This is a genomic window from Arthrobacter sp. 9MFCol3.1 (assembly GCF_000620385.1).
Lineage (GTDB): Bacteria > Actinomycetota > Actinomycetes > Actinomycetales > Micrococcaceae > Arthrobacter.
On the sequence record NZ_KK211132.1, the window covers coordinates 56,131 to 101,221 of the forward strand.

Annotated in this window: 43 protein-coding genes and 1 tRNA gene (1 of these 44 cut by a window edge); 13 read left to right on the forward strand and 31 right to left on the reverse strand. The window is 66.7% G+C overall.

The annotated features are described in order from the left end of the window. Positions 1-55: the 3' portion of an AI-2E family transporter gene (locus C560_RS0120435; protein ID WP_231494410.1), read on the forward strand. Its footprint begins 1,154 nt before the window's first position; only the last 55 of its 1,209 coding nucleotides appear in the window; its start codon lies off the left edge, out of view; its stop codon occupies positions 53-55. A 94-nt stretch (positions 56-149) separates the two neighbouring features. Here the strand turns inward: C560_RS0120435 and C560_RS0120440 are convergent, their stop codons facing one another. Together C560_RS0120440 and C560_RS0120445 are read right to left on the reverse strand one after the other, a co-directional pair. After that, entirely contained in the window at positions 150-959 is an 810-nt protein-coding gene (locus tag C560_RS0120440) for an alpha/beta hydrolase (RefSeq protein ID WP_026539615.1), read from the reverse strand. Between the two features lie 10 nt (positions 960-969). Then, complete coding sequence (locus C560_RS0120445; RefSeq protein ID WP_026539616.1) at positions 970-1,341, reverse strand: hypothetical protein; 372 nt, start codon at positions 1,339-1,341, stop codon at positions 970-972. Between the two features lie 82 nt (positions 1,342-1,423). On the opposite strand from C560_RS0120445, the gene nucS reads away from it, so the two are divergent. Further along, positions 1,424-2,119 carry an endonuclease NucS gene (gene nucS, locus C560_RS0120450; RefSeq protein ID WP_026266819.1) on the forward strand — a complete coding sequence of 232 codons (696 nt, stop codon included), beginning with the start codon at positions 1,424-1,426 and terminating at the stop codon, positions 2,117-2,119. A 288-nt stretch (positions 2,120-2,407) separates the two neighbouring features. Beyond that, entirely contained in the window at positions 2,408-2,611 is a 204-nt protein-coding gene (locus tag C560_RS0120455) for a cold-shock protein (protein ID WP_011692441.1), read from the forward strand. Positions 2,612-2,789: 178 nt separating this feature from the next. On the opposite strand, the gene C560_RS0120460 is transcribed toward C560_RS0120455, so the two are convergent. The 14 genes from C560_RS0120460 to C560_RS0120520 all read right to left on the reverse strand — a co-directional run bounded on the left by C560_RS0120460 (position 2,790) and on the right by C560_RS0120520 (position 16,511). Next, positions 2,790-5,312, reverse strand: a complete 2,523-nt coding sequence (locus C560_RS0120460; RefSeq protein ID WP_051533306.1) for a bifunctional lysylphosphatidylglycerol flippase/synthetase MprF — start codon at positions 5,310-5,312, stop codon at positions 2,790-2,792. Positions 5,313-5,395: 83 nt separating this feature from the next. Next, complete coding sequence (locus tag C560_RS0120465; protein WP_026539618.1) at positions 5,396-6,805, reverse strand: alpha/beta hydrolase; 1,410 nt, start codon at positions 6,803-6,805, stop codon at positions 5,396-5,398. A gap of 5 nt (positions 6,806-6,810) precedes the next feature. After that, positions 6,811-7,242 carry a DUF2550 domain-containing protein gene (locus C560_RS0120470; protein WP_026266818.1) on the reverse strand — a complete coding sequence of 144 codons (432 nt, stop codon included), beginning with the start codon at positions 7,240-7,242 and terminating at the stop codon, positions 6,811-6,813. Between the two features lie 10 nt (positions 7,243-7,252). Further along, positions 7,253-7,537 carry a F0F1 ATP synthase subunit epsilon gene (locus C560_RS0120475; RefSeq protein ID WP_018775711.1) on the reverse strand — a complete coding sequence of 95 codons (285 nt, stop codon included), beginning with the start codon at positions 7,535-7,537 and terminating at the stop codon, positions 7,253-7,255. A gap of 1 nt (position 7,538) precedes the next feature. Then, on the reverse strand, positions 7,539-8,993 hold the full coding sequence (gene atpD / locus C560_RS0120480; protein WP_018775710.1) for a F0F1 ATP synthase subunit beta: 1,455 nt from the start codon (positions 8,991-8,993) through the stop codon (positions 7,539-7,541). Positions 8,994-9,074: 81 nt separating this feature from the next. After that, positions 9,075-9,968 carry a F0F1 ATP synthase subunit gamma gene (locus C560_RS0120485; RefSeq protein ID WP_018775709.1) on the reverse strand — a complete coding sequence of 298 codons (894 nt, stop codon included), beginning with the start codon at positions 9,966-9,968 and terminating at the stop codon, positions 9,075-9,077. A gap of 76 nt (positions 9,969-10,044) precedes the next feature. Beyond that, positions 10,045-11,682, reverse strand: a complete 1,638-nt coding sequence (gene atpA, locus C560_RS0120490; protein ID WP_026539619.1) for a F0F1 ATP synthase subunit alpha — start codon at positions 11,680-11,682, stop codon at positions 10,045-10,047. A gap of 83 nt (positions 11,683-11,765) precedes the next feature. After that, on the reverse strand, positions 11,766-12,593 hold the full coding sequence (locus C560_RS0120495) for a F0F1 ATP synthase subunit delta (protein ID WP_026539620.1): 828 nt from the start codon (positions 12,591-12,593) through the stop codon (positions 11,766-11,768). Continuing rightward, on the reverse strand, positions 12,593-13,144 hold the full coding sequence (locus tag C560_RS0120500) for a F0F1 ATP synthase subunit B (RefSeq protein ID WP_018775706.1): 552 nt from the start codon (positions 13,142-13,144) through the stop codon (positions 12,593-12,595). The genes C560_RS0120495 and C560_RS0120500 overlap by 1 nt, the downstream gene beginning before the upstream one ends. Positions 13,145-13,192: 48 nt before the next feature. Next, positions 13,193-13,411, reverse strand: coding sequence for an ATP synthase F0 subunit C (gene atpE / locus C560_RS0120505; RefSeq protein ID WP_003804776.1), 219 nt, complete (start codon positions 13,409-13,411; stop codon positions 13,193-13,195). Positions 13,412-13,536: 125 nt separating this feature from the next. Continuing rightward, positions 13,537-14,337, reverse strand: a complete 801-nt coding sequence (gene atpB, locus C560_RS0120510) for a F0F1 ATP synthase subunit A (RefSeq protein ID WP_018775705.1) — start codon at positions 14,335-14,337, stop codon at positions 13,537-13,539. Between the two features lie 91 nt (positions 14,338-14,428). Then, positions 14,429-14,779, reverse strand: a complete 351-nt coding sequence (locus C560_RS23150) for a hypothetical protein (protein ID WP_081801780.1) — start codon at positions 14,777-14,779, stop codon at positions 14,429-14,431. Further along, positions 14,772-15,257, reverse strand: coding sequence for a hypothetical protein (locus tag C560_RS0120515; protein WP_026539621.1), 486 nt, complete (start codon positions 15,255-15,257; stop codon positions 14,772-14,774). Before C560_RS0120515 ends, C560_RS23150 begins: the two co-directional genes overlap by 8 nt. A gap of 129 nt (positions 15,258-15,386) precedes the next feature. Next, positions 15,387-16,511 carry an MraY family glycosyltransferase gene (locus tag C560_RS0120520; RefSeq protein ID WP_026539622.1) on the reverse strand — a complete coding sequence of 375 codons (1,125 nt, stop codon included), beginning with the start codon at positions 16,509-16,511 and terminating at the stop codon, positions 15,387-15,389. A 323-nt stretch (positions 16,512-16,834) separates the two neighbouring features. On the opposite strand from C560_RS0120520, the gene C560_RS0120525 reads away from it, so the two are divergent. After that, positions 16,835-17,731: a glycosyltransferase gene (locus C560_RS0120525; protein WP_026539623.1), complete on the forward strand. Its 897-nt coding sequence runs from the start codon at positions 16,835-16,837 to the stop codon at positions 17,729-17,731. A 20-nt stretch (positions 17,732-17,751) separates the two neighbouring features. On the opposite strand, the gene C560_RS0120530 is transcribed toward C560_RS0120525, so the two are convergent. From C560_RS0120530 to argS, 11 genes are all read right to left on the reverse strand, one after another. After that, entirely contained in the window at positions 17,752-18,519 is a 768-nt protein-coding gene (locus C560_RS0120530; protein WP_026539624.1) for a WecB/TagA/CpsF family glycosyltransferase, read from the reverse strand. Then, positions 18,516-19,265, reverse strand: coding sequence for an L-threonylcarbamoyladenylate synthase (locus tag C560_RS22505; RefSeq protein WP_043423524.1), 750 nt, complete (start codon positions 19,263-19,265; stop codon positions 18,516-18,518). The genes C560_RS0120530 and C560_RS22505 overlap by 4 nt, the downstream gene beginning before the upstream one ends. Further along, the gene (prmC, locus tag C560_RS0120540; protein ID WP_026539625.1) at positions 19,262-20,182 is read right to left on the reverse strand and encodes a peptide chain release factor N(5)-glutamine methyltransferase; all 921 of its coding nucleotides are present in this window, start codon (positions 20,180-20,182) and stop codon (positions 19,262-19,264) included. Before prmC ends, C560_RS22505 begins: the two co-directional genes overlap by 4 nt. A gap of 16 nt (positions 20,183-20,198) precedes the next feature. Beyond that, positions 20,199-21,272, reverse strand: coding sequence for a peptide chain release factor 1 (gene prfA, locus C560_RS0120545; RefSeq protein ID WP_026539626.1), 1,074 nt, complete (start codon positions 21,270-21,272; stop codon positions 20,199-20,201). A 177-nt stretch (positions 21,273-21,449) separates the two neighbouring features. Then, a complete protein-coding gene (rho, locus tag C560_RS0120550; protein ID WP_026539627.1) occupies positions 21,450-23,582 on the reverse strand; it encodes a transcription termination factor Rho in 2,133 nt (710 codons plus the stop codon). Between the two features lie 69 nt (positions 23,583-23,651). Further along, positions 23,652-23,813 (reverse strand): hypothetical protein, encoded by a 162-nt coding sequence (locus tag C560_RS23505; RefSeq protein ID WP_155846932.1) that lies wholly within the window; start codon positions 23,811-23,813, stop codon positions 23,652-23,654. An 88-nt stretch (positions 23,814-23,901) separates the two neighbouring features. Then, entirely contained in the window at positions 23,902-24,888 is a 987-nt protein-coding gene (gene thrB / locus C560_RS0120560) for a homoserine kinase (protein ID WP_026539628.1), read from the reverse strand. Between the two features lie 2 nt (positions 24,889-24,890). After that, positions 24,891-25,997, reverse strand: coding sequence for a threonine synthase (gene thrC / locus C560_RS0120565; RefSeq protein ID WP_026539629.1), 1,107 nt, complete (start codon positions 25,995-25,997; stop codon positions 24,891-24,893). Then, on the reverse strand, positions 25,998-27,314 hold the full coding sequence (locus C560_RS0120570) for a homoserine dehydrogenase (RefSeq protein WP_026539630.1): 1,317 nt from the start codon (positions 27,312-27,314) through the stop codon (positions 25,998-26,000). After that, positions 27,315-28,835, reverse strand: a complete 1,521-nt coding sequence (gene lysA, locus C560_RS0120575; protein ID WP_026539631.1) for a diaminopimelate decarboxylase — start codon at positions 28,833-28,835, stop codon at positions 27,315-27,317. It lies immediately after the preceding gene. A 5-nt stretch (positions 28,836-28,840) separates the two neighbouring features. Beyond that, positions 28,841-30,505, reverse strand: a complete 1,665-nt coding sequence (gene argS / locus C560_RS0120580; RefSeq protein WP_026539632.1) for an arginine--tRNA ligase — start codon at positions 30,503-30,505, stop codon at positions 28,841-28,843. A 207-nt stretch (positions 30,506-30,712) separates the two neighbouring features. Here argS and C560_RS0120585 point away from each other — a divergent pair, with 207 nt between their 5' ends. The 4 genes from C560_RS0120585 (at position 30,713) to C560_RS0120600 (ending at position 33,936) form a co-directional block, all read left to right on the forward strand. Further along, positions 30,713-31,150, forward strand: a complete 438-nt coding sequence (locus C560_RS0120585; protein WP_026539633.1) for an FMN-binding protein — start codon at positions 30,713-30,715, stop codon at positions 31,148-31,150. A gap of 44 nt (positions 31,151-31,194) precedes the next feature. Further along, complete coding sequence (locus C560_RS0120590) at positions 31,195-32,067, forward strand: FAD:protein FMN transferase (protein ID WP_026539634.1); 873 nt, start codon at positions 31,195-31,197, stop codon at positions 32,065-32,067. Continuing rightward, positions 32,064-33,665: an FAD-dependent oxidoreductase gene (locus C560_RS0120595; RefSeq protein ID WP_026539635.1), complete on the forward strand. Its 1,602-nt coding sequence runs from the start codon at positions 32,064-32,066 to the stop codon at positions 33,663-33,665. Before C560_RS0120590 ends, C560_RS0120595 begins: the two co-directional genes overlap by 4 nt. 198 nt (positions 33,666-33,863) lie before the next feature. After that, positions 33,864-33,936 (forward strand) — tRNA-Arg (locus C560_RS0120600). A gap of 340 nt (positions 33,937-34,276) precedes the next feature. On the opposite strand, the gene C560_RS0120605 is transcribed toward C560_RS0120600, so the two are convergent. Then, positions 34,277-34,981: a hypothetical protein gene (locus C560_RS0120605; RefSeq protein ID WP_026539636.1), complete on the reverse strand. Its 705-nt coding sequence runs from the start codon at positions 34,979-34,981 to the stop codon at positions 34,277-34,279. 294 nt (positions 34,982-35,275) lie between these two features. Between C560_RS0120605 and C560_RS0120610 the strand changes: the two genes are divergently transcribed. Together C560_RS0120610 and C560_RS0120615 are read left to right on the forward strand one after the other, a co-directional pair. Then, complete coding sequence (locus C560_RS0120610) at positions 35,276-36,349, forward strand: M4 family metallopeptidase (protein WP_197026204.1); 1,074 nt, start codon at positions 35,276-35,278, stop codon at positions 36,347-36,349. 43 nt (positions 36,350-36,392) lie between these two features. Next, complete coding sequence (locus tag C560_RS0120615; RefSeq protein ID WP_018775685.1) at positions 36,393-36,689, forward strand: protealysin inhibitor emfourin; 297 nt, start codon at positions 36,393-36,395, stop codon at positions 36,687-36,689. A 10-nt stretch (positions 36,690-36,699) separates the two neighbouring features. Here C560_RS0120615 and C560_RS0120620 read toward each other — a convergent pair whose 3' ends face one another. After that, positions 36,700-37,665: a GlxA family transcriptional regulator gene (locus tag C560_RS0120620; RefSeq protein ID WP_026539638.1), complete on the reverse strand. Its 966-nt coding sequence runs from the start codon at positions 37,663-37,665 to the stop codon at positions 36,700-36,702. 81 nt (positions 37,666-37,746) lie between these two features. Here C560_RS0120620 and C560_RS23675 point away from each other — a divergent pair, with 81 nt between their 5' ends. Both C560_RS23675 and hrpA read left to right on the forward strand, forming a co-directional pair. After that, positions 37,747-37,914 (forward strand): hypothetical protein, encoded by a 168-nt coding sequence (locus tag C560_RS23675; RefSeq protein WP_018775683.1) that lies wholly within the window; start codon positions 37,747-37,749, stop codon positions 37,912-37,914. A 158-nt stretch (positions 37,915-38,072) separates the two neighbouring features. Next, positions 38,073-42,164 carry an ATP-dependent RNA helicase HrpA gene (hrpA, locus tag C560_RS0120630; RefSeq protein WP_026539639.1) on the forward strand — a complete coding sequence of 1,364 codons (4,092 nt, stop codon included), beginning with the start codon at positions 38,073-38,075 and terminating at the stop codon, positions 42,162-42,164. Between the two features lie 57 nt (positions 42,165-42,221). Here hrpA and C560_RS0120635 read toward each other — a convergent pair whose 3' ends face one another. Both C560_RS0120635 and C560_RS0120640 read right to left on the reverse strand, forming a co-directional pair. Next, positions 42,222-42,650 (reverse strand): HIT family protein, encoded by a 429-nt coding sequence (locus C560_RS0120635; protein ID WP_026539640.1) that lies wholly within the window; start codon positions 42,648-42,650, stop codon positions 42,222-42,224. Continuing rightward, positions 42,647-43,822, reverse strand: a complete 1,176-nt coding sequence (locus tag C560_RS0120640; RefSeq protein ID WP_026539641.1) for an NAD(P)-dependent alcohol dehydrogenase — start codon at positions 43,820-43,822, stop codon at positions 42,647-42,649. Before C560_RS0120640 ends, C560_RS0120635 begins: the two co-directional genes overlap by 4 nt. 148 nt (positions 43,823-43,970) lie before the next feature. On the opposite strand from C560_RS0120640, the gene C560_RS23155 reads away from it, so the two are divergent. Continuing rightward, entirely contained in the window at positions 43,971-44,831 is an 861-nt protein-coding gene (locus C560_RS23155; protein WP_197026205.1) for a phosphotransferase family protein, read from the forward strand. The last annotated feature ends 260 nt before the right edge of the window (positions 44,832-45,091 follow it).

A 45,091-nucleotide genomic window follows, 5' to 3' on the forward strand; every position in this document is an offset into this window, starting at 1 on the left:
GGCGATCATGTTGCTGGTCAAGGAAATCCTCATCGCCCGCCAGGACAGCCGCTAACCGGTTTCCGCGCAGAAAAAGGACAGCCGCACCGTGGATCCCCGGTGCGGCTGTCCTTTTTCGGCGCGGTTTCTCTTTTTGCGGTGTTACCGGCTCAGGCGTGTGCCGTGGCGACCGGCCCGTCCCATTCCTGCGGCAGCACCGTTCCGGCACCGCCTGCGGCTCCGCCGGGGATGACCTCGTCCACGATTTCGTTGAGCACCCGCCCGGCGTACTTCTCCCCCACCCACAGGTGCTTGGCGCCGTCGACCCCCAGCACCTGTGCCTGCGGCACCAGCGCGAACCTCGCGGCCGCAGCCGCCGGCTGCAGGTAGTCGTCGTGCTCCGGGACCAGGACCTTCAGCGGCTTGCCGGACCCGGCCCACTCCTTCAGGTGCACGTCCGTGGCCCGGTGCAGCGGGGGCGAGAGCAGCACGGCCCCCTCGATTTCCGAGGCAACGGGCTCGGCGGCGCCGTACATCAGGGCCAGCTCGGTGCCGAAGGACCAGCCCACCAGCCACCGGTTCGGCAGGCCCCGGTCCACGGCGAACTGCACGGCGGCCTCGACGTCGAGACGCTCGCCGATGCCTTCCTCGAAGGCTCCCCCGCTGGTCCCCCGCGGCGACGACGTGCCGCGCGTGTTGAAGCGCAGGACGGCGATGCCGGCGAGGGCGGGCAGCCGGTAGGAGGCCTTGCGGTAGAGGTGTGAATCCATGAAGCCGCCGTGCGTCGGCAGCGGGTGAAGCGTGATGAGTGTTGCCTTGATCCCGCCGGATTCCGGGAGGGCGAGCTCGCCCACCAGCCGGTGTCCGTCCGACGTGCGGAGTTCGACGTTCTCGCGGCGGGCCGGCAGGACGGTGGAAGCGCGGATGGCAGTGGGAGCAGAGGGCTGGGTGAAGACGTACGACGCGGGATCAAAGCTCATGCTGACCAGCTTAGCGATACCGGTAGCTCCGCGAAGTCCAGCAGTTGCTGTGCCAGTGGCGCCGTTCGGCGATACCCGCGGCGGCGCCAAAGAGGTGGTCCTCGGACCAGACCACCAGGTGCGCGATCCCCGGCAGCACGGCGGTGGAGCAGCCCGGGCAGATGTAGGTCTTCTCGGCACGGCCCGCGGTGATGGGGCGGACCATCCATTCGCCGTCCGGTGCGCTCTCCCGGCGGGCGAACCCTGAGCGGGCGCGCTCCAGGTCAAGTTCAGGTGCCGGGCCGTGCTTGGCTCCACCGGCTTTGCTCTTTCCGGGCGCTGCGCCCTTGCCGGAGCCTGTCTTCGCAGAGCCGGCGCGGCGGGGTCGGTTGGAACGGGGCATGCCTCCATTCTGCCCCAGTCCGGCGGCCGCTCCTTGCCTCCCCCGCCACGCCGCCGCCCGTGCAGGCGGTAGAGTGGACCGGGTGCGTTTAGTCATAGCCCGCTGCTCCGTTGATTACGTCGGCCGCCTCAAAGCCCACCTGCCGCTGGCCACCAGGCTGTTGCTGGTGAAGGCCGACGGTTCGGTCCTGGTCCATTCCGACGGCGGGTCCTACAAGCCGCTGAACTGGATGAGCCCTCCTGCGTCACTGCGGGTCTCCACACCGGATGAGGTCGACGTCGAGGTCGGCGTCGTCGAGCAGTGGACGGTCCAGTCGGCCAAGACCGATGACCGGCTCATCATCAACATCCACGAGCAGCTGCACGACACCTCCCACGAACTGGGCCAGGACCCGGGCCTGATCAAGGACGGCGTCGAGGCGGACCTCCAGCGGCTCCTGGCCGCCCAGATCGAACTGCTCGGCACCGGGTTCTCGCTGATCCGCCGGGAGTATTTCACCGCGATCGGCCCCGTGGACATCCTGGCCCGGGACGCGGATGGCGCCACCGTGGCCATTGAGCTCAAGCGCCGGGGCGACATCGACGGCGTCGAGCAGCTCACCCGGTACCTGGAACTGCTGAACCGGGACCCGCTGCTGGCCCCGGTCCGGGGAATCTTCGCAGCCCAGCAGATCAAGCCGCAGGCCAAGGTCCTCGCCAAGGACCGCGGAATCGACTGCGTCACCCTGGACTACGACGCCATGCGCGGCGTTGACGACAGCGAATCCCGGCTCTTTTAAGCACCCCGCGGCAGGCTTTCCGCGGCGACGATTCGCGTTAAGCCGTTCTTTGCACAATTTTTATGCAATTCTTCCGTCCGCCCGTTGACCTGACGCAAGTGTCATGAAATTCTTATACAAGTCTTTGTGTAGGTGTTTTTCATGCTCGCAAGACATGTTGCGAGCGTGAAGCTCCTGCCGCCACGGTCCGTGAATCCGGTTCTGTTGCCAAAGGTTCTTCTCGCAGAGTGACCAAGTCCGGTGCGAAGTGCGCCGGATTTATTCAAGATCCACAATGAGGAGAAACAAATGGCTCAGGGAACCGTCAAGTGGTTCAACGCAGAAAAGGGCTTCGGCTTCATCACCCCGGATGACTCCGATGGCGATGTCTTCGTTCACTACTCCGAGATCCAGACCGGTGGCTTCAAGACCCTCGACGAGAACCAGCGTGTTCAGTTCGAGATCGGCCAGGGCGCCAAGGGCCCCCAGGCCACCGGCGTAACGCTGGTCTAGCCTCCCGTCGCGAAGTGCTTTAGGGCATTTCCGCACAAGGAATGATCCCCGGCATTTGTGCCGGGGATCATTTTTTTGTGCATTCTTGGGCGCGGCGTTTCAGGTCCTCCGCATTGGCCCGGATGCATTCTTCAGCCGAATTGCGCACTCACGCCGGGCACTAATCCGCCGGCCCCGCCTAACGCACCAACGTGCGCAGCAGGCGGGCGCTTTGCCGGACGGACAACCCGGGAAGGTATGCGCGGCTCAGGGCCCGGCCCATCGCGGGCAATTGCAACGGATCCTGGTAGTAGAGGTACAGCGTGCGGTAGTCCGGTTTGAAACGCGACTTGAAGGTTGCCAGCGAACGGAAGCCGTAGACGGGTTCCAGGGCCCGGCCCACGACGTCCAGGATCCCGGCCAGCCCCTCCGGCCCGGCGTCGCTGCCGGCGTCGCTGTCCCCGGAGTCGCTGCCGCCGGCGACGTCTCCGTCACGGTCCTTCGCCAGCGGCGAGCCGGACAGGGAGATCACCTCAACCGTGCGCTTGAGCTCCAGCACGGCGGACGCGATGAGGAACTCCATGACACCCGGGAACGCGTCCCCGCGCCGGCGCATGAAGTCCAGGGTCCAGCTCACGAGCTGTCCGTCCGCGTATACCGGCAGCCAGCTCGTGACGCCCTGCACGCGTCCGTCGGCGTCCACCGCCAGGCAGCACAGCACCTCGTCGTCGTCGAGCTCGTCGATGCTGCCGAGCGTGAAGCCCATCTCCGGCACGTGCTTTTGTGCCGCCCATTCTTCGGAAACCTCGCTGAGCTGGGTCCGCAGCGGGGCCGGGAAGTCGCTGTAGCGCCCCCACACGGCCTGGACACCGGTCTTCGCGGCCCGGTTCAGGGCCGTGCGGACGTTCTGCCATTCCTTGCCCTTGAACTCCAGTTCGCGCACGGCGAGCCTGGTTTCCTGGGCCACGGCCACGCGGCGGAATCCGCGGGCCCGGAGCATCGGCCAGAGCCCGGCGGTGCAGGAGTAGAAACACGGGATCAGGGCGTGTTCGGCGCAGTAGCGCATGAAACCCGCCGCGGTCTCCTCGCGGAGGGCGGCGGGGCCGAACGGGCCCGCCAGCGTCAGGGCCACGTTGCCGTGCTGCTGGTAGGCCACGCCGCCGCGCCGGTCCGGCGTAAACCAGTATTTGTTCGGTTCCCAGAGCGCCATCCAGGACAGTGAGTCCCCGCCCTGGCGGATCAGGTCTCGGGCCGTGTCCCGGTCCCCGGAACCGACGTCGGTGCTGTTCAGTCCGGTACCGTGCAGCCGCCGCCGCAGCACCAGCCAGACAGCCGCCAGGGCCACCCCCCAGAAGATGATGCCGGCGTAGGCGAACAGGAAGGACTCCACGGCGTTACGGTTCTGGAACAGCCGGCTGTAGGCGCCCGGAATGGGCAGCGGCAGGTACTGCCGGGCAAGTTCCGCAGCGAGGCCCAGCACTCCCCCGTCGCGGTCCATTCCGCCGGCGGCGAGCCAGGCCACCGCGTAGGCCCCGGCGAGCACCAGCCAGGTGCCGCCGACCACGAGGCCCAGGATCCGTCGGGCCTGCGGAGCCGTCTCCACGCGGAACTGCCGGCGGTTAAGCCAGAGCAGCACAGCGAGCAGCAACGGGACGGCGACGAGCGGAAGGACGTGGACGAAGCCGGAGCCCATCACAGCCGTGTGCGGCCGGTTGGGGTAGTGCGGAATGCGGGCGAACAGGGCCAGGTACACGGCTGCCAGGGCTGTCACGCCGAGCTGGACGATGATGGCGATCCGCAGGGCCAGGCGGCGGCCCTGCCGCATGCCGTCCGCACAGATCAACAGCAGGACCACCGGGACAACTGCCAGCGCGAGGCCCAGCGGACCGGCGAGTCCGGCCCGGCCGGCCTCCAGGCAGCTGACGTCAACCGTTCCGCCGCAGTTTTGCTCCAGCTGGCCCAGCGTGGGCAGCGGGTTCAGCACGACGTCGCGCAACAGGGCCAGGGGCCCGGTGGGGCTGCTGACAGCGGCCGTGAGGATCGGCCCCACCGCGAAGATCGCGACTGTGAGCGCCAGCAGGTTGCGTGTTTCGCGTCCCGTTGAACGGTGCCGGTGCAGGGTCCCCCGGTCGCCCTGGATCCACCAGCCCGCGGCCAGGCCGGCAAGGGCGCCGGCGAGCCCCACAACCGTCTCCGGGTGCCCGACGTAGAGCACCAGCAGCAGGGACGCGGACAGGACGGCGGTCCGCAGCCTGCGTTGCCACAGCGTGGGCAGCAGCCCGCTGGCGGCCAGTGCCACGGCCAGGATGGCGGCGTAGGGGCCGATCAGCCGGGCGTTGACCATGAGCCCCAGCCAGCCGTCGCCAAGATACCGGGCCAGCTGGGTGACCAGCAGGAACACCGTCACAGCAGCGAACTGGCCGACAAAGAAGAACACGGCCGTCCGCAGCGTCCCCAGATGCCGTTCAGCGAGCCCCAGCAGCAGGAGGATCATCAGGGACGCGGCGAGGTAGGCCAGCAGGTTGGTGGCGAAGAACAACGACGTGAACAAGGACCACCAGTGCCCCGCCTTCAGCCCGGCAGCGTTCACGGACGCGATGGGCAGCAGAGCGTCGGGCGGGCCCGACAGGAAGCTGCCGGTGACGGCCCCGGCACCGAGGAAGACCGCGAGGACCGCCAGCGTGAAGGGTACGGCACGGAAGTGCGCCAGCGTCCGGCGCATGCCCTGGCGCCAGACGCCCTGCAACGGCGGGGCCTCCGGCCCAGGGCCCGCCGCGGTCCGGGGGCTGCCGGTCTTGGATTGGCTCATGGCGCGATCCCCCAGCGCCGGGCCAGGAAGTCCAGGCCGCCGGGAAGGCCGCCGGATGCCACGTCCCAGGAGTGCCCCGCGTTGGCGATCCGGTGTGTTTCGACGCTGAACCCGGCCCGGCGGGCCGCCGCGGAGAGCACGTCCATGTAGCCGGTGAACTGCGGGTCGCGGTCCCCGGCGGCGAAGTACACGCCGTGGCCCTCGAAGCGGTTTTCCGCCATGACGCGCAGCGGGGTCAGCCGGTCGAAGGCCCCGGTGTCGGCGCCGAAGGAGGCCTCGATGGTCCTGGCACGCAGCTTCGCGAGGGCCGGCTCCTCCTCGCTGGAGAAAGCCAGGGCGGCGGTGTAGACGTCAGGATGCCGCGTGAGCATCTGCATGGCGCACGTGCCGCCGAAGGAGAAGCCGCCCGCGGCCCACTGCCGGGGATCCGGGTCGACGTCGAGCGTGCGGTTGATCCAGTCCGGCACGTCCCGCGCCAGGAAGGTGTCCGCCCGGGCAATCCGGCTGTCGAGGCACAGCGTGTTTCCCGACGGCGAGCCGTTGGGATCGACCACCACGGTTACGGGCGCCACCCCGGCGTGCTCCGCGGCGAAGCGGTCCAGCCGGCTCCGGAGTGCGCCGCCGGTCAGCCAGTCGGCGGGGTTGCCCGGCTGGCCGGAAAAGAGGACCAGCACCGGCAGCGCGGGCCGGGGCGAACTCAGGTAGGCCGGGGGGAGATAGATGTAGGCGTCCCGGCTCTGGAAGCCGGAGACGGTGCCGGGGATGACCGCCTTGCGGATGACGCCGTCGGGAAGGTGGGCCGGTGCCTGCCAGTGGGCCAGCCCGGTGGCGGCGGGGACACCGGCGGCGCGCGTCAGGTCCGCCTCGAGCGGCTGGATCCGGGCGACGGCGGATCCGGTGAGGTCGCCGACAGTGTGGTTCAGGCCAAAGTAGATGTTGATCTGGACGGCGGACAGCGCGAGGACGGCCAGGAAGGCCGCCGTGGCTGCAGCGCTTGAACGCCAGCGGTGGGGGCCGCCCCCTCCGCGGCCCCAGAGTCCCAGCAGGCGCATGAGCCACAGGAGCAGGGCGGCGACGCCGGCAACGGACCAGGCGAGGCTCTCCCCCGGCAGTTCGGCAGGGAAGACCGGGACGGCATAGAGCAGGAACCAGTGCACGGCCGCGACGAGCGCGGCGGCGATCAGGGTCACGGCAGCCGCGACGGCCACGGCCGCGCCGGGCGGCCGGCGGCCGGTGTGCGCAAAACCGGTGTGCGCAAAACCGGTGCGCGCAAGCCCGGTGCGCCGAAAACCCGTGCGCAGGATGGCGGCGTGCCAGAGGAGGTAGGCCAGGCCCGCCACGGCGGCAGCCCACGCGAGCCACACCACCGGGCCGTCGACCAGGCTGAGGCCATCGACGTAGTCCACCGGGACTAGCGCCAGGTGCCGACGCCGATAACGGGTCCGGCCTCAAGCCAGGATGACAACCCCGTGTAGGCATCGAAGCGCATGGCGAGGAGGACCTGCTGCCCCTCGTAGCGGAGCTCCACGATCACGGCGTCGGGCTGGACCTTGAGGAGCTCGGATTCGGTGGGCTTGCGCCGGCCAAGCAGCTCCAGCGAGCTGCGCCGGAAAGTGTGCTTGGGCCGGACGCTGAGTGAGACCAGGCGGAACCACTCGAGGTCGTTGTCCTGATAACGACAAACCCCCATCTGCCAGCTCTTTCCAGCCGTGCAGATGGAGGCGTCCACCGTGCCGAGGGCGCGCCGCAGATTGAAGCGGCGCACCCCCGAAAGGCACAGTGCAAATACCAGCAACGCAAACGCAGTTGCCAGGACGATGAACGGCAAACCAATATCGTTCATCAAGGTCGTGCTAGCGGATCCCCGCAGTAGCCGCTTCGCCCATTTGGGCGTTGTCAGCAACAATGACCACCCTGTTGTTGTCGACAGAGAAGAATCCCCCGTCAACAACTACAGCGATGCGGTCACCGGATACCGGCTCGATTGCCAGCTCACCTTCGGCCAGAATCGCCAGCAGGGGCGAGTGGCCGGGCAGGATTCCGATTTCACCATCGCTGGTGCGGGCCTTGACCATCTTGGCCGCTCCGGACCACACGAAGTGGTCCGCTGCGACAATCTCAACCTCAAGCTCAGCCATATTACTTGGTCTGTTCCTGGATCTTGGCCCACTGGCGCTCGACGTCGTCCAGGCCGCCGACGTTGAAGAACGCCTGCTCTGCAACGTGGTCAAGGTCGCCGTCGCAGATAGCGGTGAAGCCTTCAACAGTGTCCTTGATGGACACGGTGGAGCCTTCGACGCCGGTGAACTGCTTGGCGGTGTAGGTGTTCTGCGAGAGGAACTGCTGGATGCGGCGTGCACGCGACACGACGATCTTGTCTTCTTCAGAGAGTTCGTCAACGCCGAGGATGGCGATGATGTCCTGAAGTTCCTTGTTCTTCTGCAGGATCTGCTTGACGCGGACGGCCGTGTTGTAGTGGTCGTGGCCGATGTACTGCGGATCTAGGATGCGGGAGGTCGACGTCAGCGGGTCAACGGCCGGGTACAGACCACGGGAGGCGATTTCACGGGAAAGTTCCGTGGTCGCGTCGAGGTGTGCGAAGGTCGTGGCCGGAGCCGGGTCGGTGTAGTCATCTGCGGGGACGTAGATGGCCTGCATCGAGGTGATGGAGTGGCCCTTGGTGGACGTGATGCGCTCCTGGAGGAGACCCATCTCGTCAGCCAGGTTGGGCTGGTAGCCCACGGCCGACGGCATGCGGCCGAGGAGGGTGGAAACCTCGGAGCCTGCCTGGGTGAAGCGGAAGATGTTGTCGATGAAGAGCAGCACGTCCTGGTTCTGCACATCGCGGAAGTACTCCGCCATGGTCAGGGCGGACAGTGCAACGCGCAGACGCGTTCCCGGCGGCTCGTCCATCTGGCCGAACACAAGGGCGGTGTCCTTGAGGACGCCGGCCTCTTCCATTTCGACCCAGAGGTCGTTACCTTCACGGGTACGCTCGCCGACGCCGGCGAACACCGAGGTGCCACCGAAGTTGCGGGCCACACGGGTGATCATTTCCTGGATCAGCACGGTCTTGCCGACGCCGGCACCACCGAACAGGCCGATCTTGCCACCCTTGATGTACGGGGTGAGGAGGTCGATCACCTTGATGCCGGTCTCCAGCATCTCGGTGGAGCCTTCCAGGGTCGCGAAGGCCGGGGCCTTGCGGTGGATAGGCCAGCGTTCGCTGATCTGGAGTTCGGACTCGGCAACGTCAAGGGGCTGGCCCAGCACGTTGAAGATGTGGCCCTTGACGCCGTCGCCCACGGGCACGGAGATCGGGGCGCCGGTGTCCACCACGTTGGTACCGCGGACAAGTCCGTCGGTGGCCTGGAGGGAGATGGCACGGATCAGGTTGTCACCCAGGTGCAGGGCAACCTCGAACGTGATGGTTCGGGTCTCACCGTTGAGAGTGATCTCGGTGGTGAGTGCGTTGTAAATCGAGGGGATTGCGTCAGCCGGGAATTCGACGTCGACAACCGGGCCAATAACACGTGCAATACGACCGGTAGCACCGGACGTTGCGGCTACGTGATCGGTAGCAGTGGCAGTCATCTCTCTCACTTCACTCAGTAGATGGCGTGGGGTTAAGTTTATCTTTTGGTGCAGGTACAGCTGGATCCGGGCTCGTGCTGGCTAGGACGCGGACAACGCGTCGGCACCGGCAACGATTTCGGAAAGCTCCTGCGTAATTTCAGCCTGACGGGCAGTGTTGCGCAGACGCGTGTACTTCTTGATGAGATCCGTCGCGTTGTCGCCGGCGGACTTCATCGCACGCTGGCGGGCTGCGAGCTCGGAAGCTGCTGCCTGCAACATGGCGGCGAAGATACGTGATTCGATGTAGCGCGGCAGCAGGGCATCGAGGACCTGCTCCGTTTCCGGCTCGAATTCGTAGAGGGGCAGCAGGTCCGATTCGGACGCGGCCTTCTCTTCGACAACCTCGAGCGGCAGCAGACGGACGACCGTCGGCTCCTGGGTCACCATCGACTTGAAGCGGGTGTAGACGACGTGGATTTCGTCGACGCCGCCCTCTTCGTAGGCGGTAGCGAATTCGGCCAGCAGTGCTTCACTGACTTCGCGGGCGGTCGCAAACTCCGGTGCATCCGTGTTGCCGGTCCATACGCGAGCGTATTCACGGTTCCGGAAGTCGAAGTACGCCTGCGCCTTGCGGCCGACCAGGAACGTCTTGACTTCCTTGCCTTCCCCGTGGAGCAGCTCGTTGAGGCCTTCGGCCTGCTTGAGGACACTCGCCGAGTAAGATCCCGCGAGGCCACGGTCCGAGGTGATGACCAGGACGGCGGCCCGGCGGATCTGCGCCGGCTCGGTGACCAGCGGGTGGTCGATTTCGCTCTGGCTTGCGACAGCAGAAACGGCACGCGTGATCGCGTTCGCGTAAGGCAGTGAAGCTGCTACGCGTGCGCGGGCCTTGCCGATGCGCGAGGTAGCGATCAGTTCCATCGCCTTGAAGATCTTGCGCATCGACGTCGTCGAGCTGATCTTCTGGCGGTAGACCCGGATCTGGGCTCCCATACTTATCCTTTCCTAAGATCCCGATGGCCGGGACTGCCGGAACCCGTGCGGGTCCCGGCAGTCCCTGCCAGCGAAACTAGCGCTTCTGCTTGACGATTTTTTCCTGGTCGACCTGATCCTCGCCGATGGGGGCGTGCTCCTCGTGCCCCGCACCGACCAGGAGGTTGTCTCCCTCGCCGAAGAAGCCCTTCTTGAAGTCCACGATTGCGGTCTTCAGTGCTTCAGCGGTGTCATCGTCCATGACGTTGGTCTGGGCCAGCGTCGTCAGGATGGAGGACTTGTGCTTGAGGTGCTCCAGGAACTCGGTCTCGAAGCGGTTGATGTCTTCAACCGGAACCTCGTCGAGGTGGCCGTTGGTGCCGGCCCAGATGGAAACGACCTGGTTCTCGACCGGGAACGGCGAGTACTGGCCCTGCTTGAGCAGTTCCATCAGGCGTGCACCGCGGGTCAGCTGCTGGCGCGATGCGGCGTCCAGGTCCGAGGCAAACATGGCGAAGGCCTGCATGTCGCGGTACTGGGCCAGTTCCAGCTTCAAGGTACCGGAGACCTTCTTCATGGACTTGACCTGGGCGGCGCCGCCAACACGGGAGACGGACACACCAACGTCGACAGCGGGGCGCTGGTTGGCATTGAAGAGGTCCGACTGCAGGAAGATCTGGCCATCGGTGATGGAGATCACGTTGGTCGGGATGTAGGCGGAAACATCGTTCGCCTTGGTCTCGATCAGCGGCAGACCGGTCATCGAGCCTGCACCGAGCTCGTCGGAGAGCTTGGCACAACGCTCCAGCAGACGGGAGTGCAAGTAGAAGACGTCGCCCGGGTAGGCTTCGCGTCCCGGCGGGCGGCGGAGCAGCAGCGACACTGCACGGTAGGCCTCGGCCTGCTTGGACAGGTCATCAAACACGATGAGGACGTGCTTGCCGCCGTACATCCAGTGCTGGCCGATGGCCGAACCGGCGTACGGTGCCAGGTACTTGAAGCCTGCGGGGTCGGACGCCGGGGAAGCCACGATCGTGGTGTATTCCAGGGCGCCGTTGTCCTCGAGGGTCTGGCGGACGGCTGCGATCGTGGATGCCTTCTGGCCGATCGCCACGTAGATGCAGCGCACCTGCTTCGTCACGTCGCCGGAAGCCCAGTTGGCCTTCTGGTTGATGATCGTGTCGATGGCAATGGCGGACTTGCCGGTCTGGCGGTCACCGATGATCAGCTGGCGCTGGCCGCGGCCGATCGGGATCATGGCGTCGATAGCCTTGAGTCCGGTCTGCATCGGCTCGTGGACCGACTTACGCTGGGTCACGCCGGGTGCCTGGAGTTCCAGGGCACGGGTGGTCTCGGCCTTGATCTCGCCGAGGTCATCGATGGGCTGGCCCAGCGGGTCAACCACGCGGCCGAGGAAGGCGTCGCCAACCGGCACGGACAGAACCTGCCCGGTGCGGTGGACTTCCTGGCCTTCTTCGATTCCGGTGAAGTCACCGAGGACGATGACGCCGATTTCGCGGACGTCGAGGTTCTGGGCCAGGCCCAGCGTGCCGTCTTCGAAGCGAAGCAGCTCGTTCGCCATGACCGAGGGAAGGCCCTCAACACGGGCGATGCCGTCACCTGCGGTTGTTACACGGCCGACCTCTACGCGCTCTGCGTTTCCGGGTTCGTAGGACGCCGCGAACTCGTTCAACGCATTACGGACGTCGTCGGCGTTGATGGTCAATTCGGCCATCTGCAGTCCCTGCTCTCCTGTTTTCGTGATCATCGTTGCTCACGATGACCGGGGTTTCTTGTCGTTAGGTTGTGCTTGTCCGGCTAGCCGGCAAGCTGACGCTGGAGCTGGCCCAGGCGGCCGGCGACCGAAGCGTCAACCACTTCGTCACCTACCTGGATCCGGATGCCACCGATCAGTGCCGGGTCAACGTTCATGTTGATCTTGAGCTCGCGCCCGTAAAGGGTGTTCAGCCCCGCCTGCAGGCGGCTGATCTGCGTCTCCGTCAGCGGACGGGTGACGTCGACCGTTGCAATCCAGCGCTGCTGGCGCTTGGCGGCAAGCTCGGCGAAACGGCGAACCAGCCTGGTGACCTTAAGCCCGCGCGGAGCCGTGACGGCCTGTCCGATCAGGACTTTCGCTTCCGCACTCGCACCGGGTACGAGCTTGTCGGCGAGGGACACCTTCGCGGCCGGGCTGGCCTGCGGCTCGGACAGAGCACGCTGGACCTCGTGGCTGGACTCAACGGCCTGGTTGAAGGAGAACAGATCGTTCTCCAGCTCTTCCAATCCGGTGAGCCCGGAGGCAGAGACGGCCGACTTGTTCTCGGCAACAGCGATGACCACCGAAGCGGCAAGAGTCTCGAGTGCATCGCCGATATCCCGTGCCGATGCCCAGCGGGAGCTGGCCAGTCCGGCTGCGATTTCAACAGCGTCAGCAGATACTTTCCCGCCGAAGAGCTGCTTGACCAGCGCCGACTTTTCGTCACCGCTGCGGGACGGGTCGGTCAGGGCGCGGCGCAAGCCGGCCGAGCTGTCGACCGTTCCCAGGATTCCGAAGAGTTCCTTTGCCAACTGCAGCGACGCGGTGGGAAGCTTGGCCTCCAGTGCCGCCAGCGCAGCGGCCAGCGATTCGCTCGATACACCTGCCATTACTTAGCTACACCCGCGTTCTGGTTCTCCAGATCTGCCAGGAAGCGGTCCACCACTCGGGCCGACCGTGCATCGTCGCTCAGTGCCTCGCCGACGATGCGGCTTGCCAGCGTCGTGGCCAGCGTGCCGACCTCCGCGCGGAGCGACACAACGGCCGCCTGGCGCTCGGACTCGATCTGCGTGTGGGCCTGTGCGGTGATGCGGGCAGACTCGGCAGCCGCCTTCTCCTTCAGCTCTGCAAGGATCTGGGCACCTTCGGCGCGTGCTTCCTCGCGGATGCGGTTGGCTTCGGTGCGGGCTTCCGTGAGCTGTGCCTTGTACTCTTCGAGTGCTGCGGAGGCCTCGGCCTGGGCCTTTTCGGCCTTGGCGATACCGCCCTCGATGGCTTCGGCCCGCTCTGCGAAGGTCTTCTCGAACATCGGGACAACGTACTTGACCACGATGAACATGAGGAGAGCAAAGCCGGCGAAGACGACAAGCATTTCCCAAGGATTGGGAACGAGGGGGTTAGTACCGCCTTCGGTGGCGGCTGAGATGATCGCTTGATTCATATTTCACCCGTCCTTATCTACTCGGTTCTGGATGTTCGGTTGTTCTGTTTACTTGAGAACGAACGCGAAGACCAGGCCAAGGATGGCGAGGGCTTCAGTCAGCGCGAGGCCGAGGAATGCGATCGGCTGCAGGACGCGCTGGGCTTCCGGCTGACGTGCCACACCGTTGATGTAAGCGGCGAACACGAGACCCACACCGATACCACCGCCGATGGCGGAGAGGCCGTAGCCGATGAGGTTGAGGGAGCCGTTGATGGAGCCTTCCATTTTTCTTCCTTTCAAGATGCCACCCATGTGGCAGGTTGTTTGGGTTGCTTCATCCCCGTGAGGGGAAGACTATGTTGTGCCGGCTGGGGTTGTGCCTTCTGGCGTTTGCGCCTGAAGGCATTCGCCTAGTGGCTGTCGGCGTGCAGCGCGCCTTCGATGTAGATGGCGGTCAGCAGCGTGAAGACGTAGGCCTGCAGCACCATGATCAGCGCTTCGAGCATGTACATGGCGATCGCACCGCCAAGGACGAGTACGGACGCGCCCTTGAGGAGGACGTTTTCCTGCATCACGAGGTATTCGATGCCAGCACCGGAGATCATGATGATCAAGTGGCCGGCCAGCATGGTGGCGAACAGACGGAGGCTGTGCGTGACCGGGCGGACCAGGAAGTTGGAGATGATCTCGATCGGGACGACGATCGGGAGAATGTAGAACGGCACACCGGACGGGACCGTGGCCAGCTTGAAGTACTTCAGGCCGCTCTTCCGGACGCCGACGGCGATCCAGGTGACGTACACGATCGCTGCGAGCACGTAGGCCCCGCCAACGTGCGAGAAGGTCGGAAGCTGGATCAGCGGGATTGCCCCGTAGATGTTGTTCACGAGGATGAAGAAGAAAAGCGTGAACAGCAGCGGGACATACTTCATGAAGTCCCGGCCGCCGATAATGTCCTTGGCGATGCTGTTGCGGACGAAGCTATAGGCGGCCTCGCCTGCGAACTGCAGCTTGCCGGGAACGAGCTGCTGCTTCCGCGCAGCGATCACAAAGAATGTACCGATAATGACGACCGACAGGATGACCAGTAGCATCTGCTTGGAAAATCCGTCGGCAGCACCCCAGGGGATGATAGCCGGCAGGTGAAGTTCTTCAATTCCAGGAGGCGTGAAGGTTCCTGAATCTTGGGCCGGGAGCGCAAGCGCGATCAACGCGTTTCCTCTCTGCAGTGTCCATCATTGGGCGTTGGGCGGGGACCGGCGACATTGGTGCCCGCCTCTCCCCCTGTGAAATTATTTGGCATTACTGTTCCTCGTCCTGGGACGGGCCACGTGCAGCAGTGCCGTCATCAGCTGAAGTTCTGTTACTGGTGAGGCCGTGCATATGAGAAAGATAGAACCCTCCCGCAGCTCCAAGCAGAGCGCCTGCGAGCACAATCCAGCGGGTTCCCCACAGATTATCCAGACCCCACCCTATCAAACTCCAGACGATGATTCCGCCAACAATGTAGCTGAAGACGGCGATTCCGGCGTTGTATCCGCCGTCGCTTCCGTCGGTCGATACACCGGGGGCACCGGCCGTAGTTTTGGGTGATTTGGCTGGCTGGTTTTTTGGTCCGGTTACCGGCTTGCGGCCGGTTTTGCGGCTAAACATCGGTGCCGCCTTTTCGGGTTTCGGGATCGTTGTAAATCTGGAGCCGGGCCTTGCTGAACCCGTAAATTTCGGCTGCCTGCCAGAACACGACGGTGACGACGGCGCCGATCAGGAACCAGCGGCCGTGCAGCCAGGCCGGAGCGCCGATGACGAAGAGGACGACGGCGAAGCCGACCACTTTGACGAAGTACGTCGCGACGAACAGTCCGATCGCTCCGGAGGGGTTGCTGCGGCCGACGAAGTGGCCCACCGCGAGGCTGATGGCAAAGAAGGCCATCACCAGCGCGCCCCCGAAGAGCGCGGACCAGAACCCCACGGCGCCGTTGAAGACGAAGGCGGCGATGCCGGTCAGCAGCAGGGCTGCGGCGGAGGCGGCGGAACTCATTGCCAGCAGCCTGAGCCACAGGGATTTTGTGGGGCCGGAGACGCCAACGGGTCCGTTGCCGGAAGCGGGTTCCGGTTCGGCGTTGGAGGTCATGAGATCCCAATCGTCGCTGGCGTATTGCTGGTCAAGGCAGGCGGCGAAGTACCGCCCCTGAATTCTACATTAGATAGAAATTATTCGGAAAAGCGCGCCGGAGCAGGTTCGTCCGGCATGCCGGGCAGGCTATTCGGGGGTGCGGGCCATCTGTCGCGGACCGCGCTGGCGGAGGTAGGGCCAGGCTGTCACCACGGCCATGATTGCCGCGGCGGCCAGATCGACGGCGAGGACTATGTGCCAGGGGAAGATCGCAAAGGCGAGGCCGCCAAAGGCCAGGATGCAGGTCCACAGATACATCAGCACGACGGCGCCGCGGTGCGAGTATCCGATGTCCAGGAGTTTGTGGTGCAGGTGTCCGCGGTCCGCCGACCACGGCGACCGGCCCAGCGCTGTCCGCCGCACCACCGCCAGGCACAGGTCCAGCAGCGGCAGGAACAGTACCGCGAACGGCAGCAGGATGGGGATGATCGTGGGGATGCCGTTGGCGCGGTCGTAGAGGCCGGAGCTGATTTGGCCGGTGGAGACGACGCCGGCCGAGGCCATCAGCAGGCCAATCAGCATGGCCCCGGAATCGCCCATGAAGATTTTGGAGGGAAACCAGTTGTGCGGCAGGAAACCGACGCAGCTGCCGACCACGACGGCGGTCAGCAGGGTGGCGAGGTCCGAGCGGTCCAGCAGCACGGCCGTCCGGTGCACCCAGTAGGCCGTGAGGAAGAACGCCGCCCCGCCGATGATCGCCACGCCCGCGGCGAGGCCGTCCAGTCCGTCGATGAAATTGAACGCATTCATGGTGGTCACGATCAGACCGGCCGTCAGCACGATGCTCACGGCCTCGTTCTGAATCACGATCGGCTCGGGGATGAACGGGATGATCGTCATCCGGACTCCCCAGGTGGCTACGACCAGTGCCGCGGCGCTTTGGCCGATCAGCTTGACCCACCACCGGAGATCCAGCAGGTCGTCCGCCACGCCGACCACGACGATCACGGCGGCCCCGGCCAGGATTCCCCATGGCGCCGTGTTGTTCCGGAAGATGTCCTTGACGAAGAACGAGTTGCTGGCCGTGACCAGGGCAACCAGGACGCCCGCGAAGATGCCCAGGCCGCCGAGCCGTGAGATCGGGGTGGAATGCATGTCGCGGCTGCGGATCGGGGAATACAGTTCCAGCTTGTTGCCTGCGAGCCGGGCACCCCATGTGGCCGCGTAGGTCACGATCGCTGCCGTCAGCATCATGAGCAGGTACATGATCACGGGACGGCCACCAGCCCAACACCGTCAGTGCCGTCAGTGCCGTCAGTACCGTCAGTGCAGGCAACACACGCCGGCACCTCCCGCAGCACCGGACGCGCCGGTGAGCTGCGGAAATGGGGTGGATTCAATTGCCGTGGAACTGTCTTTCGAAAAATGAAACTTCTCCGTCGCCGTGCGCAGGGCAGGCAGTGCGTAGTGCCTGACAGGGCTGTATTACAGTGGACTCTAGTCAAGATACTAATGCCAACGGCCACCTGTCTTCGCGTCACACGGCCCTCTGCCGGCGGGAAAACCACTGACGGTCGTGCTGAAAGGACCCCGCGATGACCCCCTCGGTTGCAGTCGCTGCCGTGACGTTTGACCGTCCCAGGGAGCTGGCGGTCCTGCTGGACGCCATCAACAGCCAGACCGCTCCAGTGCAGTCCATTTGCCTCGTCGACAGTGGCACCGTGCCCTCGAAGGAGGTTGCCGGCAAGCACGCCAACGTGGACTATGTCCGGTCCGAGGCAAACCTTGGCGGCGCCGGCGGATTCTCGCTGGCCATCCTCAAGGCCGTGGCCAGCGGGGCTGACTGGATCTGGATGATGGACGACGACGCCGAACCGGCAGATCCCGGCTGCCTTGCCACGTTGCTCCGTGAGGCCCAGGACCGTGACCTGGACGCCGTCGTGCCCCTCGTGGTGGCCCCCGGCCACCCGGACCAGCTGTCCTTTTTCTTCCGCCTGGGCGGCAAGGTCACGCATGAGCGCGCGGAAGTGGAAAAGGTCGGCTTCCTGCCCGACGACGGGCACTTCTTCAACGGCGCCCTGATCCGTTCCGATGTCTTCTTCAAAGTCGGCCTGCCGGACATGCGCCTTTTCATCCGGGGCGACGAAGTGGATTTCACGCTCAGGCTCAGGAAGGCCGGGATCCGCTTCGGCACGGTGACCACCGCCGCCATCACGCACCCGCATGCCTTCTCTGAGACCAAGCACGTCTTCGGGGCGCGGTGGCACGTGATTGTTCCGGATTCCGCGTTCAAGCGCTACTTCTACTACCGGAACCGCGGGTACATGATCCGCCGCCACTTCCGGGTCAAGTCCTTCATCGCGGATGTGGGCGGCTACCTCGGCTACTTCCTGCGCAGCGGCGACTTCCGCGGGCTCGCTGGCTGGTTCCGTGCCTTTTCCGCCGGGCTCCGCGGCAAGGGCTTCGGCCCGCTGGAGGACCAGAAGTTCTAACCGCCGCCGGCGCCGGCAGCCTAGGGCTGCCGGCGCAGGCGCCGGCGAAGCAGCAGGCCCAGCAGCACCCAGGGCTCACCGAACACCCGGTAGGCCACCCGCTGCGGGTGGAGCAGGAGCCGCCAGGCCCACTCGAGCCCGAGCCGGCCAATCCAGCGCGGCGCCAGTTTCTGCACACCGGCAATCTGCTCGATGGCGCCGCCGACGGCGCAGTACACGGCCGGCGGAAGCGCGGCAAGCCGGCGGGCCAGGACCTGTTCCTGCAGCGGCATCCCGAGGCCCAGCAGCACAAGCTGCGGGCGCAGCCGGTTCAGCCATTCGACCGCGGCTTCCTCAACGTCCTTGTTCCAGCCTTCGCCGGGCATGCCGTCGACCCGCGCCCCGGGGACGATCTCCCGCAGCCTGGCCACGGCGCCGGCGTTGGCCACGGCGCCTGCGCCGATAACCGCTATGCGCTCCAAGCCCGCGACATTGCCGAGCGCGGGAATCCAGTCCGTCGACCCCAGCCGGTAGTCCATCACCGGTTCCCGGCCGTCGTCCTCTTCGCCGGCCTTCGCCCAGAGCCAGAGCACCGGTGCGCCGTCGATCAGGACCACGTCGCTGCGCTCGTAGAAAGAGCGGAAGGCGGGATCGGAGTGCAGCAGCGTCACGCTGTGCAGGTTGTGCCCCACCACGATCCGGGTCCGGCCCTCGGCCATGAAGGTGCTGAGGACCGCGGTCAGCTCGGACACGGTCACGGGGGTCGCTTCGACCTCGAGGAAGGGGACGCGCTGGCGCTCCAGCGTCATGCGGAACCGGGCTCCGGCGCAGGATCGCCCGGCGCAGCGTCGGACTCCACAGCAGGCTCCACAGCTTCCGCAGCATCGGGGGCGTTGCCGTCGACGTCCAGGACGCCGGGCACCACGCCGCGCAGGCGTTCAAGGCTGATGGCTCCCTGCCGGACGACGCGCAAGGGCAGCGACGTCGCGTCGACGATGGTCGAGGCGAGGGCCTCGGCGCCGTCGGCGGGCCGGGGGCCGCCCTCAAGGTAAACCTCGACGGATTCCGCCAGCTGGGCCTCGGCATCCGCCGCGGTCTGCGCCGCTGCGTGCCCGGTGCGGTTCGCGGAGGACACCGCGAGGGGCCCGGTGAGCGTCAACAGGTCCTGGGCGATCTCGTCGGCCGGGATCCGCAGGGCGACCGTGCCCTTGGTCTCGCCGAGATCCCAGTCCAAAGACGGCTGGGCATGCAGGATCAGGGTCAGGCCGCCGGGCCAGAATGCCTCGGCCAGCCGCCGCGCCTCGGGCGGAACGTCCGTGGCCAGGCCATCGAGGGCGTTCAGCCTGGGGATCAGCACGGGCGGCGGCATCTTCCGGCTCCGGCCCTTGGACGCAAGCAGCAGGGTCACGGCGAGCGGTGAAAAGGCGTCGGCGGCGATGCCATAGACCGTGTCCGTGGGAAAGACCACGCACTTGTTCTCCCGGATGGCCCGCTGGGCGTGCTCAAGTCCCGCAGCGCGCTCCTCGGCTGCCGTGCAATCGTAGCTAGTCGTCACTGGCCCATTCTTTCATCACTTGTCACACGATTTTTCGCAGATTCCGGCTCCAACGGTGCCAGGACGGCGCTGGTGGCCCGGTCCTTGCCGTTGAGGTCCCGGTGCGTTGTTACGTCGGCGAACACCCCTGCGCGGTTGAGCATCGCGGCGATCCATTCCGACTGGACCTCGGCGTGCTCCATCACGAAGTAACCGCCGGGGACCAGCAGGCGGGCCGCCGAGGCTGCCGCCGCCGTCGGAAGTTCCATCCCGTCCGCTCCCCCGCCGTACAGCGCCTCGGGCGGGTCGTGCAGCGCCACTTCGGGTTCGTTCGGGATCGCTTCGGCGGGAATGTAGGGCGGGTTGGAGACGACGACGTCGAACGTGCCGTTGTGTTCGCCCAGCGCGTCGCGCAGGTCGCCGCGGATGAGGTGGACACCCAGGGGAGCCAAGTTTTTCGCGGCCCAGGCATGCGCGAATTCGCTGTACTCGACCGCGTGGACTTCCGCGCCGGGAAACTCGTGGGCGATCGAGCCTGCGATCGCCCCGGATCCGGTGCCCAGGTCCACGACCTTGGGGTGCGCCAGGCCGTCCCTGCCCTTGAGCCAGTCCAGCACCAGCTGCACCACGGATTCGGTCTCCGGCCGCGGGATGAACACGCCGGGACCGACGGCGAGTTCGAGGTAGCGGAAGTGCGCGACGCCCGTGATGTGCTGCAGCGGGATCCGCTGCGCCCGTTCGGCGACGAGGTCGGCGTAGCCCTCCGGCGCCGGCGAGTCGCCGAGCATCAGCGCGCGCAGCCGGCCGGGCCCGACGCCGAGCAGGTGCCCTGCCAGGAGCTCGGCGTCCACGCGCGGGCTGGGCACGCCGGCCGCCGCGAGGACCGCCGTCGCCTCGCTGACCGCCGCCGCGAGGCTCGGACCATCACCTGCAGTCATCACCAGTGGCCCGCGCCTATTCGCCGATGGCGTCGAGCCGGGACTGCTCGTCCAATTCGATGGCCGACTGGATCACCGGTTCGAGGTCGCCGTTCATGACCTGGTCCAGGTTGTAGGCCTTGTAGCCGGTGCGGTGGTCCGCGATCCGGTTTTCCGGGTAGTTGTAGGTGCGGATGCGCTCGGAGCGGTCCATGGTGCGGATCTGCGACTTGCGCTGCGCCGAGTTTTCGGCGTCGATCAGCTCCTGCTGGTGCGCCAGGATGCGGGCCCGCAGCACGCGCATGCCGGCCTCACGGTTCTGCAGCTGCGACTTCTCGTTCTGCATGGCGACGACGATTCCGGTGGGAAGGTGGGTGATGCGCACGGCGGAGTCGGTGGTGTTGACCGACTGCCCGCCGGGACCCGAAGAGCGGTAGACGTCGATCTTGAGATCGTTCTGGTTGATCTCGAGTTCCTCGGGCTCGTCCACTTCAGGCAGCACCAGCACGCCGGCGGCCGAGGTGTGGATGCGGCCCTGGGATTCGGTGACGGGGACACGCTGGACCCGGTGCACGCCGCCTTCGAACTTGAGCCGGGCGTACACGCCTTCAGCCGGATCGTTCGAGCTGCCCTTGACGGCCATCTGGACGTCCTTGTACCCGCCGAGGTCCGATTCGGTGGCGGAGATGATCTCGGTCTTCCAGCCGCGGGATTCCGCGTAACGGCTGTACATCCGCAGCAGGTCCGCGGCGAACAGGGCAGCCTCGTCGCCGCCCTCGCCGCCCTTGACCTCGAGGATCACGTTGCGGGAGTCGTCCGGGTCGCGCGGGATCAGCAGCCGGCGCAGCTTGGCCGCCGCTGTCTCCAGCGCGGCCTCCAGCTCAGGCACTTCGGCCGCGAACTCGGGGTCCTCGTCCGCCATTTCCTTGGCGGCGGCCAGGTCATCGCGGATGCTTTCCCAGCGGTGGTAGGCCTCCACAATGCCGTTCAGCTGGGCAGAGCGCCGCCCCAGCTTCCGGGCCAGCCGCTGGTCAGCGTAGACAGCAGGATCCCCCAGCTGGGCCTGGATCGAGTCGTGCTCATCCAACAGGCCCTGTACGGACTCAAACATTTTCAAACCTCTTTCGACTCTCTCAAGTCTAGTTACTGCAACGCGGGGTCACTTACCGCCCATTCCAACGGCCCTGATGGGCCGTAGGTGACCCCGCGTTGCTCCACGCGAAGGGGCGGGGGCGGAAAACCCGCGCGGCGAACCACGCGAGGGATCCACTCCCCGCCCCTACGTCAGCTACTTGTCGTTATCGGACTTCGCACCAAGCGTCGTCTTCTGCACCTGCATGAGGAACTCGACGTTGCTCTGGGTCTCCCGGATCTTGTTGGTCAGCAGTTCAAGGCTCTGCTGCGTTTCGAGTCCGGACAGGACGCGACGCAGCTTCCACATGATCTTGACTTCCTCGGGGGAAAGCAGGTTTTCCTCACGGCGGGTACCGGACGCGTTGACGTCCACGGCCGGGAAGATGCGCTTGTCCGCGAGCTGGCGGGACAGGCGCAGTTCCATGTTGCCGGTGCCCTTGAACTCTTCAAAGATGACCTCGTCCATCTTGGAACCGGTCTCGACGAGCGCGGTGGCCAGGATGGTCAGCGAGCCGCCGTTTTCGATGTTGCGGGCTGCACCGAAGAAGCGCTTCGGCGGGTACAGCGCGGCGGAGTCCACACCACCGGACAGGATGCGGCCGGAGGCCGGTGCTGCCAGGTTGTAGGCACGGCCCAGGCGGGTCATGGAGTCCAGGAGCACCACAACGTCCATGCCCATTTCCACGAGGCGCTTGGCGCGCTCGATGGAAAGCTCGGCCACGGTGGTGTGGTCGTCGGCGGGACGGTCGAAGGTGGAGGCAATGACCTCGCCCTTGACGGTGCGCTGCATGTCCGTGACTTCTTCGGGACGTTCGTCAACGAGCACCATCATGAGGTGGACCTCAGGATTGTTGGTGGTGATGGCGTTGGCGATGGACTGCAGGATGAGCGTCTTGCCGGCCTTCGGCGGCGAAACGATCAGACCGCGCTGGCCCTTGCCGATCGGGGCCACGAGGTCGATGACGCGCGGGCCGATCTTCTTCGGGTCCGTCTCGAGGCGCAGGCGCTCGGAGGGGTACAGCGGGACGAGCTTCGCGAACTCGACGCGGTCCTTGAGCTCTTCCGGCGTCTTGCCGTTCACCGAGGTGACGCGGACCAGGGCGTTGAACTTCTGGCGGGCGGACTGCTGGCTGCGGTCCTCGCCTTCGCGCGGTGCACGGATGGCGCCAACGCAGGCATCGCCCTTGCGCAGGTTGTACTTCTTGACCTGGGCGAGCGAGACGTAGACGTCGTTCGGGCCCGGCAGGTAACCGGAGGTGCGGATGAACGCGTAGTTCTCCAGCACATCGAGGATACCGGCGACCGGCAGCAGGACATCGTCCTCGGTGACCTCGACGTCGTCGACGTCGGGTCCCTGCTGGCGCCCGCGGCGGCGGTCGTTGCGGTCGCGGAAGCGGTCGTTGCGCGAGGAGTTGTCGCGGCTGTCCTGCTGGCCCTGGCGGTCACCGCGGTCGTTGCGGTCACGACGGTTGCGGCGGTTCCGGCGGCTTCCGCCGTCAGAATCATCGCTGTCGCGGGTGTTGTCGCGGGTGTTCTCGCGGGTGCCGGCGGACTCGTCGCGGCCGCCGCGGGTGCGGGTGTCGCGCCGCTGGCCGTCTTCGCTGCCCGGCTCGCGCTGTTCACGCTGTTCAGTGCGCTGTTCACGCTGCTCGCGCTGTTCGGTGCGCTGCTCGGCGGCGGGCTGTTCGGCCTGGGCCTCGACGGCGGTCTGGCCGGCCTCCGTGGCCTGGGCTGCGGCTTCGCCGCGGCGGCGGTTGCGGGTGCGCGGCTGCCTCGTGCGGTCGCTGCCCTCGGTCCCGGAAACGGCAGAACCGGATTCGGCAGTGGCGGGGGCGCCGGAGTCGGTGGAAACCGCGGGGGCTTCAGCCGGGGCGGCGGCGGGTGCCTCAACGACGGGCGCCGTGACGACGCCGTCGCTGCCTGCACGGCGGCTGCGGCCACGGCGTGCGCGGGGGCTTTCCTGGGCGGGGGCCTCATCGGCGGCGGGCGCCGTTGCGGGCGCAGCTGCCGGGGCGGCTGCGTGGGAAACAGTGCCGTTGTCGCTCGCCTTTTCGGCCGCGCGGGCCGGAGCCTTGCTTACCGGAGTGCCTGCACGGTGGGCGGAAATGGCCGTGACCAGATCACCCTTGCGCATGCGGGAACCGCCGGAAATGCCCAGTTGGCTGGCGAGGGCCTGGAGCTGGGCGAGCTTAAGGCCTGCAAGGCCGCTGCTCTTGGCGGGTGCTGCCGTTGATTCGGCAGCAGAAGATGTATCCACAGCCGGAGACAGCTCAGTGGTTTCGGTCACGAAGGATCCTTCCCCCTCGACGGCGTCCAGGCTAGGAGCTGGACGCGGTGATTTGATCTGGGCTGCAGTTCAGATCTGCAGCCGGGATTTCGGCCTTGCCGGATGGATTTCGGCCAGCAGGGCCGGATATTGCTTCACCATGCACGATCCGAGAATGAGGAACGGCGGGCTGAGTTTCAGGGGGCAGATCAATTCTGCTGATTCCTGCGTCAGACCGAAAGCAGGTGGCACCGGAAAATATTGCGCAGTGAAAGATGAGAGAGGCTACGTGGCCAACATCGCGGTCTTACAACGGTTACTAAATTTACCGCCTGCGTATTTACCGCCGGTGCACTTCCACTTTAGCACCTTCGACGTCCACGGCCAGCTTCATCACACGCCAGCCCACTTCCGGCGTGTTGCCCGCGGTGTGGGCGCCGATGAAGTCCACAACCTCACCGGCTTCCGCTTCGCCGTTGGCCAGGACCAGCACGGTGGGCCCGGCGCCGGATACGACGGCGGCGTGCCCTGCCCGGCGCAGCGCCCCGATCAGTTCCGCGCTGGGCCGCATGGCCTGGGCGCGGTAGCTCTGGTGCAGGTAGTCCTCGGTGCCGGGCAGCAGGAATTCCGGGGCGGCGGTCAGGGCATGGATCAGCAGAGCCGCACGCCCGGAGTTCATGGCCGCGGCATGGTGGCCCACGGAGGCGGGCAAAAGGGCCCGGGCGGCCTCAGTGGAGAGCTCGTAGTCCGGTACGGCGACCACCGGGATCACCGAGGCGGCCACGGACGCGCACGTGCTGCTGTACTGGTCACTGTCCTGCCATGACAGCGCCAGTCCGCCGAAAATGGCGGGTGCAACGTTGTCCGGGTGGCCTTCCATTTCGCTGGTGAGCTGCAGGATCCAGTCGCGGCCACGCCGGGCGGCCTCCGGGACCAGGGCATTCGCGGCGCTGACGGCCGCCACCACGGCCGAGGCCGAGGATCCCAGGCCCCGCCCGTGCGGGTTGACGTTGTCCGCCGTGATCCGCAGGCCTTCGTGCCGGAACCCGAGGCGGTGCAGGGCCTCGGTGAGGGCCTTGACCACGAGGTGCGTCGCATCCCGGGGCAGGGACTCGGCACCCTCGCCACTGAGCTCGAATTCAAGTTCACCGCTGGCCAGGGTTTCCACGGTCAGCGTGTCATGCAGCGAGAGGGCCAGGCCGAGGCTGTCATACCCGGGGCCCAGGTTGGCGCTCGTTGCCGGGACCCGCACGGTGACCAGCTGGCCCGCCGGAACGGCCGGGGAGCCGGCAGCTGATTCGGCGGGGACGGTGAGGGTTGTTTCCAACGTTATTTTTCTTCCAGTCCCAGTGCTGCGGCGACGGTGACGACGTCGTTGGAGACCTTGACCGGCTGCACGTCGCTGCCGTCCTCGGTGCGCAGGGCCCACTGCGGGTCCTTGAGGCCGTGACCGGTCACCGTGATCACGATCGTCTTGCCGGCCGGCACTTCCCCGGCCGCGTGCTTCTTGATCAGCCCGGCGACGCCAGCAGCGGAGCCGGGCTCCACGAAGACGCCTTCCCGGGCGGAGAGCCACCGGTGCGCGGACAGGATTTCCTCGTCCGTGACGGCCTCGATCACGCCGCCGGATTCATCCCGGGCCGCCACGGCGGTGTCCCAGGAGGCCGGGTTGCCGATCCGGATGGCGGTTGCAATGGTGTCGGGCTCGGTGATGGGGTGGCCTGCCACGAAGGGTGCCGCCCCGGCGGCCTGGAAGCCCCACATGACGGGTGTCTTGGTGGACACGGCGGGCAGCGGACCGGCGGTGGGCGACTCATACGCCGCGGCGTATTCCTTGTAGCCCTTCCAGTACGCGCTGATGTTGCCGGCGTTGCCGACCGGGAGCACGTGGAAGTCGGGGGCGTCGCCCAGCGAATCCACCACTTCGAAGGCACCGGTCTTCTGGCCTTCGATCCGGGCCGGGTTGACGGAGTTGACCAGGAACACCGGGTAGGACTCGCCGAGCTTGCGGGCGATGTCGAGGCAGTCGTCGAAGTTGCCGTCCACCTGCAGCAGCGTGGCTCCGTGCGCCACTGCCTGGCTGAGCTTGCCCATGGAGATCTTGCCCTCCGGGACCAGCACCGCGCACTGCAGCCCGGCCGCCGTGGCGTAGGCCGCGGCGGAGGCAGAGGTGTTGCCGGTGGAGGCGCAGACCACGGCCTTGGCGCCGGCGGCCACCGCTGCCGTCATGGCCATGGTCATGCCGCGGTCCTTGAAGGAACCGGTGGGGTTCATGCCTTCGACCTTGAGGTAGACGGTGCTGCCGGTCAGCTCGGAGAGGTGGCGGGCGTGCACGAGCGGGGTGCCGCCCTCGCCCAGGCTGATGACCTTGGTCGCTTCCGTGACAGGAAGACGGTCAGCGTATTCGCGGATGACACCGCGCCATTGGTGAGCCACTTAGACTCCTTCTACCCGGAGTACGGATGTGACGGAATTGATGACGTCCAGGCGCCTGACGGCCTCGACGGTTGCTGCAAGTGCGGCTTCGCGTGCACGGTGTGTCACGATCCGCAGCTCGGCCGACTCCACGTTGGAGTCGGCGTCGCGGTGGATGGTTTGCCGCATGATTTCGATGGACACGCCGTGCTCCGCGAAGAGCTGCGCGATCCGGGCCAGGACACCGGGCTGGTCCGCGACGTCGAGTCCGATGTAGTAGCTGGTGACGGCCGCGTCGATGGGCAGGGACGGCACGTGTCCGGTGGTGGTTTCGGTCCGGCCGGGCCCGCCCAGGACAATGCGGCGGGCCGCGGAGACGAGGTCGCCCAGCACGGCGGACGCCGTCGGGGTGCCGCCGGCGCCCTGGCCGTAGAACATGAGCTCGCCGGCGTTCTCGGCTTCGATGAAGACGGCGTTGAACGCACCGCGGACGGCGGCGAGGGGGTGCTCGCGGGGCAGCAGCGTGGGGTGGACGCGGACCGAGACGCCGGTCTTGCCGTCCTCATCCACCAGTTTCTCCGCAATGGCCAGCAGCTTGATGACAAAGCCGGCCTCCTTGGCGGCGGCGATGTCCGCCGCGGTGACCGACGTGATGCCCTCGCACGAGACGTCTTCGAGGGCAAACCGCGTGTGGAAGGACAGTGATGCGAGGATCGCGGCCTTGGCGGCGGCGTCGTAGCCTTCGATGTCGGCCGTGGGGTCGGCTTCCGCGTAGCCCAGGCGCTGCGCCTCGGCCAGCGCATCGGCGAACTGGGCGCCGGTGGAGTCCATCTGGTCGAGGATGAAGTTGGTGGTGCCGTTGACAATCCCGAGCACCCGGGTGATCCGGTCCCCGGACAGGCTGTCACGGATGGGCCGCAGGATGGGGATGGCGCCGGCCACGGCTGCCTCGTAGGACAGCTGCACCCCGGCCTTGTCCGCTTCCTCGTAGAGTGTGGGGCCGTCCTGGGCCAGGAGCGCCTTGTTGCCGCTGACAACACAGGCACCGTGCCGCATGGCGGTCAGGATCAGGGTCCGGGCCGGCTCGATGCCGCCCATGAGTTCAATGACGACGTCGGCGTCCTTGACGAGGACTTCGGCGTCAGTGGTGAACAGCTCCTTCGGCAGCTCGACGTCGCGCTCGGCATCGAGGTTGCGCACCGCGATGCCCTGCAGTTCCAAGCGGGCGCCCGTGCGCGCGGCGAGGGCGTCGGCGTCGTCAATGAGAATCCGCGCTACCTGGGCCCCAACGTTGCCACAGCCCAGCAGGGCCACTTTCAGGGTTCGCAATTCAGACATTCAGACTCCCATGTCGCGGTTGAGCAAATCTTCTTCGGTTTCCCCGCGGACAATGAGCCGGGCAGATCCGTCGCTGACAGCGATAACGCCCGGCCGGGCCAGATAGTTGTAGTTGCTTGACAGGGCCCAGCAGTAGGCGCCGGTCCCCGGTACAGCAAGCAGATCACCGGCTGCCACGTCCTCGGGCAGATATACATCTCTAACAACTATGTCGCCGCTCTCGCAATGTTTGCCCACCACTCGGGACAGCTGCGGCGCCGCGTCGGAGCTCCGCGAGGCGAGAATCGCCGAATAATCCGCGTCGTACAGCACCGGCCGGGGGTTGTCGCTCATCCCGCCGTCCACCGACACATAGCGGCGGGGGTGCGTAACGTCCCCGGCTCCGTCGTTGCCGGCCGCGGCACCGGCGGTGGCCCCGGCGCCCGGCGCATCCACCCGGACGGTCTTGAGCGTGCCGACCTCATACAGCGTGAAGGTGGTGCTTCCGACGATCGCGCGGCCCGGTTCGATCGAAATCCGGGGGGCGGTTATGCCGAGGGCAGCGCATTTGGAACGGACGACGGCGGCCATCGCCTGCGCGATCTCGGCGGCCGGGCGCGGGGTGTCCACGGGGGTGTAGGCGATGCCGTAGCCGCCGCCGAGGTCAAGTTCGGGCAGCACGATGGAGTACTTCGACTGCATCGCCGCCAGGAAGTCCAGCAGCCTCTCAGCGGCGAGGGCGAAGCCGTCGGGTTCGAAGATCTGCGATCCGATGTGGCAGTGCAGGCCCAGCAGTTCGATCCTGGCGTGCCCGGTGGCCGCGGCCACGGCTTCCTCTGCGGCGGACAGTCCGGCCTGGTCCGTGGAGTCCCCGGCCATGGACAGGCCGAATTTCTGGTCCTCGTGGGCGGTGGCGATGAACTCGTGGGTGTGGGCGTGCACTCCGGGGGTCAGCCGCAGCATCACCCGGGCGGTGTCGCCCCGGTTGGCGGCGATCGCCGCGACGCGTTCGAGCTCGTCGAGGCTGTCCACCACGATCCGGCCCAGCTGCATGTCCAGGGCCCGGTGGATTTCGCCGTCGGACTTGTTGTTCCCGTGCAGGGCGACGTCGGCGCCGGGGATGCCGGCGCGGAAGGCCACGGCGAGTTCGCCGCCGGACGCCGTGTCCAGGCGCAGCCCCTCTTCCTCGACCCACCGGACCACGGAGGTGCACAGGAAGGATTTGCCGGCGTAGTAGACGTCCACTCCCCCGCAAATATCCGCGAAGGCATCGTTGAAGGCGTCGCTGAACGCCCGGGCCCGGGCCCGGAAGTCGGTCTCGCTCAGCACGAACAGCGGCGTGCCATACTGGCGCTGCAGCTCGCTGACCGTCAGCCCTTCGATGGTGAGCTCGCCGTCGTCGTTGCGCGCCACGCCGCCGGCCCACAGCGGCTCGTGGAGGGCATTGAGGTCGGCGGGAACCTCAAGCCAGTCCGGTGCGAGCGGTGAGCCTGCGTTACCGGTGTTGCGTGCCTCGGCCGGCTGTCCTGAATTTACGGTCATGGCGGTTACATCCGTTCCGGCGCCGAGACGCCCAGCAGTTCCAGTCCGTTGGCCAGCACCTGGCTGGTGGCGTCATTGAGCCACAGCCTGGTGCGGTTGGTGTCGGTGATGGGTTCCTCGCCCTGGGGCGCCACGCGGCAGGCGTCGTACCAGCGGTGGTAGGCGCCGGCGATGACTTCGAGGTGGCGGGCCACGCGGTGCGGTTCGCGCAGCTCGGCGGCTTTGGCCACGATCGAGGGATAACTGCCCAGGTGCGAGAGCAGCTCGTTTTCGGTGGCGTGGTCCAGCAGGGCGGCGTTGAAGCTGTCCTTGCCGTCCACTCGGCGCTCGACGCCGGCCGCGACGGCGTTGCGGGCGGCGCCGCGGGAGCGGGCGTGGGCGTACTGGACGTAGAACACCGGGTTTTCGTTGCTGTGCTTTTTCAGCAGCTCCGGGTCCAGCGTCAGCGGCGAATCGGCGGGGAACCGGGCCAGCGAGTACCGGACGGCGTCCTTGCCGAGCCAGGAGATGAGGTCCTTGAGCTCGATGATGTTGCCCGCGCGCTTGGACAGCTTGGCGCCGTTGACGGAGACTAGCTGGCCGATCAGGACCTCGATGTTGACCTCGGGGTCGTCCCCGGCGGCTGCCGCGATGGCCTTGAGCCGGTTGATGTAGCCGTGGTGGTCGGCGCCGAGGAGGTAGATCTTCTCGGTGTAGCCGCGGTCCTTCTTGGACAGATAGTAGGCGGCGTCGGCAGCGAAGTAGGTGGGCTCGCCGTTGGCGCGGACCATCACTCGGTCCTTGTCATCGCCGAAGTCGGTGGTGCGCAGCCAGACTGCGCCGCCGTCGTCGAACACGTGGCCCTGTTCGCGCAGGCGGGCGACGGCGTCTTCGATCGCGCCGGCGTCGTGGAGCTCCTGCTCGGAGAAGTACACATCGAAGTCGACGCCAAACTCGGCCAGCGTCTGCTTGATGTCATGCATCTGCGCCTTGTAGGCGGCGCCCCGGATCACCGGCAGGGCCGCCACTTCGGTGAGTTCGCGGATGTCCGGATGCTCGGTGAGCACCTCGTGGCCGAGGTCCGCGATGTACTGGCCCGGGTAGCCGCCCTGGGGCACGTCCTGGCCGTGGAGCCTGGCGAACACGGAGTTCGCGAACACGTTCATCTGGGACCCGGCGTCGTTGATGTAGTACTCGGCAGTGACGTCGGCACCGGAGGCCCGGAGGACGCGGGCGATCGCGTCGCCGAGGGCCGCCCAGCGGGTGTGGCCGATGTGCAGCGGGCCGGTCGGGTTGGCCGAGACGAACTCCATGTTGACCACGTGCCCGGCGAGCGCGGTGTTGGTGCCGTAGTCCGCACCGGCCTCGACGATCGCCTTGGCGAGCGCACCGGCGGCAGCGGCGTCGACGGTGATGTTCAGGAAGCCTGGGCCGGCGATGTCCACCGCGGAGACGCCGTCGATCGTCTTGAGCCGGGCGCTCAGGACGGACGCGAACTCCCGCGGGTTGGTGCCCGCCGTTTTGGCCAGCTGGAGGGCGACGTTGGTGGCCCAGTCCCCGTGGTCCCTGTTCTTGGGGCGCTCCACGCGCACCTCATCCGGGATGTCAGCCGCGGAGAGGGCTATGTCACCGGCGGCGACGGCGTCCTTCAGGCAGGCGGATATGGCGAGGGAGAGTTCTTCTGGGGTCACACTTCTAGCCTACCGGTGGGCCCGGAGTGTGGCGGAATCTGGCGCCCGGCATGACGGCGGGGGCCGGTTCCGGGAAAACCCAAGGTCGCCAATGCCCCGCGCCCAGGGTGAACCGTTACCCTGAATTCAACGTCTGCAACCCTGTCATGGCTCCACATTGTCCGCCGTTGGTTCGCTGTCCGATCCCCGCACAGAATCGAGTCCCGCATGAATACCGCCTTCCGCAAAAGCGTCCTCGTCGGCATTGCCGGCCTCTCCGTGGCCGGAACCGCGGCCGGCTGCGCCCCTTCTGCGCAGGCCCCGGCCGCCCAGGGCGCGCCCCCGGCATCCGAGTCCGCTGCCGGTTCCGGCTCCTACAAGGACGGCACGTACAGCGCTGACGGGAACTACACCTCCCCCAACGGCACCGAGACCGTGGGCGTGGAGCTGACCCTGGCCGGCGGTGCCGTGTCCGACGTGAAGATCACGCAGCACCCCTCGAATCCGAACACCCGAAAGTTCCAGGGCGAGTTCGCCGGCGGCATCCAGTCCCAGGTTGTTGGCAAGAAGCTCGACGAAATCAAGGTTTCCAAAGTGGCCGGATCCTCGCTGACCAGTGGCGGCTTCAACCAGGCCGTGGCGAAGATCAAGTCACAGGCCCAATAGCGCAACACGGGAACAGAGAACAGGGAACAGAGACCAGAGGAATCGTGGCGCATCCGGGCTGGGCGCACTTCAGCTTTGACGGGATCGGGACCCGCTGGGAGATTTCCACGCCGTCCTGCCTCTCCGAGGGGCACCGCCGTGGCCTGCTCGCCGCGGTGGAGGAGTACGACGCCGCGTGGTCCCGGTTCCGTCCCGATTCGCTCATTGCCGACGCAGCCCGGACGCCCGGCCGCATTGAGCTGCCCGCCGAAGCGGCCGCCCTGGGCGAGCTGTACGGCACCCTGTACCGGCTCACCGAGGGTGCGATGACCCCGCTCATCGGCGGGAGCCTGGAGCGCCTGGGCTACGACGCCGCCTACACCCTGAGCCCGGGCGGTGCGCCGCTTCCCGCGCCGCGGTGGGAGGATGTGCTGGACTGGCAGGGCACCGCGCTGACAACCACGGCTCCGGTGGTGATCGACGTCGGCGCGGCCGGAAAGGGGCAGCTGGCCGACCTGCTCTCCGCCCGGCTCCGGGACGGCGGCTGCGCCGAGCATTTCATCGATGCCAGCGGGGACCTGCTGAATCCGGGGCCGGATCCTGTGGCGGTTGCCCTTGAGCACCCCTACGATCCCACCCGGGCCATCGGCACCGTCCAGCTGGGGGCCGGCGCCCTGTGCGGTTCCGCCGCGAACCGGCGGGCCTGGGGCGACGGGTTTCATCATGTCCTGGACGGCACCACGGGGGCGCCGGTGCGTACCGTCGTCGCCAGCTGGGCCATGGCCGGCACCGCGATGGTGGCCGATGCGCTGGCCACTGCGTTGTTCTTTGTCGACGGTCCGCGGCTGGAGCAGGAGTTCGAGTTCGCCTGGCTCACGGTTTATGCGGACGGGCACGCGGAATATTCAGCCGACTTTGAAGGGGCCCTGTTCTCATGACTGCCATCACCACCGCCGCACTCGGCTCGAGGCTGGACACCGCCTTGGGCCGGCTCACGATGTACCGGCTGGTGCTGTGGGTGCTGGCCGTCCTGGCCGGCTACAGCCTGCTGCTCAATGTGCTGGGCTGGCTGACGTTCGGGCTGCCGGAAATGCTGGCCCACCTGGCCTTGTGCCTGGGCCTGACGTACGCCTCCAGCCAGGGGCTGGGCGCGCTGTTCCGTGTGCGGCCGCACACGGAATCCTCGCTCATCACCGGCCTGCTGCTGTACTTCCTTTTTTGGCCGAGCGAGCTTTTCTGGCCGAGCGAGCTGACCCAGGGCCCCCAGCTGGCGGAACTCGCCGGCGTCGCCCTTGCCTGCGTCCTGGCCTCGGCCTCGAAGTACGCGCTGGCCTGGCGCGGCCGGCACATCTTCAATCCGGCCGCGGCCGGCGCGTTCCTCGCCGGGCTGACCGGGCTCAACATTGCCACTTGGTGGGCCGCGACGCCGGCCATGCTCTGGCTTGTGCTGCCGGGGGTACTGCTGGTGCTCTACCGGACCCGGAAGTTCGCCATGGCCGGCGTCTTCACCGTGGTTGCCGTGTCCATTGTGGCCGCGGATCTGATCAGGGCCGGGATGGAGCTTCCCGAAGCCCTGTGGCAGACGCTCGCGCAGCGTCCGGTGCTGTTCTTCGTCGGGTTCATGCTCACCGAGCCGCTCACCCTGCCCCCGCGGCGCTGGCAGCAACTGGCGCTGGCCGCCGTCGTCGGGGTGCTGTTTGCCGTCCCCTACAACCTGGGGTTCGTGGCCAACTCCCCCGAGCTGGCGCTGCTCGCGGGCAACGTGTTTGCCTTCGCCGTAGGACAGCGGGGCGGGGTCCGGCTGAGGTTCGTCGCGAGCCGTCCGCTGACGCCCACGACGACGGAATTCAGCTTCCGCCCGGAACGTCCGGTTCGCTTCGCTCCCGGACAGGCCCTGGAGCTGCACCTGCCCCCGGCCACGGCCGGCGGCACTCGCGCCGCCAAGGGCGATGGGAAGGCCCCCGGCAAGGGCGATGGCAAGGGAATCCGGCGCGTGTTCAGCCTGACCAGCGCACCCGGAGCACCCCTGCTGAGGATCGGGGTGGGGACGGCCGAACCGGTGTCCTCAGCCAAGCGCTCGCTGCTGGCCCTCGAACCGGGCGACGGACTGACCGCCACCATGGTGAGCGGCGATTTCGTCCTGCCCCGGGATCCGGACACCCCCGTGCTGCTCATCGCGGCCGGAATCGGGATCACCCCCTACATGGCCCATCTGGCCGGGGCGCCGGCCGGGGACCGCGACATTGTCCTGCTGTACCTGGCCAAGAGTGCCGCCGAACTGGGCTATGCCGAGGAGCTGCAGCGCTCCGGGGCGCGCATCCTGGCCCGGCTGGCCGACGGCTCCGCGCCGCCGGCCACCATGGAGGACGCAGGCGCCAGAAGGATTGACGCGGCGGCCCTCAAGGATCTGGTGCCGGACATCGGCGGCCGGGAAGTCTTCGTTTCCGGCTCGCCCGCCAGCGTGCGTTCGCTGCGGGCCGCGGCCCGTGGTGCGGGCGCCCGCCGGGTGCACGTGGATTCCTTCACCGGCTACTGACGTGACGGTGCGGCTGCTGAGCCGGCCACGGAGCGGTTACGGGGCGGCCGGTTAGTTCCAGGATTCGTCACGCATCTCATGCCGGGTTAAGACGCGCCGACGCTGCTTGACTCCACAAATGAGTGCCGATTTTCCGTTGGAGGCCACCTTCCTGCTAAGCTCTAGGACGTCCCGCCGGTAACGGCAGGAACCCTGACTGCCCTCGTAGCTCAGGGGATAGAGCGTCTGCCTCCGGAGCAGAAGGTCGTAGGTTCGAATCCTATCGAGGGCACAAAAGAAAACCCCGCCGTTTTAGCGAAACGGCGGGGTTTTCTGCACGTTCGACGATCAACGTTGCCCGAATCATGCCCAAGAATCTCCCACTCCCCCTAGCCTTAGTCACTTTTTCGTCACCTGCTGCGGTCTGTGTGGCTATGCGCAGGGGCAACGACGCCGATGTCGGCCAAGTGCCACAACCCGCTGGGCCGCTCTGTGACTCCACCCGTGGCCCGTCACCTTCAAGTTTCCATGGCGGTACGGGAGGCTGCCGGGCGCTGCTCAGGAGGTTCACGGATTCCCATTCGCCAGAGCTCTGGAGTTAGACACAACGCCGGGAGGCTGCGTTCGCCGAATCAATCTCCCGCAGGTGACGTCGGCGACCAGTACAGCGTGTGCGAGGTCGGATAGGGCCGTCGTTTCGTCCGTGGAGCGAAGTCTGCATCCATGGCGTCTATTATCTTGGGCCGTCCGCCCTCAGCAACCATCCTCGCAAGATCGGGCCCGCTTAACGCCTCGACCAGCCTCTGCCGGACTGGCTCGGTCACTGCGAGGAGGAGATCATCCACTGTGTCGATGAGTTGTCGGAAACGATCAACCAGCCGTGGAGGGAGCGTCTGCGAAGCGGTCGTCGCGCTGACATCCCGCACTCTAAGGGTTGCGGTATCGATGACACCCACTGCGAAGGTTGTGGCGAGGTCGGATTGGGAGTGCGCGATTGTGGCGTTCCGGAATTCCCCTACCAGCCGGTGTATGTCTGCGAGATCATCGGGGATCACGATGTGGTCCGTCAGCCGCTTTCGTACCTTAGAGGGGAAATACGTGCGGCAGTATGCGATGACCGCGAAGGCGATCAGATGGTCCCCAGCGTCCTCAAGCTGCGAGCCCCCGCCACGGGACTTGATCGCAAGGTCGAGGGCATGACGAGCTTCAGTGAGATCCGCACCGTAGCTGGACAACTCAACGAACAGTCGAGCATCGGCGGAGTCCGGTAGCATCACGAACTTGAAAATCGTTTCCCCAGCGCTGTTCACCCGGCTATCATCGCCGAGATCGACCATTCCGGCGATCGTTTCAACATGTGTCGCATCCGTCTCACCGTGCGAAGACAAATCGAGGGCCCTGAATATAGCCAGTGAGGACAAACCCCGCCATTTCGCCTAAGCGGCTGGGAATAATTCCAGTCTTCTTGCGGGCTCTGTGCGTTGAGGCCGTGCGCCGCGTGCCCTGGATCCCGCCGAAAGACCGCGGAAATCCAGCGGCTTTTCCCCTGCCGATTGTCGGTGCCCCCTCGTAGGCTGTTTTCATCGGTGGCGGGCTACCCTGCCGGCTCCGAAGCATGAAGGGGGTCTCAAGTGTTCTTCTCAACTGTGTACTGTTCCATCGTTCCGCCCTACTTGCTCCGCCGGTTGGCCGCGCAGCGCGAGCCGGAGCTCTCCAGGGCCGCCCGCGCGGCAAAGGAAGCCCTGCAGCACGTTCCGAGCTTCCACGCCTCCCGCGCGGTGGCCGGGCCCGGCAGTCATCCGGGCCTGCGGGAAATCAAGCCGTCCCCGCCGGAACGGACGGTCTATGACGCCAAGTCCGCCGAGAAGCTGCCCGGCAGCGTGGTCCGCAAAGAAGGCGAACCGCCCACCGGCGATCCCGCCGCCGATGAGGCCTATGACGGACTGGGGCACACCCACCGCCTCTACGCCGAGGCCTTCGGACGCAATTCGATCGACGGCAAAGGCCTGCACCTCGATGCCACGGTCCACTACGGCCGCCTTTACGACAACGCGTTCTGGGACGGCCAGCAAATGGTCTTCGGCGACGGTGACGGCCAGGTCTTCGGGCGGTTCACGAAATCCTTGAGCGTCATCGGCCACGAACTCACCCACGGCGTGACCCAGTACTCCGCCGGGCTGGTTTACCGCAACCAGGCCGGAGCCCTGAACGAATCGATGTCCGACGTCTTCGGGGCCCTCGTTGAGCAGTATGTGCGGAAGCAGTCGACGGCGGAGGCCAGCTGGCTGATCGGCGAAGGCCTCTTCACCGACCAGGTGCAGGGCGCCGCCTTGCGTTCCATGAAGGCTCCCGGAACGGCATACGACGACGACGTGCTCGGCAAGGACCCGCAGCCGGACTCGATGGACGGCTACGTGCGCACAAGCGCGGACAACGGCGGCGTGCACATCAACTCCGGTATCCCCAACCGCGCGTTCTGCCTGGTGGCCACGGCCCTCGGCGGCAATGCCTGGGACGCACCGGCACAGATCTGGTACGAGACGCTGACGGGCGGCACGCTGTCCCCAACTGCCACGTTCGGTGCCTTCGCCAAGGCCACTGCCGCCTCTGCCAAGGAGCTTTTCGGCGAGGATTCCAAGGAACATGACGCCGTGCGCTCCGCGTGGGAAACTGTGAAGGTCAAGTTCCCGGGAACCCGGCGATAAGCCCAGCCCCTGCAGATCCGAGTCCTATGAAGGTCCGAGTCCGATGAAGATTACTGTCCAGCGCAGTGGCGGCGTGGCCGGAATGAAAAGGACGTGGACCGTCCGGCCCGAGCCGCCCGAGGACACGGACCGGTGGCAGCCGCTGATCGAGGCCTGCCCCTGGGACGACGTTGCCGGGATCAGCGGGACATCCGGCCAGCCGGACCGGTTCATGTACAGCATCCGGGCCGATCAACGCCGGGCGGTCCTGCCCGAGCGTGAGCTGACGGGCCCGTGGCGCGACCTCGTCGAATGCGCCCGGGCCGCGGCCGAGGAGTCGGCGCCGCCGGGCTTTGGCTAGCCGTCGCCCGCTATGCCGTGGCCAGGTGCCCCCGGAACGTGCGCCGGTACGACTGCGGGCTGGTGTCCAGCGCCTTCGTAAAGTGGTGCCGCAACAGGACCGAATGCCCGAACCCGGATTCCCTCGCGATTTCATCGATATTGAGCTCTGTGGTCTCCAGCAGCTCCTGGGCGCGGAGCACCCGCTGGGAATTGAGCCAGGCCGCCGGGGTGGCCCCCGTTTCCGCGCGGAAGCGCCGCGCAAACGTCCGCGGCGACATATGGACCCGGGCCGCCAGTTCGTTGACCGCGTGTTCCTCGTCCAGGTGCCTGACCATCCACTGCAGCAGCTGCTCCATGGGCTCCGAGCCGCACTGCGGAATGGGCCGGTCGATGTACTGGGCCTGGCCGCCGTCCCGGTGCGGCGGGACCACCATGTCCCGGGCGATGGCGGCGGCCACCTTGGCGCCGAACTCAACACGGACCAGGTGCAGGCAGGCATCAATCCCTGCGGCCGTGCCGGCACTCGTGATGATCCGGCCGTCTTCGACGTAGAGGACATTTTCATCCACCAGCACGGCCGGGTATCGGCTGGCCAGCTCCTGGGAGTAATGCCAGTGCGTGGTGCATCGCCGGCCATCGAGCAGGCCCGCCCGGGCCAGGGCGAAGGCCCCGGAACAGATGGACATCACCCAGGCGCCCCGGGCATGGGCCGCCCGCAGCGTTTCCAGGACGGATTCGGGAACGTCCTCGTCCCGGCCGTACGGCGCCATCACCACCAGGTCTGCGTCCGCGGCCGCTTCCAGCCCGAAACCGACGTGCATGGACAGGCCGGACTTGAGCGGGACGTCGCCCGGTTCGGGTGCGCAGACGCGGAAATCGAAGGCGGGCACGCCGTTTCCGCGGTCCGAGCGGTCGATGCCAAAGACTTCGAACGCGGTCGCGAACTCGAAGATCGAGAAGTTGGGAACCACGATCATTGCCACTGATTTGATCATGATTCCAGTGTGGCAGAAATTATAGCTTTTTGGTCATTTCTGCCACTTTTTTTAGTTCCTGGACCGGAGAACCATAGAGGTATGGAACTCCTCGGAATCGCCGTTATCGTCCTGATCATCGCCGGCCTCGCCGCCACCATTTCCGCCCTGCGGAAGGACGGCCTCGGTCACACCCCGCCCGTCCGCTCGGAAGAGTACTGGATGGCCCGGGACCTGCCGAGCGTCAACTACACCCTGCGGATCTTCTGAGTCCGCGCACGTTTCGTCCACCCGCCCATCGGGCCCGGCCCATCAAGCCGGGCCCTCAACATGTGCCGGGCCTGCACAGGTTCTGCCTAAGCGGCCGGACCGGACATCCGCCGTCGCCATCCCAGTGGACAGTCCGCCCCAGTAGACTGTGTCCAGCCATGACATTCCATATTTCCTACCCCGCCGAGCTACCGGTTTCCGAGCGCCGCGAAGATCTGATGGCCGCCATTGCGGCCAACCAGGTGACCATCATCGCCGGCGAGACCGGCTCGGGTAAGACCACCCAGATCCCCAAGATGTGCCTCGAGCTCGGCTTGGGCGAGAAGGGGCTGATCGGCCACACCCAGCCCCGCCGGCTCGCGGCCCGCACCGTGGCCGAGCGCATCGCGGAGGAACTCGGCGTCGAGATCGGCCAGGAGGTGGGCTTCCAGGTCCGCTTCACCGGCGAGGTCAGCCGGTCCACCAAGGTCAAGCTCATGACCGACGGCATCCTGCTGGCGGAAATCCAGCGCGACAGGCTGCTGCGCAAGTACAACGCCATCATCATCGACGAGGCCCACGAACGCAGCCTCAACATCGACTTCATCCTCGGCTACCTCAAGCGCATCCTGCCGCAGCGCCCGGACCTGAAGATCATCATCACCTCGGCCACCATCGATCCCGAGCGCTTCGCCAAGCACTTCGGCAGCGACGAGGAGCCCTCCCCCATCATCGAGGTCTCGGGCCGGACCTTCCCGGTGGAAATCCGCTACCGCCCGCTCTCCCAGCCCGCCGGCGGCGCTGGCGAAGATGGAGACGGAGCCGGGGAAGGCTCAGCCTCGGACGACGAACTCGAAGAGGACCGCGACCCGCTCGACGCGGTGTGCGACGCCGTCGACGAACTCGCCCTGGAAGCCCCCGGCGACATCCTTATCTTTTTCTCCGGCGAGCGCGAAATCCGCGACGCGGCGGAGGCCCTCAACGCCCGCATCCAGTCCAATCGGCGCCTGGCCGGCACCGAGGTCCTTCCCCTCTTCGCCCGGCTGAGCCTGCAGGAGCAGCACAAGGTCTTCCACCCAGGCAGCAAACGCCGGATCGTGCTCGCCACCAACGTCGCCGAAACCTCGCTGACGGTCCCCGGCATCAAGTACGTGATCGACACCGGCACGGCCCGGATCTCGCGCTACTCGCACCGGACCAAGGTCCAGCGCCTGCCGATTGAGCGCGTCTCCCAGGCCTCGGCCAACCAGCGCTCGGGCCGCTGCGGCCGCGTTTCCGACGGCATCGCGATCCGGCTGTACTCCGAGGAAGACTTCGAGTCGCGGCCGCTGTTCACGGATCCGGAGATCCTGCGCACCAACCTCGCGGCCGTCATCCTGCAGATGACGGCCATGGGCGTGGCCCGCGGACCGAAGGATGTGGAGAACTTCCCGTTCGTCGAGCCGCCGGATTCGCGCGCGATCAACGACGGCGTCAGCCTCCTGCGCGAGCTCGGCGCCCTCAGCGCCGCCCGGGCCCAGGACGCAACAGACGGCGGCCCGGGCCGCCGTCCCGCGGAAGCAGCCGGTGCCGCTCCCGGCCGGAACGGCGGCGGCAGGAACGGCGGCGGGCTCACCGCCGTCGGGCAGCAACTGGCGCAGCTGCCCGTGGACCCGAGGCTCGGCCGGATGATCGTGGAGTCCGGAAAGCGGGGCTGCGTCCGCGAAGTCATGATCCTCGCGGCCGCCCTGACCATCCAGGACCCGCGCGAGCGCCCGACAGATAAGCAGCAGCTCGCCGCGGAGAAGCACGCCCGGTTCCGGGACGAGAACTCGGACTTCACCGGCTACCTGAACCTGTGGAACTACCTGCAGGAGAAACAGCAGGAACTGTCCTCCACGGCGTTCCGCCGGCTCTGCCGCACCGAGTTCATCAACTACCTGCGGGTCAGGGAGTGGCAGGACCTGTTCGCCCAGCTCCGCCAGCTGGCCCGGCCGCTGGGCATCAGCCTGGACAACAAGCGCCTGGCCGATCCCGTGGGCAACCACGACGGCATCCACATCAGCCTGCTCTCGGGGCTGCTGAGCCACATCGGCATCCTCGACGAGCGCAAGCGCGAGTACGCCGGTGCCCGCGGCAGCCGCTTCGCGATCTTCCCGGGATCGGCCCTGTTCAAGAAGTCGCCCACGTTCGTGATGGCTGCCGAACTCGTGGAGACGAGCCGGCTTTGGGCCCGCGTCGCGGCGAAGTTCGATCCGCTCTGGGCCGAACAGGTGGCTCCTGACCTGGTCAAGCGCAGCTACAGCGAGCCGCACTGGTCCAAGAAGATGGGCGCGGTGATGGCCCACGAAAAGGTCACCCTGTACGGCGTGCCCATCATCCCGAGCCGGCGGATCAACTACGGCAAGGTGGATCCGGAGCTCTGCCGCGAGCTCTTCATTCGCCATGCCCTGGTTGAAGGCGACTGGCAGACCCACCACAAGTTCTTCCACCGCAACCGCGCACTGCTCCACGAAGTCGAGGAGCTCGAGGCCCGGATGCGGCGCCGCGACATCCTGGTGGACGACGAGACACTGTTCGAGTTCTACGACGCCCGGATCGGCGCGGAGGTCGTCTCGGAGCGGCACTTCGACAAGTGGTGGAAGGACGCGCGGCAGCAGGATCCCACGCTGCTGGACTTCGACCAGTCCCTGCTGATCAGCGAGGACGCCGCGGCCCTGGACGACTCGGCCTACCCCAAGACGTTGCTGCACAAGGGATTCGAGCTGCCGCTGAGCTACGAGTTCCACCCCGTCGCGCCCGGTTCGCCGCCAAATCCGTCCGACGGCGTCACTGCCGAGGTCCCGGTGCTGTTCCTGAACCAGCTCGACGACGCCGCGTTCCGCTGGCTGATCCCCGGGCAGCGCGTGGAGCTCGTGACGGCGCTCATCAAGTCGCTGCCCAAGCAGATCCGCAAGAACTTCGTTCCGGCCCCGGACGTGGCCCGCCAGGCCGTCGCGGCCCTGGAAGCGGATTTCGATCCCGCCACGGACGAGCTCGAGCCCTCGCTGGAACTCGTGCTGCGCCGGATCCGCGGACAGGTCATTCCCCCGGGCTCCTGGAACTGGGACGCCGTGCCGTCGCACCTGCGGGTCAGCTTCCGCGTGGTGGATTCCCGCGGCAAGTTGCTCGATGAGGGCAAGGACCTGAACGCGCTGCAGGAACGGCTGGCCCCGGCCACCCGCCGGGCCATCGCGGAATCCCTCGGTGCCACTCCCGGCACCACGGCACCCCAATCCAGAGGAAACGGCGCGGCGAGGGGTAAAGCCGGCGCGGACGGGAAGGGCACGGCGAACGGCAAGGATGGCGCGCGTTCGTCGCGGGCCGGCACATCCCCGTCGGCCGCCCTGGCCGATGCCGCAGCCGCAGCCCCGGGCGGGTTCACCGAAATGTCCGGGCTCAAGGACTGGACCTTTGGAACCGTCCAACGCCAGGTCCAGGGAACCGTTGGCGGGCACACTGTCACCGGCTATCCGGCTCTGGTGGACGAGGGAACTTCCGTGGCGCTGCGGCTGTTCCAGTCGCCGTCGGAACAGCAGGAAGCCATGCGCGGCGGGGTCATCCGGCTCCTGGCCCTGAAAGTGCCGCCGCCGGACCGCTATGTCCTTGAGCACCTGAACAACACCGAGAAACTGACGTTCAGCCAGAACCCGCATGGATCCGTCGCCGCGCTGATCGCTGACTGCGCCCTGGCCGCGATCGACAAGCTCACGCCGGCTGAGCTGCCGTGGGAAGAGGCATCGTTCAAGGCGCTCTACGAGAGTGTCCGGGCGGAGCTGATCGACACGGTCTTCACGGTCACCGCCGTCGTCGAACGCATCCTGGCCAGCACCCGCCGGATCGAAAAGCAGCTCAAGGGCACCACGAGCCTGGCCCTGATCAGCGCGCTCAACGACGTCAAGAGCCAGCTCGAGCAACTGGTCTATCCGGGTTTCGTGGCACGCACGGGCTACGCCCAGCTCAGCCAGCTGCCCCGCTACCTCGCGGCGATCGAAAAGCGCCTTGAGAAGCTGCCGGGCAACGTCCAGCGGGACGCCCAGCACATGGCCGCTGTCCAGGCGCTGGAGGACGATTACGACGACGCCGTGTCCGCGCTGCTGCCCGGGCGTCGGGCCGGGGCGGAGTTAACCCACGTGCGCTGGATGATCGAGGAACTGCGGGTGAGCCTCTTCGCCGTCGAACTCGGGACGGCCTATTCGGTGTCCGAGAAGCGCATCCGGGCGGCGCTGAACAAGGTGCTGGCACCGGCGTAGACCCTGGGGTGCTGCGCCGGCGCCAGCTTCTGGTGGCCGGGAATGTCCGGGAGAGACCTAGGCGGCCGGAACGTGCTCCGCATGGCCGGCCGCGCGGAGGCCTTCGCGGAGCTTCTCCGCGTTGGCGTCCAGCCTGGCCGGATCCGGGTGGTGGTCCGCCGAACCGAAATCAAAGTCCGCCATCGAGTTCGATGGCCACACGTGGACGTGCAGGTGGTTGATTTCGTAGCCGGCCACGATCAGCCCTGCCCGGGCGGCGTCGAACACTTCCACCTGGACGGCGCCGATCTTGCGGGCAACTTCCATGACCCGGCCGAGGACCTCGGGCGAGGCGTCCGTCCAGCGGTCCACTTCCTCGGTGGGCACCACGAGGGTGTGGCCGTCGGCCAGCGGGCCCATGGTCAGGAACGCCACGACGTCGTCCTCGCGCCAGACGAAGCGGCCGGGGATCTCGCCGTTGATGATTTTGGTGAAGAGAGTGCTCATGCGTCCGCCTTTTCTGCCGGGGACCCCAGGGTGCTGACGTCCAGGACAAAACGGTACTTCACGTCGCCTGCCACCATGCGGTCGAAGGCTTCGTTGAGCTGGTCTGCGCCGACCACCTCAACGTCGGAAACCACGCCGTGCTCGGCGCAGAAGTCCAGCATCTCCTGGGTCTCGGCGATGCCGCCGATCAGCGAACCCGCATATGCGATCCTGCGCCGGATCAGCGCGCCGGGGTTGACGGGCGGCATCGCTTCGGCGGGCAGGCCCAGCTGGAACAGCACGCCGTCCAGGCGCAGGGTGCGGAAGTAGGGGTTGAGGTCGTGCGGTGCAGCGACGGTGTCGATGATGACGTCGATGCTGCGGTTCGCGGCCTCCATCGCGGCCGGGTCGGTGGAGAGGATGACGTCGTCTGCGCCCAACTCGCGCGCCGCGGCGAACTTGTTCTCCGACGTCGTGAAGACCTTGACCTCGGCGCCCATGGCCTTGGCGATCTTGACGGCCATATGGCCGAGGCCGCCCAGTCCGACGACGCCGACGACGTCGCCTTCCTCGACCTCGAAGTGGTTCAGGGGCGAATACGTGGTGATGCCGGCGCACAGCAGGGGCGCCGCGGCGGCGGGGTCCAGGGCCTCCGGCACCCGCAGGACATAGTGGCGGTCCACCACGATCGAGGTGGCATAGCCGCCCTGGGTGATGGCGCCGTCGTTGCGGGCGTCCTTGGCCCCATAGGTTCCCACCGCGGCTTTTTCGCAGTACTGCTCGAGGCCATCCAGGCAGCTCTCGCACTCGCGGCAGGAGTCCACGATGCAGCCCACGCCCACGCGCTCACCCACGGTGAAGTCGTCGACGGCGGAACCGAGCCGGGTGACCCGGCCGACAATCTCGTGGCCCGGGATCAACGGGTACGTGTCGCCGCCCCATTCGCCCCGGGTGGCGTGCACGTCCGAGTGGCACAGTCCGCAGAATTCGACGGCGATCTCGACGTCGTCCGCCTTCGGCGCCCGTCGGGACACGGTCAAGGGAACAAGTCCGCTGTCCGGTGCGGTGGCGCCGTACGCAGCGGCGAGGGTGGGGCCGGTGGTCTGCGCGGCGCTGTCCGCGGTGGCGGCGGTAGTGGCGGAATCCGGCAGCGGCTTGGCCAGCGGCGGGGGTACGGGACGTCCAGGTGTCATACGTTGACGCTACCCCCGGTCCCGGCATCTATTCCACTTTGGGGTGCGGGGCCACATTGCGGGTCATGTCGTTGTCGATGGGCGGTGCCGAAACCAGTCCAAGCGCTGAGTCAAGCTACTGGCGGCCGTGCCTGAGAGACTGGCGATCGTGAATACACTCGATGCCGATACGTCTGCCCTCTGGCCGCCCGTCGAACGTGCTTGGCCTCATCTGCAGTGGAACGAAGCCGCATTCAAGCACGGTGCATTCCACCATGTCGCCGTCCTCGGCGACTCTGCCGTCGTGCGCGTAGCGCGCGGCGCAGGCCACGCTTCGCGGACTCACAGCGAGCATCAGAACCTCAGGGCATTAGAAGGCGTGGATCTTCCTTTCCGTATCCCCCTGGCCATGTCCGAACCGCTTTCGGGGCCGTCATGGTCTGCGCAGATCAGCAGTTGCATCCCCGGCGAACATCGATCTGGCCACTCCTGGGAGCAGGTTAGAGGGCCGCTGGAACTTGTCCTGACCGGGCTCCGGGAAGCTGCGGTTCCTGGCGGTGAGCTCCGGCCCGTCAGGCAATGGTGCGGAGGGCAGCAATGGCCAGACGTTGTCGACCGGATCATCCAACCGTTAGATATGGCCGTAAAGACCTCTGCCCGGCGGGCTGTCAAGGAAGTACTGGAAATGGAAGCCGGAGTTGGGACTTCACTAGTGCACGGTGACTTTGGCCTGCACAACATCATGTGGCGAGGAGATCAGCTTTCAGGTGTCATAGACCTCGACAACGCCTGCATTGGCGACCCCGCCCTTGACCTCGCACCCCTCATCGGAGCGTTCGGCTCCGCCAGTGTCGCTGACATAGCGGACAGGGAAATGATCGCCAGGGCAAAGGTTCACCGGGCATCGCTGCCGCTGCAGGTTGCCGCCGCTGCCCAGCTGATCGACGACAGCAAACTCAAAGACTTTGCACTCTCAAACTTTCAGATGCGGCTTCACGCAGGCACCCTTCAGGATCCGCAACAGCCATGACGCAGTCGCCTTTGCCCTCGCCCAAATGTCGTAGCCCAAAGGGACACTTGAACCATGGACGGCAAGCAGGGGACATTCGGACTTGGAAGGTCGCCAATGCCTCCCGACGCCGTGGACCGGCTCCGGCGGGCCGTAAATAATGTCATAGCCCGCAGGGACACTTAATTCATGGACGGCATTCAGGGGCCCGAAGTGGTTCGGGCGGGACACGGCGACGACAAATCGACTGCACGAACGCGGCACCAACCGAGGCCAATCGT

Bases quoted from the DNA above. Each gene is read 5' to 3' on its own strand.
- lysA (WP_026539631.1), bottom strand. From the start codon at position 28,835: ATGACCGTAAATTCAGGACAGCCGGCCGAGGCACGCAACACCGGTAAC.
- C560_RS0120500 (WP_018775706.1), bottom strand. From the start codon at position 13,144: ATGAATCAAGCGATCATCTCAGCCGCCACCGAAGGCGGTACTAACCCC.
- atpD (WP_018775710.1), bottom strand. From the start codon at position 8,993: ATGACTGCCACTGCTACCGATCACGTAGCCGCAACGTCCGGTGCTACC.
- prfA (WP_026539626.1), bottom strand. From the start codon at position 21,272: ATGTTTGAGTCCGTACAGGGCCTGTTGGATGAGCACGACTCGATCCAG.
- atpE (WP_003804776.1), bottom strand. From the start codon at position 13,411: ATGGAAGGCTCCATCAACGGCTCCCTCAACCTCATCGGCTACGGCCTC.
- C560_RS0120615 (WP_018775685.1), top strand. From the start codon at position 36,393: ATGAAGATTACTGTCCAGCGCAGTGGCGGCGTGGCCGGAATGAAAAGG.
- hrpA (WP_026539639.1), top strand. From the start codon at position 38,073: ATGACATTCCATATTTCCTACCCCGCCGAGCTACCGGTTTCCGAGCGC.
- C560_RS0120525 (WP_026539623.1), top strand. From the start codon at position 16,835: ATGACCCCCTCGGTTGCAGTCGCTGCCGTGACGTTTGACCGTCCCAGG.
- C560_RS0120585 (WP_026539633.1), top strand. From the start codon at position 30,713: ATGAATACCGCCTTCCGCAAAAGCGTCCTCGTCGGCATTGCCGGCCTC.
- C560_RS23675 (WP_018775683.1), top strand. From the start codon at position 37,747: ATGGAACTCCTCGGAATCGCCGTTATCGTCCTGATCATCGCCGGCCTC.
- C560_RS23150 (WP_081801780.1), bottom strand. From the start codon at position 14,779: ATGTTTAGCCGCAAAACCGGCCGCAAGCCGGTAACCGGACCAAAAAAC.
- C560_RS0120485 (WP_018775709.1), bottom strand. From the start codon at position 9,968: ATGGGAGCCCAGATCCGGGTCTACCGCCAGAAGATCAGCTCGACGACG.
- C560_RS0120470 (WP_026266818.1), bottom strand. From the start codon at position 7,242: ATGAACGATATTGGTTTGCCGTTCATCGTCCTGGCAACTGCGTTTGCG.
- C560_RS0120635 (WP_026539640.1), bottom strand. From the start codon at position 42,650: ATGAGCACTCTCTTCACCAAAATCATCAACGGCGAGATCCCCGGCCGC.
- C560_RS0120455 (WP_011692441.1), top strand. From the start codon at position 2,408: ATGGCTCAGGGAACCGTCAAGTGGTTCAACGCAGAAAAGGGCTTCGGC.
- C560_RS0120530 (WP_026539624.1), bottom strand. From the start codon at position 18,519: ATGACGCTGGAGCGCCAGCGCGTCCCCTTCCTCGAGGTCGAAGCGACC.
- C560_RS0120495 (WP_026539620.1), bottom strand. From the start codon at position 12,593: ATGGCAGGTGTATCGAGCGAATCGCTGGCCGCTGCGCTGGCGGCACTG.
- prmC (WP_026539625.1), bottom strand. From the start codon at position 20,182: ATGACTGCAGGTGATGGTCCGAGCCTCGCGGCGGCGGTCAGCGAGGCG.
- C560_RS0120440 (WP_026539615.1), bottom strand. From the start codon at position 959: ATGAGCTTTGATCCCGCGTCGTACGTCTTCACCCAGCCCTCTGCTCCC.
- C560_RS0120595 (WP_026539635.1), top strand. From the start codon at position 32,064: ATGACTGCCATCACCACCGCCGCACTCGGCTCGAGGCTGGACACCGCC.
- C560_RS0120605 (WP_026539636.1), bottom strand. From the start codon at position 34,981: ATGGTCGATCTCGGCGATGATAGCCGGGTGAACAGCGCTGGGGAAACG.
- C560_RS0120445 (WP_026539616.1), bottom strand. From the start codon at position 1,341: ATGCCCCGTTCCAACCGACCCCGCCGCGCCGGCTCTGCGAAGACAGGC.
- atpA (WP_026539619.1), bottom strand. From the start codon at position 11,682: ATGGCCGAATTGACCATCAACGCCGACGACGTCCGTAATGCGTTGAAC.
- C560_RS0120515 (WP_026539621.1), bottom strand. From the start codon at position 15,257: ATGACCTCCAACGCCGAACCGGAACCCGCTTCCGGCAACGGACCCGTT.
- C560_RS0120620 (WP_026539638.1), bottom strand. From the start codon at position 37,665: ATGATCAAATCAGTGGCAATGATCGTGGTTCCCAACTTCTCGATCTTC.
- C560_RS0120570 (WP_026539630.1), bottom strand. From the start codon at position 27,314: ATGTCTGAATTGCGAACCCTGAAAGTGGCCCTGCTGGGCTGTGGCAAC.
- C560_RS0120475 (WP_018775711.1), bottom strand. From the start codon at position 7,537: ATGGCTGAGCTTGAGGTTGAGATTGTCGCAGCGGACCACTTCGTGTGG.
- C560_RS0120460 (WP_051533306.1), bottom strand. From the start codon at position 5,312: ATGCGCCGGACGCTGGCGCACTTCCGTGCCGTACCCTTCACGCTGGCG.
- C560_RS0120640 (WP_026539641.1), bottom strand. From the start codon at position 43,822: ATGACACCTGGACGTCCCGTACCCCCGCCGCTGGCCAAGCCGCTGCCG.